The following is a 56,427-nucleotide window of genomic DNA, read 5'->3' on the forward strand; positions in this document are numbered from 1 at the left end:
TCGACGTGCGTTGCACGCGCTCGGTGGCCAGCCAGTGCTCGGGGATCAGATGCCCCGCGAGCTTGAGGGCGAAGCTGGCCGAGGAGGCGACGAGCACCGTCACCCACAGCACGGTGGTGGTCATCGGGCCTCGTCCCCCTCAGTTCCGGGCGCGATGTCGGTGCCGGCCTCGGGAGCGGCGGCCCGCGGCGTCGCGATCAGCCCGACGGCGATCGCCGCGGCGGCGGCCGCGAGCACGGGTACGCCGGCCGGGACGAAGGGGATCAGCGCGGCGGACACGAGGACGGCCAGCGCGGCGACGATCTGGGCGCGGCGGGCGGCGAGGCGCGGCCAGACGAGCGCGAGGAAGGCCGCCCCGGCCGCGGCGTCCAGGCCCCAGGCCTTCGGGTCGCCGAGCGCGTCGCCGGCCAGGGCGCCGAGCAGGGTGAACGCGTTCCAGAGCACGAAGACGCCGACGCCCGTGGCCCAGAACCCGGCCCGCGTCGCCGCGGGCTCGCGCTGGCCGACCGCCACGGCGGTGGACTCGTCGATCGTGAGCTGGGCGGCGGCCAGGCGCCGCCACCCGCGGACGTCGAGCAGGGGGGCGACGACCGCGCCGTACAGGGTGTTGCGCACGCCCAGCAGGGTCGAGGTCGCGATCGCCGCCACGGGCGACCCGCCCGCGGCCACCACGCCGATGAGGGCGAACTGCGAGCCGCCGGAGAACAGCAGCAGGCTCAGCGCCATCGTCTGCGGCACGCCGACGCCCGCCACCACGGACAGCGCGCCGAAGGAGATTCCGTACAGTCCGGTGGCCACCGCGACGCTCGCCCCCTGGCGGACGGCGGAACGCACCGCGGGGTCCCGCCCCTCTCCACGTGTCACGTCGGTAGGTAACCACGCCCCGCCGGGGCTCGGGAAGCGGGTCGTCCGGCCCCGGGCGCGGTCAGAGGGCCACGTAGACGGTCTCGAGGTACTCCTCGAGCCCCGCCTCCCCGCCCTCCCGGCCGAGCCCGGACTGCTTGACCCCGCCGAAGGGGGCGCTGGCGTCCGACACCATCCCGCGGTTGATCCCGATCATCCCGGCGTCGATCTCCGCGGCGGCGCGCATCGCCCGGTCCAGCGACGTCGTGTAGGCGTAGGCGGCGAGCCCGTACTCGGTGTCGTTCGCAAGGGCGAGCGCCTCGTCGTCGTCGGCGAACGCCACGACGGGCGCCACCGGGCCGAAGATCTCCTCGCGGACCGCGCGCGCGTCCGCGTCGACGCCGGCGAGCACGGTGGGCTCGTAGAAGCTCCCGGGGCCGTCGGGTCGGTCGCCGCCGGTGAGCACCTGGGCGCCCCGGTCGGCGGCGTCCCCCACGATCTCGGCGACCTTCTCGACGGCCTCCGCGTCGATGAGCGGGCCGACGTCGACGCCGTCCTGGTCGCCCGGACCCACCCGCAGCGCGGCGAAGCGGTCGCTGAGGCGGCGCGCGAACTCCCGGGCCACCGAGTCGTGCACGAGGAACCGGTTGGCCGCCACGCACGACTGGCCCGCGTTGCGCAGCTTGGCGACGGTCGCGCCCTCGACCGCCGCGTCGAGGTCCGCGTCGGCGAAGACGACGAACGGGGCGTTGCCGCCGAGCTCCATCGACGTGCGCAGCACGAGGTCGGCGGACTGCCGCAGCAGCGTGCGGCCCACCGCCGTGGAGCCCGTGAACGACAGCTTGCGCAGCCGGTCGTCGGCGAGGAGCGGCGCGACCAGGTCCTTCGAGTGGGCCGTCGGGACCACGTTCACCACCCCGCGGGGCAGGCCGCGGTCGGCGAGCTCGGAGCGGATCACCTCGGCGACGAGCATGGTGGTCAGCGGTGTCTGGTGCGCCGGCTTGATCACCACGGTGCAGCCGGCGGCGAGCGCCGGGCCGATCTTGCGGGTGGCCATGGCGATCGGGAAGTTCCACGGGGTGATCAGGAGCGCCGGCCCGACGGGGCGCCGGTGCACCAGCTGGCGGTTCGCGCCGGCGGGCGCGGTGCGGGCCAGGCCGTCGGCGCGCACCGCCTGCTCGGCGTACCAACGCAGGAAGTCGGCGCCGTAGGTCACCTCGGCCTGCGCCTCGGCGAGCGGCTTGCCGCACTCGGCCGTGATGAGGGAGGCAAAGGCGTCGGTGCGCGCGACGATCCGCTCGTACACGGCGCGCAGCAGCTCGGACCGCTCGCGGGGCGCGACGGCGCGCCAGGCGGCGGCCGCGTCGGCGGCGGAGCCGAGGGCGCGGCGTCCGTCCTCGGGGGAGGCGTCGGCGACGTCGAACAGCACCTCGCCGCTGGCCGGGTCCACGACCTCGAAGGTGTGCCCGCCGGCAGCGGCGGCCCACTGCCCGCCGGCGAGCATGCCGGTGGGCAGGTGGGCCACGAGCGCGGGCGAGAGCGAGCTCATGCACCCGAGTATGCACAGACCGCCGTCCGCTCGACATGCGACAGGGTGCGGCAGCGAAGGTCGCCGTACGATCGGGCCGTGGACGACGGACGAATCGCGGACGCACCGGTGCTGCTGCTCCTGAACGGGCTGCCGGGCGTCGGGAAGTCGGCCGTGGCGGCCGCGGCCGCGCGACCGGGCACGCTCGTCCTCGACGTCGATGTCGTGCGCACCCTGATCTCCGGCGACCCCCGCGACGCGGCGGAGCCCGCGCGGCGCCTGGCCCTGGACATGGCCCGGTCCCACCTGCGCGCCGGGTGCGGCGTCGTCGTCCCCCAGCTCGTCGCGCGCGCCGACCAGGTGGCTCGCTTCGAGCGCGCCGCGGCGGAGGCAAGGGCGCGTTTCGTGCACGCCGTCCTCGAGGCCCCGCCGGCGACGGTCGCCGGCCGGGTCGCACAGGATGACGCGGCGGGCCGGGCCGCGCACCGCCGTGGCCTGGACGACGAGACCCTGGCCGCCTACGCGGCGGGGCTGCGCGAGGTGACGCGGTCGACAGGAGCGGTCCGGGTCGACGCCGGCGCCGACCTGGCCGCCGTCGCCCGCCGTGTGGAGCCGCTGCTCGGGTGACGACGCGATGCCCGACGCGATGCCTGACGCGATGCCCGAGGCGAGGGGTGGACGCGTCCACCCGCGGCGGGCGTGGCCGGTACGGTTGACCCATGACGCTCGTCCCCAGCATCGCGCGCCCGTTCGGCGCCGTGCTCACCGCGATGGTCACGCCGATGACTCCGTCGGGTGACCTGGACCTCGCTGCGGCGGTACGCCTGGCGAAGCGGCTGGTCGACGACGGCAACGACGGCCTCGTGCTCTCGGGCACGACCGGCGAGTCCCCGGCCACGCACACCCCGGAGAAGGCGGACCTCGTCCGCGCCGTGGTCGGCGCCGTCGGTGACCGCGCGTACGTGCTCGCGGGCGCGGGCTCGAACGACACGGTGCACGCCGTGCGCATGGCCGAGCAGGCCGCCGAGGCGGGCGCCCACGGGCTGCTCGTCGTGTCGCCCTACTACTCCCGTCCCTCCCAGGAGGGTCTCTACCAGCACTTCGCGACCGTCGCGGACGCGACCGAGCTCCCCGTCATGCTCTACGACGTGCCCGGCCGCACCTGCGTGCGCATCGCGCCGGCGACCTACGAGCGCATCGCGCGCCACCCCCAGGTCGTCGCGACGAAGGACGCGACGGGCGACGTCGCCGCCGTGGCCGGCCTGCGCGCCGCCACGGGACTCGCCTGGTACTCGGGCGACGACGGACTCCTGCTGCCGTTCCTCGCCCACGGCGGGGCCGGCATCGTCTCCGTCTCCGCGCACGTCGTCGGCGACCGGTTCGCCGAGGCCGTGCGTCGGTTCGACGCCGGCAACCACGCCGCTGCGCTCGACGTCTTCGCCACGACCCTGCCCGTCATCGCCGCGCTGAACGGCGCCGGCGCACAGGCCGTGATGGTCAAGGCCGCGCTCGAGGCGCTCGGCGTGCTCGACAACCGCGAGCTGCGCCTGCCCAACGTGGCCGCCTCTCAGGACGACGTCGCGCTGGTGCGCGACGCGCTCGCGGCGGCCGGATATCTCGACGGCGCCCGCGTGGGCGCCACCACACGTCCGTAATACCGATCGGCCTGGAGGCCCCGTGAGCCACCCTCACCCCGAACTTCCCCTGCCCCCCGCACTGCCGTCGAAGGGGCTGCGCATCGTCGCCCTCGGCGGTCTGGGCGAGGTGGGGCGCAACATGGCCGTCTTCGAGTACGAGGGGCGCCTGCTGATCATCGACTGCGGCGTGCTCTTCCCCGAGGACCACCAGCCCGGCGTCGACCTGATCCTCCCGGACTTCGAGTACATCAAGGATCGCCTGGACGACATCGAGGCGATCGTCCTCACCCACGGGCACGAGGACCACATCGGCGCCGTGCCCTACCTGCTGCGGCTGCGCCGGGACATCCCGCTGATCGGCTCGCGGCTCACCCTCGCCTTCGTCGAGGCCAAGCTCAAGGAGCACCGCATCAAGCCGGTGCTGCGCGTCGTGGCCGAGGGCCAGACCGAGCGGCTCGGCAAGTTCGACCTCGAGTTCGTCGCGGTCAACCACTCGATCCCCGATGCGCTCGCCGTCGCCGTCACGACCGGCGCCGGCACCGTGCTGCACACGGGCGACTTCAAGATGGACCAGCTGCCGCTGGACGGCCGCGTCACCGACCTGCGCGCGTTCGCGCGGCTGGGGGAGAAGGGCGTCGACCTGTTCATGGTCGACTCCACGAACGCCGAGGTGCCGGGCTTCGTCACCAACGAGGTCGAGATCGGCCCGGTGCTCGACAGCGTCTTCGCCCAGGCGGAGAAGCGCGTCATCGTCGCGTCGTTCTCCTCGCACGTGCACCGCGTGCAGCAGGTGCTCAACGCGGCGCAGGCCCACGGCCGCAAGGTCGCCCTCGTGGGGCGCTCGATGGTCCGCAACATGGGCATCGCCGCCGAGCTCGGCTACCTCGACGTCCCGCCGGGCGTCCTCATCGAGCTCAAGCAGGCCGCGAGCCTGCCGGACGACCGCGTCGTCTACATGTCCACCGGTTCCCAGGGCGAGCCGATGGCCGCCCTGAGCCGGATGGCGAACGGCGACCACCGGGTCCAGGTGGGCCACGGCGACACCGTGATCCTCGCGTCGTCGCTCATCCCGGGCAACGAGAACTCCGTGTTCCGCGTCATCAACGGGCTCACGCGCCTCGGCGCGCGCGTCGTGCACTCCGGCAACGCCAAGGTGCACGTCTCAGGGCACGCCAGCGCGGGCGAGCTCCTGTACTGCTACAACATCCTCAAGCCCAAGAACGTCATGCCCGTGCACGGCGAGGTGCGCCACCTCGTGGCGAACGCGGCGCTCGCGGTGCGTACCGGCGTGCCGGCCGACCGGGTGGTGCTCGCCGAGGACGGCGTCGTCGTCGACCTCGTCGACGGCAAGGCGTCCGTCGTGGGCGCGGTGCCGTGCGGCTACGTGTTCGTCGACGGATCGTCGGTCGGAGAGGTGACGGAGAACGAGCTCAAGGACCGGCGCACCCTCGCCGAGGAGGGCTTCGTCTCGGTCTTCGCGGTCGTCGACACGGCCACCGGCAAGGTGCTCGCCGGCCCGCAGATCCTCGCGCGCGGCATGGCCGAGGACGACGCGGTCTTCGAGGAGGTCCAGCCCGACGTCGTCGCGGCACTCGAGACCGCCATCGCCGGGGGGGCTACCGACGCCTACCAGCTCCAGCAGGTGATGCGCCGCGTCATCGGCCAGTGGGTCAACCGGCGCCTGCGCCGCCGCCCCATGATCGTGCCGGTGGTCGTGGAGGCCTGACGCCTGACGACCCACCCCGCGGCACCCACGTGGGGGCTGTGGAAACTCCCGAGGGGCCTCCCGGCGCGCGGCTACGGTGACTACGACCGTCCGCCACCGCTGGGAGGCCCCTCGTGCCGTCCGCTCCGTCGTGCGTGGCGCCGCCCCCCGCTGATCCGCACGTACCCTGCGTGGCATGACTGCGCCTGCGACGAACCTGCCGCGCCTGCCGCGCGCCGAGCTGCACCTGCACCTGGAGGGCACGCTGGAGCCGGAGCTGGCCTTCACGCTGGCGGAGCGGAACCGGATCGCCCTGCCCTACCGCGACCCGGACCAGCTGCGCTCCGCGTACGCCTTCACCGACCTGCAGTCCTTCCTCGACCTGTACCACGCGACCTCGCAGGTGCTGCGCACCGCCGAGGACTTCGCGGACCTCACTCGCGCCTACCTGCGCCGCGCGGCGGCCGGCGGGGTGCGGCACGCGGAGCTCATGATCGACCTGCAGACGCACCTGGCGCGCGGGGTCCCGCTGGAGGACCTGGCGGCCGGCGTGACCCGCGGCGCGGCCGACGCCGAGGCGGCACACGGAGTGTCGAGCCTGCTGGTCCTGGCGTTCCTGCGGCACCGCCCGCCCGCCGAGGCGGACGCGGTGCTGGACGCCGTGCTGGCGGCGGGTGCCCCGTTCGCCGCGGTCGGGCTGGCGTCGAGCGAGGTGGGCTTCGCCGCGTCGCCGTTCGCGCCGGCGTTCGAGCGTGCGGCGGCCCACGGGCTGCGCCGCACCGCCCACGCGGGCGAGGAGGGCCCGGCGGCGAACGTGACCGAGGTGCTCGACGTCCTCGGGGCCGAGCGGGTCGACCACGGCATCCGCGCCCTGGAGGACGACGCGGTGGTGGCCCGGCTCGTGCGCGACCGGGTGCCGCTGACGGTGTGCCCGTGGTCGAACGTGCGGCTGGGGGCGGTGCCGTCGCTGGCCGCGCACCCGCTGCCCGCCATGCTGGCCGCCGGCCTCGACGTCTCGCTGAACTCGGACGACCCGTCGTACTTCGGCGCCTACGTCGACGAGGTCGACGACGCCGTGACCGCCGCCTTCGGACTGACCCGCGACCAGCGCGCCGACCTCGCCGCCGCGTCGTTCCGGGGTTCGTTCCTGTCGCCCGAGCAGGTCGCGCGGCACCTCGTCGACGTCGAGGCCTGGCGCGCCGCGGTCTGACGCTCAGCCGGCCAGCAACGCCGGGCCGAGGGATCCCACGGCCGCGTCGTAGCGCACGGCCCGGGCGTGCGCGTCCCCGGGGAGGAGCCCGGCGAGCTCGAGCGAGACCAGGCCGTGCACCAGCCCCCAGAGCCCGACGGCCACGGGTTCGGCGCGTTCCGGATGCCCGCCGATCACCCGCGCGACGGCGTCGTGCAGCACCCCGAAGGTGGGCCGCTGCACCGCGGGCGGGGCGTCGCTGCCCGGCAGCACCGCCCGGTCGAACATCACCCGGTAGAAGTGGGGGGCGGCGAGCGCGCTGTGGCGGTAGGCCGACCCCAGGGCGCGGAGGTCGGCCACCGGGTCGTCGGTCCGGGGCACGGCGGCGAGGTGGCCGGCGAAGCGCCGGAAGCCCTCGGCGCTCACCGCGGCCAGGAGGGCGTCGCGGGACCCGAACAGCGCGTACACCGCGGACGGGCTCGTGCCGGCCGCGGAGGCCACGGACCGCACGGTGGTGGTGGGCTCGCCGCCGGTGGAGATCGCCTCGGAGGCGACCTCCAGGAGGCGGGTGCGCAGGGCGTCGTCGTGCAGCCGTGGTCGTGCCATGCCGCGAGCCTAGACGGCTTGACGAGAGTTTGCGAACGGTGTTCTATAACAGTGTTCGTAAATTGCCGTCCAAGGAGGCCGCCGTGCTTGAGCTCACCGAAGCGGCCCGCGTCACCGCGGGCATCGTCCTGTTGACAGTCGTCGCCATCGAGTCCGGCGGGTACTTCCTGGTCAAGGTGGTCACGGGCAAGGTCCCTGCGACCGCGTTCCAGGCCTCGTTCTTCCGCGCCGGGCACGCGCACGCCGGGGTGCTCGTCATCCTCGGGCTGCTGTGCGTCGTCCTCGCCGAGGCCACCGACCTGTCGGGCGGCTGGCGCTGGCTCGCGGCCACGGGCGTCCTGGTCGCCGCGATCCTGATGCCCGCCGGCTTCTTCTTCTCCGCCATGGGGAGGGGCCGCACGTCGCCGAACCGCGCCGTCGTGCTGCTCCTCGCGGGCGCGGGCCTTCTCGCCGCGGGCGTCGTGACCCTGGCCGTGGGGCTTCTCACAGCGGGCTGAGCGCGGTGACACGCGCCCGGGACCTGCGCCGTCGCGCGGGGGTCGGCGGGTACGGTGAGGGCATCATGGCGATCCGGACACCCGCCCGGAGGATCACCGGGACCCCGCGGGGGACGACGACGGGGCGGACCGCTTCCGTGGCGGCCCCGAACCGTCGAGCGCCCGCCCGCACCTCGTCCGCGCGCTCGACCAAGAGCTCAGGGCGCGGCGGCAAGAGCGGTGGTCGTCGTGCGCCGGCGCGCCGGCCCGCGCGCCACGAGCCGTCGTGGCCGGTCCGGGCCGTCCGCGGCCTGTACCTTGGCGTCGCGCACGGGGTCGGCAGCCTGACCCGCAGCATCACCAAGGGAGCAAGAGACCTGGAACCCGAGCACCGCCGAGACGGCGTCGCCTTCTTCCTCATCGCGTTCGCGCTGGTCGTCGCCGCGCGAGAGTGGTGGGGGATCTCCGGCACGTTCGGCACCGTCGTCCACACCGTCGTCGCCGGCACCGTCGGCCTGGCCGGGGTGGCCGTGCCGGTGCTCCTGCTGTGGCTCGGGTTCCGCGTGATGCGCCATCCCGAACGCGCCCGGGCGAACTCCCGTGTCGCGATCGGTCTCACCCTGATCGTCGTGTCGGTGTGCGCGCTCGTCGCCATCGCCGAGGACACTCCTGCGCCGAGCGACGGCTTCGCCGCCCTGCAGGCGGCCGGCGGCATCATCGGCTACCTCGCGGGCACGCCCGTGGTGACCGGCGTGACGGAGTGGGTGGCCGTGCCGCTGTTCCTTCTGCTCGGGTTCTTCGGCCTCCTCGTGGTCACCGCCACCCCCTTCCACCGCATCCCCGAGCGGGCACGCGGCCTCTACGACCGGCTCACCGGTAACCACCACCCGGACGACGGCGCGGCGGACGACGGGCTGCCGCTCGCCGAGGGCGTCTCACGGCACGACGGCACCGACGCGGCGCCGCGCAAGAAGCGCACCCGCAAGACGAAGGCCCAGCGCGCCGCCGAGGCGGCGGAGGCCGCAGGGCTCGACGGGTACGTCGGCGACGAGGCGTTCGAGAAGGCGGCGACGCTCGAGCGGGAGACCGCCGCGGCGAAGTCCGGCGGCACGGCCAAGCCCGACCGTGCGGACGGTGCCACCGCCACGCGGCGGGTCGGGCCCGCGGCGACCGAGTCCGTCGAGGCCGTGGCGGCGACCTCCGGATCGACGGCCGCTCCCGACTCCAAGGCCCCGTCCGGCGACCTACCGCCCATGGGGCGCGGCGAGCAGCCGATGCTCGACGGCGACACGGTCTACCTGCTGCCCCCCGAGGACGCCCTCGGCAAGGGCGCGCCGCACAAGACCCGGTCCGCGGCGAACGACCGCGTGGTCGAGTCGCTCACCAAGGTCTTCGAGGACTTCGGCGTCGACGCACAGGTCACGGGCTTCACGCGCGGGCCGACCGTCACGCGCTACGAGGTCGAGGTGGGGGCCAAGACCAAGGTGGAGCGCATCACGTCGCTCTCCAACAACATCGCCTACGCGGTGGCGAGCGCGGACGTGCGGATCCTGTCCCCGATCCCGGGCAAGTCGGCCATCGGCATCGAAATCCCGAACTCCGACCGCGAGACGGTCGTGCTCGGCGACGTGCTGCGCTCCTCGGCAGCCCGCCGCACCGAGCACGCGATGGTGATGGGCGTAGGCAAGGACGTCGAGGGCGGCTATGTCGTGGCGAACCTGGCCAAGATGCCGCACATCCTCGTGGCCGGCGCCACCGGCGCGGGCAAGTCGAGCTTCATCAACTCGCTGATCACGTCGATCCTCATGCGGGCCACGCCGGAGCAGGTGCGTCTCGTCCTCGTCGACCCGAAGCGCGTCGAGCTGACCATCTACGAGGGCATCCCGCACCTGATCACGCCGATCATCACGAGCCCCAAGAAGGCCGCCGAGGCCCTCGACTGGGTGGTGCGCGAGATGGACGCCCGCTACGACGACCTGGCGATGTTCGGCTTCAAGCACCTCGACGACTTCAACGTCGCCGTGCGCGCCGGCAAGGTGAAGCCGCTGCCGGGCTCCGAGCGCAAGATCGCGCCGTACCCGTACCTGCTGGTCGTCGTCGACGAGCTCGCGGACCTCATGATGGTCGCCCCCCGCGACGTCGAGTCCTCGATCCAGCGCATCACCCAGCTCGCGCGCGCCGCCGGCATCCACCTGGTGCTCGCGACGCAGCGCCCGTCGGTCGACGTCGTCACCGGCCTGATCAAGGCGAACGTGCCGTCCCGGCTCGCCTTCGCGACGTCGTCCGTCACCGACTCGCGCGTGGTGCTCGACCAGCCGGGCGCTGAGAAGCTCATCGGGCAGGGCGACGCGCTCTTCCTGCCGATGGGCGCGGCCAAGCCGATGCGCGTGCAGGGGGCGTGGGTCACCGAGACTGAGGTGCACGCCGTCGTCGAGCACGTGAAGGCCCAGCTCAAGCCCGTGTACCGGGAGGACGTGACCGCGCCCGCGGCCGCCAAGAAGCAGGTGGACGAGGACATCGGCGACGACCTCGACCTGCTGTTGCAGGCGGCCGAGCTCGTCGTGACCACGCAGTTCGGGTCGACGTCGATGCTGCAGCGCAAGCTGCGCGTCGGCTTCGCCAAGGCAGGCCGGCTCATGGACCTGCTGGAGTCGCGCGAGATCGTCGGGCCGTCCGAGGGGTCGAAGGCCCGCGAGGTGCTGGTGAACCCGGACGACCTGCCGTCGACGCTCGCGCTCCTGCGCGGCGAGCCGTCGCGGGCCTACGACCAGGACGCCGACGCCGCCTCGCCGGCGCCGCCGGACCCGCCCGCCGGGGCCGTGGCGGACGCGCCGGCCGACCCGTACGCGGACGGCACGGACGGGCGCGCGCCGCCCGTGGCGACGGAATACCACGACGGCGCCGACACCGACCCCGAGCACGGCTGGCGCTGACCACGCCGGCCTCCGTGTCCGTCAGTTGACCGTCAGTCGCCGCGGGGGACGACCTGTGGCGGCGGGCCGGTGGTCGCGGTGGGCTCCTTGCGCTCCTTCGCGACCTTGCCCACGGCGTCCTGCACGCGCTGCTCCCGCGCCGCGAGCTCGGCCTCGGAGAGCGTGGTGCCGCCCGGGTCGGCCAGCGCGTCCGGCAGCGCGGCGACGTCGTGCCCCGCGCCGACGTCGACGGTGACGCCGGTCCAGCGCACCTCGCTCACGCGCGTCGGGTCGTCGGGGCCCTCCTGCGTGAAGGTCGCGGAGAGGAGCACGCCGTTGCTCGTGCGGGCGTCGCAGCAGTCGGAGCTCTGGTTCGACAGCAGGTTGCCCAGGCCGTAGGCGACCCACATGCCGTCGCCGTCCGGCCCCTTCCCGACGCGGTCGAAGGCCTGCGGGATGTGAGCGTGGTGCCCGATGACGAGGTCGACCTCGCCCGAGCGGGCGAGCCGGCTCACGACGTCCTCCTGCTGGTCGGTGAGCTCCTCCGTGTACTCGACCCCGGCGTGCAAACTGACGACCACCGCGTCGGCCCCCTCCTCTCGGGCGACGCGGGCCTGCTCGACGAGCCGGTCGGCGTCGATGAGGTCGACGGCCCAGGGGGCGTCCGCGGGCATGGCCAGTCCGTTGAGGCCGTAGGCGGCGGCCAGGTGCGCCACGGTGATCTTGCGGCCCTCGCGGTCCAGCACGTACAGCTGCGGCTCGTCCTGCTCGGCCTCGCTGCGTGCCGTCCCGGCGTGCCCCATCCCTGCGTCGGCCAGGCGGCGGATGGTGGCACGCACGCCGTCGTACCCCCGGTCGACCGAGTGGTTGGACGCGGTGGAGCAGCCGTCCCAGCCCTGCTCCTGCAGGTCACGAACGAGGCCCGCGGGTGCGCCGAAGAGCGGGTACCCGCTCGGCGGGGTCCCCTTCGGCGCCACCGGCACCTCGAGGTGGCACAAGGCCAGGTCGGCGCCCTGCACCCAGGCGTCGATCCCGGCCAGCAGCGGGGTGAAGTCCGGGTCGTCGGGGCCGCCCGCCGAGTCGACGACGGGGTCGTGGGTGAGGAGGTCGCCCCCGGCCAGCAGCGTGAACTCGGCAGGGCTGGGTGTGGGGCTGGGCGTGGGGCTGGGCGTCGGGCTGGGTGCGGCCGACGTCTCCGGGCTCGCGGACCCGGGCCCGGCGGCGTCGGGCGGGTCGAGCCCGGCGAGGGGGCCGCCCAGCGCGAGCGCCGCGGCCACGCCGACGGCGGCGCCGCACAGAGCTGCGGCGGCGACCGCGAGGCCTCGTCGTGTCGGTCGCCCGTCGTCGGACGCGTGATGGGGCACGGCAGGAGAGTACTGCCCGCGCGGGTCCTGGCGTCCGATGAGCGCCTATAGGGTGGCCCGGTGGTCAACGAAGCGCCCTCGCCCTGGAACGTCGCCAATGCGGTGACTCTCGTGCGCATCGCGCTCGTGCCCGTGTTCGCCTGGGCGTTGCTCGTGGAGGGCGGCGACTCCATCACCTGGCGTCTCGTCGCGACGGCGATCTTCGTGGTCGCCGCCGTGAGCGACCGCGTCGACGGCTATCTGGCCCGCTCGCGCAACCTCGTCACCGACCTCGGCAAGCTGCTCGACCCGATCGCCGACAAGGCGCTGATCGGCACGGCGCTGATCCTGCTCTGCTGGCCGCTGGGCGAGCTGCCCTGGTGGGTGCCCACCGTGATCCTGGTGCGTGAGCTCGGGATCACCGCGCTGCGGATGGTCGTTCTCCGCTACGCCGTCATGCCCGCCTCGCGCGGCGGCAAGCTGAAGACAGTGCTGCAGGCTGTCGCGATCACCCTCTTCCTGCTGCCCCTGTCCGCCCTGCCCGACGCGGTGCTGATCGTGGCCTGGGTGGTGCTAGCACTCGCGATCGCGGTCACCGTCGTGACCGGCGTCGACTACGCCGTGCGCGGATGGCGGCTGTTCTCGGCCGGGCGTCGCGAGGCGGGGCCGCGAGCGGCCGCATGACCGTCCCGGCGCGCGCGCCGGGCGCGCCCGCCGCGGAGCTCGCGCCCGCCCTGCTCGACGCAGCCCGGGGTCGCGGGTGGTCGCTGGGCACGGCGGAGTCCTTGACCGGCGGCCTGGTCGTCGCGGCGCTGGTCGACGTGCCCGGAGCGTCGGCCGTGGTGCGGGGCGCCGTCGTGGCGTACGCGACGGACGTGAAGGCCTCGGTGCTCACGGTGGACCCGGACCTGCTCGCACGGCGGGGCGCCGTGGACCCCGAGGTGGCGACCCAGATGGCGGCCGGGGCGCGACGGGTGCTGGGGGCCGACGTCGGGCTGGCGACGACGGGCGTGGCGGGCCCCGACACCCAGGACGGGCACCCGCCGGGCGAGGTGTACGTCGCGGTCAGCATGCCGGGCGGCGAGCAGGTGCGCCGCCTCGACGTCCCGGGCGATCGGGCTACGGTGCGCGCCGCCGCCACGCGCGAGGTGCTCGCGCTGGCGTTGGACGCGGTGCGGCGCGTCGCTCCGGTGAAGGATGCGTGACGGGCACGCCGGGGTCGTGACGCCGGGAACAAGGCATGCGGTGCGTGCGTTGCGGAGGGTGTGATCATCGAGAAGGCACGAAGCCGTCCGGAGCCGGGCCACGCCAGGCCGGGTGGGCCGCGCGCGCGGTACGGTAGTGCCACCCCTGGAGTCAGGGGGACGACAGGACGGACGAGGAACCCGGCGACGGGTCCGGAGCCGCGACGATCGGCCACGGAGAGGGGGCGCGAGATGGTCGTACTGCGACGAGAGATCGGCGACGTGCTGCGCGACGCGCGGCAGCGCCAGGGGCGCACCCTGCGAGAGGTGTCTTCCGCTGCGAGGGTCTCGCTCGGGTACCTGAGCGAGGTGGAGCGCGGGCAGAAGGAGGCGTCCTCCGAGCTGCTGGCCTCGATCTGCGAGGCGCTCGACGTTCCGATGTCGCTCGTGCTGCGCGAGGTGAGCGACCGGATCGCGGTGGTGGAGGGTCTGCACATCCCCGACACGATCCCGGCGGACGTCTTCGCCGGCATGCTCAGCCGTGGCGGCGAGCCGCGCGACACCGGCCAGGCGCTGCGAGGAGACCTCGCACCGGTCGGCTGACGGCAACAGAGGCTGACGGCAACAGAGAAGGCCCCTTCACGAGAATCTCGCGAAGGGGCTTTCGCTATGCCTCCGCTATGCCGGCGAGGCCTGGCACGACGGGCACCAGTAGATCGCCCGCTCACCGGCGTCCGGCCGCAGGCCCGGCCCCGCGGTGCTGCCGAGGGCCACGGGCGTCCGGCACCGGCGGCAGGGCGCGCGATGGCGCCCGTGCACGGCGAGCTCGACGGCGCCCAGGCCGGAGGTGCGGCCCACAGTGACGCTGCGTGACATCAGCCGCCGCGCGGTGACCAGCAGGGTGCGGCGTGCCTCGTCGTCGAGGGACCCGACGGTGGTCCAGGGCCACCGTCGGGTTGCGAACAGCGACTCCGCGGTCCAGATGGTCCCCAACCCGGCGACCGTCCGCTGGTCGAGCAGCGCGACGCAGAGCGGGCGCCCCGGGTCCGCGCCGAGCCGGGCCGCGCCCTCGTCGAGCCGGTCGGGGAAGTCGCCGCCCAGCACGTCGGGGCCCAGGTGGCCCAGCAGGCGCGGCTCGTCCCGCGTGCGCAGCACGTCCAGCATGCCGAGCTGCACGCCCAGGCACGTCCAGGAGGCGGTGGCCAGCACGGCCCGCACCGCGTCCGCCCGGCCGGCGGACTCGCGGGACCCGGTCCTGCACACTCGCCACGAGCCGTCCATGCGCAGGTGGGTGTGCAGGGTGCGCCCGTCGTCGAGCCGCAGCAGCAGATGCTTGCCGTACGCGACGGACTCGGTCACGGCGGCACCCACCAGGTCGACGCCTCCCGCCGATGGCCAGCGCAGCTCGGCCCGGACCAGCGGCGACCCCCGCAGCGCGGCTCCGAGCCGCTCGGCGGTCAGCCGCAGCACGTCTCCCTCGGGCACGGTGGGCTCCTGCTCGCCTCAGGCCGGCCGCAGCCCGCGCGGGGTGACGCCGAAGCCGGAGTCCAGCAGCGCGGCGGCGGCGGGGGTCCGATCCCGCGCGGCGGCGAGCGCGGGCACGCCGTCGACCCGCTGCACGGTGACCCGGCCCAACCGTCCCGCCCGCGTGTCGGCGGCGAGGAGGCGCGCGGCAGCGGCGAGCCGGGCTCCGTCGCCGGCGTCGCCGCGCCCGAAGGACAGCACCGTGCGCCCGCCCCGCTCGACGAACAGCACGAGCTCGCCGTCCACCAGCACCACCACGGCGCCGGCCTTGCGCCCGGGACGGTGCGCGCCCGTCGCCCCACCGTCCCCGGCGGGGGAGCCCGCCGACGTGCGCGGCCAGGCAACCGCGGCGCCGTACGGGTTGGCCGGGTCGGTCGCGGCGAGCAGGAGGGCGCCGGGCTCGATCCTGCCGGCCGACGGCGCAGCCGGCCCCTCCACGAGGGAGTCGAGGGCGCGGACACGGTCCGCCGCGTCGGTGCGCAGCTGGTCGACGGCCCCGGGCAGCGCGAACTGCGAGCCGCCCAGGCCCTCGAGGAAGTACCCGCGGCGGGCCGCGCCGCGCTCCTCGAGGCCCGTGAGCACGCGGTACACGTCGCGGAAGCGCGACGTCACCCCCTCGGCCGGGGCGACGGCGCGGGTGAGCACGCCGTGCCGCTCGAGCAGCACCTGGGCGAGAGCGTGCGCGCGCACGGTCGGGTCCTGCTCCACCGCAGGCAGCGCCGACCACCGCCCGCCGCCCGCGCGCGGCAGCGCGGCGGCGGACGTGGGGCGGACCAGGCCGAAGCGCGCCACCCGCACCGGCCGGGCGCGCCCCGGGGCGGCGGGGGCGCGGTGGGCGCCGCCGCCATGCCTGCCCGAGTGCCGGCCCGATCCGCCGAGGGCTTCGCGCAGCGGCCCGAGGCGGTCGTTGGTCACCCAGCCCGCCCAGACGAGGTCCCACAGGACCTCGAGGGTGGCCGACTGGCTCGCGCTCGCCAGCTCCGCCAGGCGTGGCAGGAAGTAGCCCCCCGACCCGGTCAGGAGATCGAGCACCGCCCGGTGCAGGTCGGTGTCGAGCGGCCCGCCCTCGGCCGCGCTCCCGGCGACGGGGTCGGGATCGCGGAGCGTGAGGGGCGCGCCGTCGGCCAGGTGCAGGCTCACCATGCCGTCCCCGCCGCCGGACCCGGGCAGCCGGCCGTGGCCGCACCACAGCACCTCGCCAGCCGTGGTCAGCTCGTCGAGCACCGCGGGGGAGTAGTCCGCCACGCGGGCGGGGAGCACGAGCGTCTCCAGCGCGGACGCGGGCACAGCCGCCCCGGAGAGCTGCTCCACCGCCCGCAGCACGCCGTCCGCCCCGCGCAGGGCGCCGCCGCCGCTGCCCGTGCCGCCCACCCGCATGCCGATGCCGTGCCAGCGCGGCAGGAAGACGCCCAGGGCCTCGGGCTCCACCGGCTCGACCTCGGCCCGCAGCGCGGCGAGCGACCGCCGCCGCAGCGTGCGCAGCACCTCGGGGTCGCACCACTCGTCCCCCGTGCCGCCCAGCGACGACGGCAGCAGCGCGCCCCGTGCGACGGCGCCGACGGCCTCGAGCCGCGCGAGCACCTGCGCCACGACGGCGATCCCGAGCCCGAAGCGGCGCGCGACGTCCGTCGCCGGGAACGGGCCGTGGGTCCGCGCGTGCCGGCGCACCAGGTCGCCCAGGGGGTCGGCCACCGGCTCGGTGAACGTCTCCGGCACGCCCACCGGGAGGGCCACGCCGAGCGCGTCCCGGAGCCGGCCCGCGTCCTCGACCACGGCCCACTGCTCGGCGTCGTCGCCCTGCTGCCCCCCGAGGCGCACCCTGATCACCCGGCGGGCGCCCTCCAGGTCGGCGAGCCAGGCGTCGACCTGCTCCCGGCCCGCCTCCCGCGTCCGGGCCCGCAGCGCGGACGCCGGGTGGGGGCCGGTGCGTCGCAGCACGTCCCAGATCGCCTCGGCGTCGCGGGCCTGACGGTCGGGGGCGAGGGCCTGCAGCTCTGCCTCGGTCCGTTCGACCGCCCCGGGGTCGAGAAGGTCGGCCAGGGGGGTTGCGCCCTGCTCGCCCAGCAGCTCGGTCAGGAGGTCCGGGTCCAGGGACAGCGCAGCCGCCCGGCGCTCGGCCAGCGGGGCGTCGCCGTCGTAGAGGAACTGCGCCGTGTAGCCGAACAGGAGCGCCTGGGCGAATGGCGACGGCGAGGAGGTGGTCACCTCGACGAGCCGCACCCGCCCCGCCTGCAGGTCGCCCATGAGCTCGGTGAGCGCGGCCACGTCGAAGTCGTCGCGCAGGCACTCGCGGGCGGCCTCGAGCATGATCGGGAAGTCCGGGAACTGCGACGCCACCTGCAGCAGCTGAGATGCCCGCTGGCGCTGCTGCCACAGCGGCTGGCGGCGGTCGGGACGCCGGCGCGGCAGCAGCAGCGCCCGGGCGGCGGCCTCGCGGAAGCGCGCCGCGAACATCACCGAGCCGCCCAGCTCGTCGCGCACGGCGCCCAGCACGTCGTCGGGGTCCACCAGGAGGTCCTCGGCCGTGACAGCGGGCGCGTCGGCGGCCCGCTCGGAGCCCGCGGCATCGTCGCCCGCCGCGCCGTCGGAGCCGAGGTCCCAGCCGGGCCCGCCCAGGTCCCAGCCGGCGTCGCCCGCGTCCGGCAGCCGCAGCACGATCCCGTCGTCGGCATGCATCGCCGCCACGTCCGTGCCGTACCGCGCCCGCAGGCGCGCGGCCACCACCAGCGCCCACGGCGCGTGCACGGGCGCGCCGAACGGGGAGTGGATCACCACGCGCCAGTCGCCCAGCTCGTCGCGGAACCGTTCCACGACCACGGTGCGGTCGTCCGGGAGCCGGCCGGTGGCGCGCCGCTGCTCGCCCAGGTACGACGCCAGGTTGTCGGCCGCCCACGTGTCCAGGCCGGCGTCCCGCAGGCTGGCCTGGCCCTGCGCGGTGCCCTGGGCCTCGTCCTCGGCCAGGAGTACGTCGGTCTCGCGCACGAAGGCGCCCACGGCGCGGCCGAGCTCGACCGGGCGGCCCGGCGAGTCGCCCCTCCAGAAGGGCAGCCGCCCCGGGAGCCCGGGCGCCGGGGTCACGAGCACCCGGTCCGGTGTGATCGCCTCGATGCGCCAGGTGGACGAGCCGAGGGTGAACGTGTCCCCGACCCGCGACTCGTAGACCATCTCCTCGTCGAGCTCGCCCACGCGCTTGCCACCGCGGGGGCGGGCCCCGCCGGCGGGTGCGCCGTCGTCGGGGGGGCCCGAGGTCGGGGGCTCGGTGGCGAGGTAGACGCCGTACAGCCCGCGGTCGGGGATGGTGCCGCCGCTCGTGGCCGCGAGGCGCAGGGCGCCCGGCCGCCCGGAGAGGCGGCCGGTGGTGCGGTCCCACACGATCCGGGCCCGCAGCTCGGCGAAGTCCTCGCTCGGGTAGCGGCCGGCGAGCATGTCCAGCACGGCCCGCCAGGTCGCGTCGCCGAGGGTGTGGAACGGGTGTGCCCGGCGGAACGTGGCGAGGAGCTCCTCCGCCGGCCAGTCGTCCGTGGCCAGCGTCGCCACCACCTGCTGGGCCAGCACGTCGAGGGCGTTCGCGGGGACGTGCAGGTGCTCGATCTCGCCGGCGCGCATCCGACGCGCCACCACGGTGGCCGGCACGAGGTCGCCGCGGAAGGTCGGGAAGACCACGCCGTGGGAGACCGCGCCCACCTGGTGCCCGGCGCGGCCGATGCGCTGCAGGCCGCTCGCGACCGACGGCGGCGCGCCCACCTGGACGACGAGGTCGATGGCGCCCATGTCGATGCCCAGCTCGAGGGACGAGGTCGCGACCACCGCCGGCAGGCGACCCGCCTTGAGGTCGGACTCGGTGCGGGTGCGCTCCACCCGGCTCATGGAGCCGTGGTGGGCGCGGGCGAGCGGCGGCGCCTCGGCGCCGTCCGGACCGGGCGGCAGCGCGACCGACGCCCCGGACTGCGCCTGGGTCTGTGCGGGCCACTGGGTGCCCGGCTCGGGCAGGTTCGCCCCGGTGCGCTCCGCCCAGATCTCGTTCATCCGGGCGGTGAGCCGCTCGGCACCGCGGCGGGAGTTGGTGAACACCAGGGTCGAGCGGTGCTCGGCGACCAGGTCCACCACCCGTTCCTCGACGTGCGGCCAGACCGACGCACGGCGCAGCGGGGAGGACGCGTCCCCGCTGAGGTCCACCTCCTCGTCGCCGAGGCGGGGCCCATTTCCGGACCCGCGGCCCGCGCCGGCGGTGCCGGCCGGGACCGGGGCGGTCGGGTCCGGCACCGTCTGCGCGGCGTCCAGGTCGGCGAGGTCGGGCACCGGCACGACGACGTCGATCGCCCACCGCTTGGTGGCCGGCGGCTGGACCACGACCACCTCGCGGCCGCCGTCCTCCGGTGTGCGGTGGCCGCCGAGGAACTCGGCGACGGTCTCCACAGGTCGCACCGTCGCCGACAGCCCGACGCGCTGCGCCGGCCGGTCGAGGAGCTCGTCGAGGCGTTCCAGGCTCAGGGCGAGGTGCGCGCCCCGCTTGGTGCCCGCCACGGCGTGGATCTCGTCGAGGACGACGGTCTGCACGCCGGCGAGGCCCGCCCGCGCCTGGGAGGTGAGGACGAGGAAGAGCGACTCGGGTGTCGTGACCAGCACGTCCGGGGGGCGCGTGGCGAACGCGCGCCGCTCCGACGGCGGCGTGTCACCCGTGCGGGCGCCGACCGTCACCTCCTCGACCGACAGCCCGTCGCGCGCGGCGGCCTGCCGGATGCCGGCGAGCGGCGAGCGCAGGTTGCGCTGCACGTCCGCCGCGAGGGCCTTGAGCGGCGACACGTACAGCACGCGGCAGCGGCGGGCCCGCTCCGGGGGCGGCTCGGTGGTCAGGCGGTCGATCGCCCAGAGGAACGCCGCGAGGGTCTTGCCCGATCCTGTCGGCGCGACGACCAGCGCGTGCCGGTCGGAGCTGATCGCCTCCCACGCGCCGGCCTGCGCCGCCGTCGGCGCCTCGAACGCCCCGGCGAACCAGGAGCGGGTGGCGGGGCCGAACCGCGCGAGCACCTCGACGGGCGCCTCGACGGGGCCGACGGGCGGCGGGGATGCGACCACCCCGCCATCCTGACAGCCTCCACCGACAGCGCGCAGACCGAAGGAACCCCGAGTCGCTCTCGACCACCCCGCGCGGCGTGCGAGGCTGGGCCGGTGCGTTTTCGCGAGTTCGCCGAGCTGGTCGACGAGGTCTTCGGGCCGGCCTATGGCCGCGCCCTCGTGCGGGAGCAGGTGCTGCCCCGTCTGGACGGGCGCACGCCCGCCCAGGCCCTCGAAGCCGGCATGGAACCTCGCGTCGTGTGGCACGCCCTGTGCGACGCGCTCGACGTGCCCGACTCGGAGCGCTGGGGCTCCGACAACCGGCGGCAGGCACCGCCGGCCCGCTGACCTCGCCTGCCGTCCCTGCCCGGACCCCGCGACGGCGCCGGCCGGAGGCGGCATCATGGCGTCATGCCCCGCGCCCGAGCTCCGCTCGTCACGGTGGCCGACGTCCGCGGCGCGCTCTGGTCGCTGGTGTCGACCGCCGCAGGCCTCGGGATCGCGATCCGGGTGGTCGACGGCGTCCGGGTGACCACGCCCTGGGCCGTCGTCCTGGTCGCCGTCGTGGTGGGCGCCGGTGACGTGCTCCTCCGCGTGCCGCTGCGGCGGCTCGCGCGGGCCGGCGGTGCGGTCGGCGCCCTGCTGCTCGGCCTCGGCGCGCAGGTGCTCGTCGTGTGGGCGGCTCTGACGTTCCTGCCCGGGGTCTCCAGCCGGTCCTGGACGGACGTGCTGGCGGTGCTGCTGGTGGCGTCGGTGGTCATGGCCTGCGGGCACTGGGCCGTCGGGGCGAGCGACAACGCGTACGTGGTCGGCGACCTCCTGCGTCGTGCGCGCCGTCAGGCCGGCGTCCCGCGGAGCGCGTCGCGCGGGGCGGCCGACGCGCGGCACGACGCGCGGCACGACGCGCGGGGGGACATGCCGGAGGGTGACGACCGGCCGCCCGGCGTGCTCGTCGTCATGCTCGACGGCGTCGCCAGGCCGACACTCGACCACGCGCTGCAGGCGGGCCTCGTGCCGACGCTCGAGCGGTGGCTGGGTTCCGGCAGCCACCGGATGGAGTCGTGGTGGGCCCGCGTGCCGTGCACCACGCCGGCCAGCACGCTCGGGCTGCTGCACGGCACGACGGACGCCGTCCCCGCCTTCCGGTGGTGGTCGCGGCGGCTCGGGCGCCTGGTGGTGACGAACCGGCCCTCCGACGCCGCCGATGTCGAGCGCGGTGCGAGCGACGGGCGCGGCCTCCTCGCGGGCGGCGGGGTCGCCGTGTCGACGATGTTCTCCGGCGACGCCGCCACCCACCTGCTGGTGATGAGCCGCGCGGCGCAGGGGCTCGGTCCAGGGCAGCTGTTCGTCCGGTTCTTCGCCAGCCCGTTCGTGCTGGTGCGCGCGGTGGTCGGCACGGTGGGGGAGGCCGTCAAGGAGCTGTACCAGGGCTGGCAGCAGGCGGTGCGCGGCGTGCGACCGCGCGTGCGCCGGCGTGGCTGGTACCCGGTCCTGCGGGCGATCACCAACGTGCTGCTGCGCGACCTCAACACGGCGCTCGTCGCGGAGCAGCTCGTGCATGGCGCTCCGGTGGTGTGCGTCGACCTCGTCGACTACGACGAGATCGCCCACCACGCCGGCCCGCTGCGGCCCGAGGCCCTTCGTGCCCTCGAAGGGCTCGACCGCGTCGTCGGCCTCTGGGAGGAGATCGCCCGGGGCGCCCCGCGCCGGTACCAGGTGGTGGTGGTGTCCGACCACGGACAGTCGCTCGGCGCCACCTTCGAGCAGGTGGTGGGCCGGTCGTTCGCGGACGAGGTGACCAGGCTCGTCGGGGAGCGCGCCCCGACGGATCCCGGTGGCGCCCGGCGCACCGGCCGGAGGCCCTCGCCCGACGGCGAGGTGTGGGGCCCGGCGAACACTGCGCTGAACGCCCTGCGAAGGGAGCGCGACGGGGCCGGGCGCGTCCTCGTCGGCCCCGACCGGGGCACCGGGGACGCGGACCTCCCCGAGGTCGCGGTGGTCGGCTCGGGGAACCTCGGGATGATCTGGTTCTGCCGCGAGCCGCGCCGCGTCGCGGCCGCGGAGGTGGCCGCGCGGTGGCCGGCCCTCGTCCCGGGGCTGGTCGAGAGTCCCGCCGTCGGGTTCGTCGTGGTCCACGGCGCGCAGGGGCCGGTGGCGCGCGGCCGCCGTGGGTCGCACGACCTGGCGACCGGCCGCGTGACCGGCCGCGACCCCCTGGCCGGGTACGGGTCGCGTGCGAGGGCCGACCTGCTGCGGGTCGCCGGCCTGGAGGACGCGGGCGACCTCGTGGTCGTCTCGGCCGTGGACGAGATGGGTCGGGTGCATGCGCTGGAGGGTCTGGTGGGCTCGCACGGCGGGCTCGGCGGGGCGCAGAGCGAGGCGCTCCTGCTGCACCCGGTCGGGCTCGTGGTGCCGGACGACGAGCGCGAGGACGTGGACGGCGCACGCATGCTCGTGGGGGCCGAGGCCGTGCACCGGCGGCTGGTCGCGTGGCTCGCCGAGCTCGGGCTGCGGGAGGCGCCATGAGCCGCGGGTCCCCGTCCCAGACACCGCCTGGGCCGTCGCTCAGGGTGACGTGGCTGGGCCACTCGACGGTCGTCCTCGACCTCACCGCGGCGGACGGGCGCACGACCCGGCTCGTGACCGATCCGCTGCTGCGGCGGCACGCGGGCATGCTGAGGCGCCGAGGAGACCGGCCTGCAACGGACGCGTGGCGCGGCGCCGACGCCGCCCTGCTGTCGCACCTGCACCACGACCACGCCGAGCTGGGCTCGCTGCGGCTGCTCGGCGACGTGCCCGTGCTCACCGCGCCGGCCAACGCGCGCTGGCTGCGCGGCAAGGGGCTGCGCGGGGTCGGCCTCGATCCGCCGGTGGAGCTGCCGGGCCACGGTGCGGGCCACGGTGCGGGTCATGGTGCGGGGCATGACGGCGCTCGGCACGGCGGGGCGTGGCACGACGTCGCGGGCGTGCAGGTGCGGCTCGTCACCGCCGTGCACGGGGACCGCCCCATGCCGCACCGCCCCAACGCGACGAACGGGCACCTGGTGCGGCTCGGCGGGGGACGGGCCGACGGCGTGGCGGCCCGCACGGTGTGGGCCGTGGGCGACACGGAGCGCTTCCCCGGCATCGGGCGGGTGCGCGACCTGGCGGGTGGGCGCGTCGATGTGGCGCTCGTGCCCGTCTCGGGGTGGGGCCCGCGGCTCTCCGGCGGCCACCTGGGGCCGCAGGGCGCGGCCGAGGTGTGCGCCGAGGTGCGGCCGCGGGTCGCGATCCCGGTGCACTGGGGCACGCTCCACGCGCCGGGCGGCCGGAACCTGCCCAAGGGGTGGATGGACCACGCCGGCGAGGCCTTCGCGGCCGCCGTGCGTCGGGTGGCGCCGGGGGTGCGGGTCGTGACGCTGCGGCCCGGTGAGTGGTGCGACACGCCCGACGGGGACGGCGGCCTCGAACACGTGTTCGGGTAGAGTCTGTCCACAGAAGGTTCTCGCCCGTCGTTGTCCACACCCGCGGCGATCTGCTCCCGGAGCTGTCGGTGGCGGCACGTACGGTCGGCAACAACATGAGCACGCAGCCACGAACGTCGGCGCGCAGTCGCCGCGCCCAGAACGCAAAGGTGACCGACATGCCCGCAACGGCAGATCGCGAGAAGGCACTCGAGGCCGCGCTCGCCCAGATCGACCGCAACTTCGGCAAGGGCTCGATCATGCGCCTCGGCGACGAAGGCCGCGCGCCCGTCGAGGTCATCCCCACCGGCTCCATCGCACTGGACGTCGCGCTCGGCATCGGCGGCCTCCCGCGGGGCCGCGTCGTCGAGATCTACGGGCCGGAATCCTCCGGCAAGACCACCGTCGCGCTGCACGCGGTGGCCAACGCCCAGCGGGCCGGCGGCATCGCGGCGTTCGTCGACGCCGAGCACGCGCTGGACCCGGAGTACGCCAAGAAGCTCGGCGTCGACACCGACGCACTGCTCGTGTCGCAGCCGGACACCGGCGAGCAGGCGCTGGAGATCATGGACATGCTGATCCGCTCCGGCGCGCTGGACGTCATCGTCATCGACTCCGTCGCGGCGCTCGTGCCCAAGGCCGAGATCGAGGGCGAGATGGGTGACAGCCACGTCGGCCTGCAGGCCCGGCTGATGTCGCAGGCGCTGCGCAAGATCACGGGTGCGCTGAGCTCGTCGGGCACCACCGCCATCTTCATCAACCAGCTCCGCGAGAAGATCGGTGTCTTCTTCGGGTCCCCGGAGACCACCACGGGTGGCAAGGCGCTCAAGTTCTACGCCTCGGTGCGCCTGGACATCCGGCGGATCGAGACCCTCAAGGAGGGCACGGACGCGGTCGGTAACCGCACCCGGATCAAGGTCGTCAAGAACAAGATGGCGCCGCCGTTCAAGCAGGCCGAGTTCGACATCCTCTACGGCGTGGGCATCTCACGCGAGGGCGGGCTCATCGACATGGGCGTGGAGCACGGGTTCGTGCGCAAGTCCGGGTCGTGGTTCACCTACGAGGGCGACCAGCTGGGGCAGGGCAAGGAGAACGCTCGGGCCTTCCTGCGCGACAACCCGGACCTGGCGAACGAGATCGAGAAGCGGATCAAGGAGAAGCTGGGCGTTGGGGCGAAGCTGGACGCTCCCGCCGAGGACGCTCCCGCCCCGGCCGGGGCACCGGCGACCGGCCCGACGGTCGACGCGCCGCCGGCGAAGGCCGGCGCCAAGGGCAAGAAGGCGCCGTTCTGATCGGGACGGTGCCGGGGAGAGTCGCGTGACGTCAGAGGCCTTCCCGGGCGGTCACGGCGCGGGGAAGCGTCGCGGCCGCCGCCAGGGCTCGCGGTCCTTCGGCTCGGGTGATGCGCGGCCGGACGGCGAGAGCCCGGGTGGTGAGGGACCGGACGGTGGCAACCGGCGGCCGCGGACCCCGCGCCGCACGGTGGCCGAGCGTCTCGAGGCGGGGGAGCTGAGCCTCGAGGACGCGGCCGAGAAGGCGCGCGAGGCGCTGCTGCGGACCCTCACGGCCGCCCCGAAGAGCCGCGCCGAGCTCGAGCAGTCCCTCGTCCGCAAGGGATACCCCGCGTCCGTGGTGGGGCCGGTACTCGAGCGGTTCGACGCGGTCGGGCTCGTGGACGACGCCTCGTACGCCGAGATGCTCGTGCGCACGCGGCACACCGAGCGCGGGCTGTCCCGGCGGGCGATCGCCATGGAGCTGCGCCGGCGCGGGATCGACGAGGACACCGCGGCCGATGCGCTCGGGCAGGTGGACGGCGACGACGAGCGGGCCGCAGCGCTGACCCTGGCGCACAAGCACGTCGCCCGGACCCGCGGGCTGGACCGCGACGTGCGCCTGCGTCGCGCCGTCGGCTCGCTCGGGCGCAAGGGCTACCCGCCCGGGGTCGCGTTCGGCGCGGTCCGCGACGCGCTGGCCGCCGAGGGCGAGGACGACCTCGACGACGGCTATCCCGGCACGGACGACTGAGCCGCCACGACAGAACGCCCCGGACGCTGCAGCGTCCGGGGCGTTGTCATGGCGCAGCATGTCTGTCGGGAGGTCTGTCGCGAGGTCTGTCGCGTCAGGTACTGCTGGGTCCCCCGCCGGGGACGGCAGGCGCGGCCGGTGCGCCGGGTCCGCCTCCGGCGACGACGGTCGGGTTCCCGATCCCCGGCCCGGTGGCCGTGGTGCCGGAGGTGCGCCCGCTGAGGAACCGCGAGAGTCGCTGGGCGACCGCGGTGAGCGCCCAGTTGATGACGATGAAGACGACCGCCGCGACGGTGAGCGTCTGCAGGTTGTTGCTGTTGCCGTTGCCGAAGATCTGCGCCGCGCGGAGCAGCTCGTCGTAGCTGATGATCTGGCCGAGCGCGGAGTCCTTCAGCACGACGACGAGCTGGGACACCAGGGCCGGCAGCATGGCGATGAGGGCCTGGGGGAGCTGGATGGAGCGCAGCGTCTGCCCGCCGGTGAGCCCGACCGCGAGGCCTGCCTCGGACTGCCCCTTGGGCAGGTTGCCGACGCCGGCCCGCACGAGCTCGGCGATGACCGACCCGTTGTAGAGCACGAGCGCGACGACGACCGCGAGGAAGGCGGGGTCCTCGTAGTCCGTGTTGAAGCCGATGAGCAGCCAGAAGAAGATCATCATCAACAGCACGGGCACAGCGCGGAAGAACTCCACGACGATGCCGCTCACCCAACGGATCGTCGTCGACCGGGCGAGCCTGCCCGACCCGAGGATCAGGCCGAAGAGCACCGCGCCGACGATGGCGAAACCGGCGGCGCGCAGAGTGTTCTCCAGGCCGGGGATGAAGTAGTTCTGCCACGCGCTCGCGGTGAAGATCGGGGTCCACAGGTCGGCGGCGAACTGCCCCTTGCTGGCGAGCTGGGCCACGACCAGGGCGGCGACGCCGAGCACGACGAGCGCGCCGACGATGTTGCCGACAGCGATGCGGCGCCGGGCGCGCGGTCCCGGGGCGTCGAAGAGGACGGACTGCTGGGAGCTCATCGGCGCACCGCCAGTCGGTTGGAGAGGTAGGTGGTGAGCAGGCCGACGGGGATCACCAGGACGACGAAGCCGATCGCGAAGATCATGAAGATCGCGTAGATGTAGTTCGCGTTGCTGTCGATCATCTCCCGCATGAGGGTCGAGGTCTCCGTGGAGACGCTCACCGCCACGGCGACCGTCGAGTTCTTCAGCAGCGCGATGAGGGTGTTGCCCAGCGGTGCGATAGCGCCGCGGAACGCCTGCGGCAGGATGACGATCCGGGCCGCGGGGAGGAACGACAGCCCGATCGCACGGGCGGCCTCCGCCTGGCCGAGGGGCACCGTGTTCACGCCGGAGCGGATCGCCTCGCACACGAATGCCGCGTGGTACACGGTCAGGCCGATCACGCCGAAGCGGAAGAAGTTCGTCGCGAAGTCGTCGGCAAGGCTGACCTGCAGCTGCGTCCAGACCGCGAGGAAGAGAAACGTCATGATGACGGTCAGCGGCGTGTTCCGCAGGATGTTCACGTAGGCCGTGCCGGCCCACCGCAGGCTCCCGATGGGGGAGATCCGCATGAGCGCGAGGACCGTGCCGAGGATCAGTGAGAAGATCGCGGCCCAGAACGTCAGCTGGATGTTGACCCAGAACGCTCCCACGATGGGGTACTCGCCGAAGAGCGTCCCGAACTGGGACAGGAAGTCACCCACGGTGTGTCAGCCTCCCGGAGTGTGGTGCGACGGATGCCGCGGTGGACGAACGGAGGGAGCGGCGCGGGACGCCGCTCCCCCTGGTGAATCGCTCAGGTGTGTCGGCGTCAGGCGCAGGGCTCGGGCGTCGGCGGGTTCAGGTCGGCGTTGGGCGTGTAGCCGGTGCCGTCGGTGTTCGTGGTGACGGCCTCTTCCCAGGCGCCGTCGTCGATCATCGACTGGATGGCGGCGTTGATGTCCTCGCAGGTGTCGGCGTCCTGCGGGAGGCCCACGCCGTAGTTCTCCTCGGAGAACGGGGCGCCGACCACCTTCACCTTGCCCTGGTTGGCGGGCTGCGCGGCCAGGCCGGCGAGGATGATGTCGTCGGTCGTGACGGCGTCCACCTGGCCCGCGGTGAGCGCGGTGACGCACTCGACGTAGCTGGGGCGCTCCACGAGCTGCACGCCCTCGGCGTATTCGTCCTTGATCCGCTGTGCCGACGTCGAGCCGGTCACCGAGCAGAGGTTCTTGCCCTCGAGCGCCTCAGGCCCGGTGATGTCGGTGTTGTCCTCCGCGACGAGGAGGTCCTGGCCGGCGACGAAGTACGGGCCGGCGAACGCGACCTGCTCCTTGCGCTCGTCGGTGATCGAGTAGGTCGCGAGGATCATGTCGACCTGGCCGGTCTGCAGCATGGTCTCGCGGTTGGCCGACGGGGCCTCGACCCACTCGATCTGGTCGGCCGAGTAGCCGAGCTTGTCGGCCACGTAGGTCGCGACGTCGACGTCGAAGCCCGTGTACTCGCTGCCGTCCTGGTAGCCGAGGCCGGGCTGGTCGTACTTGATGCCGATCTTGATGGAGTCGCCGCCGTCGGAGCCGCCGGTCTCCTCGCCGTCGCCACCACCGACGTCTCCGCCTCCGCATGCGGCGAGCGTGAGCGCGGTCAGTGCGGCGAGCGTGGCAGCACCTGTGTGTCGTGTGCGCATCGTTCTTACCCTTCGTGAGTGGTCGCCCGCGCGGCCCGGGGACTGCGGTGTCGGAGTCCGGGGAGCACGGCCGGCGGGGTTTCCCGCCTTGTCGGTGGGGAAGGTCGGTGGACGGTCGGCTGAGGTCGTGGCTGAGGTCAGTGGCTGAGGATCTTGGACAGGAAGTCCTTCGCCCGGTCGCTCTTCGGCGCGGTGAAGAACTCCTCGGGGGTGGCCTCCTCGACGATCTGGCCGTCCGCCATGAAGACGACGCGGTTCGCGGCCTTGCGGGCGAAGCCCATCTCGTGGGTCACGACGATCATCGTCATGCCCTCCTTCGCGAGGGCGACCATGACGTCGAGCACCTCGTTGATCATCTCCGGGTCGAGCGCAGAGGTCGGCTCGTCGAAGAGCATCACCTTGGGCTCCATGGCCAGGGCGCGGGCGATGGCGACGCGCTGCTGCTGCCCGCCCGAGAGCTGGGCGGGCATCTTGCCGGCCTGGTTCTTCACCCCGACCCGGTCGAGCAGGGTGAGGGCGCGCTCCTTCGCGGCGCTCGTGGGCTCCCGGCGCACCTTGATCGGCCCGAGCGTGACGTTCTCGAGGATCGTCTTGTGGGCGAAGAGGTTGAACGCCTGGAACACCATGCCGACGTCGGCCCGCAGCTTGGCCAGGGCCCGGCCCTCCTCGGGGAGCGGCTGGCCGTCGATGCGGATCTCGCCGGAGTCGATGGTCTCGAGGCGGTTGATCGCCCGGCAGAGCGTGGACTTGCCCGAGCCGGACGGGCCGATGACGACGAGGACCTCACCCTTGCGGACGGTGAGGTCGATGTCCCGCAGCACGTGCAGGTCGCCGAAGTGCTTGTTGACGTCCTTGAGCTCGACGAGCGGGGGGCCGAGGGTCGTCGACGTCCCCGCCGTCTCGGTCGTCGTGGTCGCTTCGCCGTGATCCATCCCTCGAACCTATCCACTCGGTGTTTCCGCGACCAGCACCGGGTAGTCCGGTTCCGCAACGGTTCAGTAACAGTGCACCCGCAGTTCCCGCGTGCCCGGGCTGGCCGCGACGTCGACGGGCTCCGGAGACAGGGGGTCGCCACGTCGGGGCCCGGCCGTCCGGCACCGTACCCTAGATGTGATGTCCAGTACCACGCAGAGCCCCGCCGCGCCGGTCCGCACCACGGACGAGGCGCCCGGCCGCCGCACCTACCTCGTGCGCACGCTGGGCTGCCAGATGAACGTCCACGACTCCGAGCACATGGCCGGCATGCTTGAGCAGGCGGGCTACGCCCGGGCCACCGCCGAGGACGAGGCCGCGAGCCGCGCCGACGTCGTCGTCATCAACACGTGCGCCGTGCGCGAGAACGCGGCGACGCGGCTGTACGGCAACCTGGGGCAGCTCGCGAGTCTCAAGTCCGCGCGCCCCGGCATGCAGATCGCCGTCGGGGGCTGCCTCGCGCAGAAGGACCGCGGCGAGATCGTCAGCAAGGCGCCGTGGGTGGACGTCGTCTTCGGCACGCACAACCTCGACGCGCTCCCGGTGCTGCTCGAGCGTGCCCGGCACAACGAGCAGGCGCAGGTCGAGATCGCGGAGTCGCTGCAGGTGTTCCCGTCGACGCTGCCGACGCGGCGCGAGTCGGTCTACGCCGGGTGGGTGTCGATCTCGGTGGGCTGCAACAACACGTGCACCTTCTGCATCGTGCCGCACCTGCGCGGCAAGGAGCGCGACCGGCGGCCGGGGGAGGTCCTCGCGGAGGTCGAGGCGCTCGTCGCCGCGGGCGCCGTGGAGGTCACCCTGCTGGGCCAGAACGTCAACAGCTACGGGGTCGAGTTCGGCGACCGGGGCGCGTTCGCGAAGCTGCTGCGCGCCTGCGGCACGATCGAGGGCCTGGAGCGGGTGCGCTTCACGTCCCCGCACCCCGCGGCCTTCACGGACGACGTCATCGCCGCCATGGCCGAGACGCCGAACGTCATGCCGAGCCTGCACATGCCGCTGCAGTCCGGCTCAGACCGTGTGCTGCGGGCGATGCGCCGCTCCTACCGGTCCGCGAAGTTCCTGGGCATCCTGGACCGCGTCCGCGCCGCGATGCCGGACGCCGCGATCACCACCGACATCATCGTCGGCTTCCCGGGGGAGACCGAGGAGGACTTCCGCGAGACGCTGCGCGTCGTGGAGGCCTCCCGCTTCAGCTCGGCGTTCATGTTCCAGTACTCGCCGCGGCCGGGCACGCCCGCCGCGACGATGGCGGACCAGCTGCCCAAGGAGGTCGTGCAGGAGCGCTTCGAGCGCCTCATGGCGCTCCAGGAGCGCATCGCCGGCGAGGAGGCCGTGGATCAGGTGGGCCGTCGCACCGACGTCCTGGTGTCCGAGGGGGCGGGCCGGAAGGACGGCGCCACCCACCGGCTGTCCGGGCGCGGCCCCGACAACCGGCTCGTGCACGTCGGCCTGCCGGCCGACCTCTCCGCCGGCGAGGCGGGCCTCGCGGGCGCACCCGCGTCCCTCGACGACCCGCGGCTCGCCGACACGGCGGCGCTCGACCCGCGTCTGCCCCGGCCCGGCGACGTCGTGTCGGTGGACGTCACCCGCGCCGCGCCGCACCACCTCATCGCCGACTCGGCGCTGGACGGCGGCGCCTACGCGGTGCGTCGCACCCGGTCGGGCGACGCCTGGACCCAGCGGGAGCGGGCGCGGCTCGGCGGCGGCGAGGACGAGCACGCCCACGGTGGCGCGCCGGCCGCCGGTCCGGTGACGCTCGGGATGCCGTCGCTGCGTCGCTGACGCCGGCCCTGGTCGATCGAGCCAGTCGGGCCGGTCGGGTCGGTCAGCTGCGTGGGGTCAGTCGAGGTCGTCGTCCGGCTCGGGCCCCGGCGCCATCGCGCCGACGGTGCTGAAGAACTGCGACGACGTGACGAGGCCGCAGGACACGGTGGCGGCGAGCTGCTCGTCCGTCGCGCCGCGCTCGAAGTCGACTGAGACCTCTGCGTAGAGCGCCAGGCCGTCTCCCTCGGGGCGCGTGTACACCTTGGGCCACACGCGCTCGCGGTTCCAGTCGTTGACGGCCTGCAGCACGGGCAGGCGTGCGGGGGCCGGCACGGTGCCCGCCCAGCGTCCGCGCACCTGCAGGATCTCCTCGTGGTCGCCGAGCAGGAGGAACCAGAAGCGGTTGCCGTCCCAGGTGCCCGTCACGTCGCCGTCGTCGTCGGTGCGGAACCGGTAGCCGCGGCGGGTGAGGTCGTCCGCGACCCGTGCGCTCGTCAGCGGCTGCGGGCGGGTCGCGGTCCTCGTCGAGCGCGCCGCCCCCGGCGTGCGCCCGGCGCCGCGCTCGGCGACCCGTGTCCCCGCCCCCTGCACGGCGCGCCCGACCGCGGCGGCGGCGCGACGGGCCCCGTGGTAGGCGCGGCGGGCCGCACCCCGGGCTGCGTCGTTGCGGCGCTGGTCGCCGGTCACGACGCAGCCCGCAGCGGGTCGCGGAAGGTGGTGTCGAGGTGCTCGAAGAACATCGACCCCGTGCTGAGGCCGCACTGCAGCAGCTGGTCGAGCTGTGACTCGCCGACCTCGCTCCCGACATCGACCGTGACCTCCGCGCACACCACTACCGACCCGTCGTCGCGAACCCGCACATACGTCTTGGGCCAGATCCGCTCGGCGTTCCACTCGTTGCAGAGCTCGAGGATCTCCTCGAGGCGGTCGATCGTCAGGTCGCGGTGCCACTGGCCGCGGACCTGCAGGACCTCTTCGCGCTCGCCGAGGACGAGGAAGTAGAACAGCCAGCCGTGCCACAGCCCACCCACGTCGCCGTCGGAGTCGACGAAGTAGGAGAATCCGGACCGCTCCAGCCAGTCGGTGACCCGGTCGCGCGAGAGCGGCGACAGCGCGTCCCCCGCGCCATCGACCTCGCTGGCCAGCAGGCCCTCGATCCGGTCGTGGAGCTCGTCGTCTCGCAGATCGGGGGCGGGCTCGTCGTCCCGGCCGACGGCGGTCGGCCGGACCTTGTTTGCCCGGCGTGAACCGAAGAACCTCACCCGCCCACGCTACACGCCGTCGGCCCGGAGGACGTCCGGCCGCCCGCACCGCGGACGGCGGCGAGACCGCGCGGGTAGGTTGGCCCGATGCCCGTTCGCGCCGTGGTCGTGCCCGGAACGTCCCTGCTCGTGCCCGGCGCCGCGGGGGCCGCGGACCCACTGGAGGAGGCCCGGCGAGCGGTGTCCCGCGCCCTCGACGAGCTGCTCGTGGACGTGCCGACCGGCTCGCTCGTGGTCCTGGCGCCGGTGCCGCGTGGCGCCGGCGGCCGGGTCGGGCGCCTGCGCCCGTCGCTCGGGGGCGCGGGGATGTCCGACCGGTGGGTCCCGGACGTCGCCGCCTGGCCCGTCGCGGGCGTGCCGGCCGCCCACGTCCCCGCGTCGGTCGCCCTGCTCGTGCTCCGCCGGGCCCTCGCGGAGCGGGGACGCGACGCCGAGACGTCCGGCATCCTCACGGTCGAGGTCGAGGTCGAGGTCGAGGTCGAGGTCGCCGAGCCGGTCGGCCCCGACGGCCGCGCGCCCGGCCCGGGAGACGACGAACCGGCCGCGCTCGCAACCCTGCGGGGGGCGGGGGGGATCGTCGTGGTGGGCGGCCCGGCGCCCGCCACGACGGGCGGTGCCGCCGGCCGAGCCCGCGACCAAGCTCCCGACCTGGCCCCCGAGGTGGCGGCGGCGCTCGATGCCGTCGCCGGGCCGGCGGGGTGGTCGTGGCGGACGACGTCGGTCGCCGCCCGGGGCGGGCATCTGCCGGAGGCCTACGCCGTCACCGTCTGCCGCGACGCCGACGCCGGGTCGGCCGGACGGACGCTCGGTCGCGCGGGGGGGCCCCTCCGCGCCGGTCGGCGGGCTAGTGTCGGCGGGTGAGAGCGGCGCCCGTACCCCCTGGATCCCCTGGACCGGCCCCCGTGGTCGTGGCCGTCGTGGGTCCGACGGCCACCGGCAAGTCGGACCTCGCGCTCGACCTCGCCGAGGCGCTGGCGCCTGCCGAGGTGGTCAACGCCGACGCCTTCCAGCTCTATCGCGGCATGGACGTCGGGACGGCGAAGGTCCCGGTCGCCGAGCGTCGCGGGATCGTCCACCACCAGCTCGACGTGCTCGACCCGCTCCAGGACGCGTCCGTGGCCCGCTACCAGACGGACGCCCGGCGCGACCTCGACGCCATCGCGGGCCGGGGCGCCCGCGCGGTCGTGGTCGGCGGCTCCGGGCTGTACGTGCGCGCGCTGCTGGACCACATGGACTTTCCGGGCACGGACCCCGAGGTGCGCGCCCGACTGGAGGAGCGCGCCGAGGCCGAGGGACGCCGGGCGCTGCACGACGAGCTCGCCCGCCGCGACCCGGCGGCCGCCGCGTCGATCGGGCCGCAGAACACGCGCCGCATCGTGCGTGCCCTGGAGGTCATCCAGATCACCGGGCGGCCGTACACGGCGAACCTGCCGCGCCAGGAGCACGTGCGGCCCGCCGTGCAGATCGGGCTGGACTGCGGCCGCGAGGTGCTCGACGCGCGGGTGGCGCACCGGGTGGAGCGGATGTGGGACGGGGGGCTGGTGGCGGAGGTCCGCGCGCTCGCCTCCCCGGAGCAAGGGGGAACGGGGCCGGGCCTGGGGACCACGGCGGCCCGCGCCGTCGGCTACGCCGAGCTCCTCGCGTGCTGGCGCGGAGAGCTCGGCCTCGACGAGGTGCGCGACGCGATCGTCGCGAACACCCGGCGCCTGGCGCGCAAGCAGATGGGATGGTTCGGCCGCGACCCGCGCGTGCGATGGCTCGACGCGGGCTCGCCGAGCCTGCTCGACGACGCGCTCGCCGTGGTCCACGCCGCCGACGCCGGCGCCCTGCCCGAGCCCTCCGCGCAGGCCGTGCGCCGTAGTCTGGGCTCATGACGCTGCGCTTCACCAAGGGCCACGGCACGCAGAACGACTTCGTGCTGCTCGCCGACACCCGGGGGGACCTCGACCTCACCGCCGACCGGGTGCGCCACCTCACCGATCGCCGCGCCGGCATCGGGGGCGACGGCGTCATCCGCCTCACCCCCACGGCGGCGATCGCCCGTGCGGGCGAGAAGATCGCCGACAAGGTCCTGGCCGAGGAGCCCGCGGCCATCTGGTTCATGGACTACCGCAACGCGGACGGTTCCCCCGCGCAGATGTGCGGCAACGGCGTGCGCGTCTTCACGGCCTTCGCCGAGCACCTCGGCCTGGCCGACCTCGACGACGGGCAGGAGCTCGCGCTCGGCACGCGCGCGGGGGTGCGGCGGGTCCGCAAGGAGGCGAGCGGCTGGTACGCCGTCGACATGGGGCCCTGGTTCCTGCCGGGAGGCGAGCAGTCCGCGGCGCAGGGCGGGGACGCCCTCGTGCTCGTGCACGGCTGGACCACCCCGCGGCCGGCCCTGAGCGTCGACGTGGGCAACCCCCACACGGTGGTCGCCCTCGCGCGGACGGAAGAGCTCGCCGACGCCGACCTGACGCGCGCGCCCGAGGTCGACCCGCTGCCGCCCGAGGGCACCAACGTGGAGCTCGTCGTGCCGCTCGCCGAGGCGATGGACGCCGAGGGCCGGGCGGTGGGCCGCCTGCGGATGCGCGTGCACGAGCGCGGGGTCGGCGAGACGTGGTCGTGCGGCACCGGTGCCTGCGCGGCGGCGCTCGCGGTGCGCACCTGGGCCGTGTCGGGCGCCGCGGGGCCGGTGCCCGACACCTGGGAGGTCGAGGTGCCCGGCGGCCTGCTCCGCGTGCGGTTGCTCGACGACGGGCACGTCGAGCTCGCCGGGCCCGCCGAGCTCGTCTTCAGCGGCGAGATCGAGGTCTGAGCACCACGCCGTCCACGCCGTCGTCAGTCGACGCGCAGGACGCGGAAGCCCTTGGACGACGCGGCCCGCTCCACGGTCAGGCCCAGCTCGGTCTCGATCCACCGGGCCAGCGAGTCCGCACCGAGGTTCTTCTGCACGACGAGCCACGCCGCGGCGTCGGGCGCCAGGCGGGGGAGCCAGGTGCGCAGGAGATCGTGCAGCACCGCCTTGCCCACGCGGATCGGCGGGTTCGACCAGACCGTCGCGAACCTGACGTCCGCGGGGACCTCGTCGGGGAGGACAGCGCGAAGGTTGTCGAGCCCGAGCCGCACCGCCGTCCCGCGCAGCAGGTCCAGCGCCCGCTCGTTCACGTCGACGGCCCACACGGTGGCGTCCGGCGAGGTCAGGGCCATCGTCAGCGCGATCGGCCCCCAGCCGCAGCCGAGGTCCAGCAGGTCTCCCGTGGCCGGCGGGTCGGGCACCTCGCGCAGCAGCACCTGGGTGCCCTTGTCGACCCCGCCGGGTGAGAACACCCCCGCCGCGACGTCGACGTCCACCTCCCGGCCGGCGAGCCGGAGGGTGGTGTGCCGCCGCTCGGCGTCCGAGGCCGGCTGGGCGGTGAAGTAGTGGTCGGGCTGCTCGCTCACCCGGCGATCCTAGGTCGCCCCCACAAAAAAGCCCTCCGCCGGGACGATCTCGCGTGGGACCCTTGTTGTAGACCTATGGCGGCCACGCCCGCCGACATCGACCCGAGAGGCACACCTTGACCCACACCCCGGCCAACCCCGACACCCCGCCGACCGAGGACCCGGCGACGCCCGGGCCTGCGGGCTCGGAGACGTCGCCGGACGCGCGCCGCGAGGCGGAGCGCGACGCTCAGGCGATCGCGCAGGACGTCGTGGCACGGGTGCTCGCTCGGGCTGGGACGGCGCGGTCCGAGGGCGCCACGGTGCACACCTCCCACGACGGGGACCAGCTCGACCTCCAGGAGCGGATCTCGCTGCGCCGGGTCGCCGGGCTCTCCACGGAGCTCGAGGACGTCACCGAGGTCGAGTACCGCCAGCTGCGGTTGGAGCGCGTCGTCCTCGTGGGCCTGTTCTCGGGCGGCGAGGCCGCGGCGCTCGAGGCCGAGGTGTCGCTCCGCGAGCTCGCCGCGCTCGCCGAGACGGCGGGCTCCCAGGTGCTCGACGGAATGCTCCAACGCCGGCAGAAGCCGGACCCGGGCACCTACCTCGGGTCCGGCAAGGCCGCGGAGCTGGCCGAAGTCGTCGCGTCCGTCGGCGCCGACACCGTGGTGGCCGACACCGAGCTCGCGCCCTCGCAGCGGCGCGCGCTGGAGGACATCGTCAAGGTCAAGGTCGTCGACCGCACGGCGCTGATCCTCGACATCTTCGCCCAGCACGCCAAGTCCCGGGAGGGCAAGGCGCAGGTGGAGCTCGCACAGCTCGAGTACCTGCTGCCGCGCCTGCGCGGCTGGGGCGACTCGATGTCCCGCCAGGCCGGTGGTCAGGTGGGCGGCCAGGGCGCCGGCATGGGCTCGCGCGGACCCGGCGAGACCAAGATCGAACTGGACCGGCGGCGCATCCGCAACCGGATGGCGAAGCTGCGCCGGGAGATCGCGGCGATGGCCCCCGCCCGCGAGACCAAGCGGCTGGAGCGCAAGCGGCACGCCGTGCCCAACGTGGCGATCGCCGGCTACACCAACGCCGGCAAGTCGTCCCTGCTCAACGCCCTGACCGACGCGGGCGTGCTCGTCGAGAACGCGCTGTTCGCGACCCTCGACCCGACGGTGCGGCGCGCCCGCACCGAGGACGGCCGCCCCTACACGCTCACCGACACCGTCGGGTTCGTCCGGCACCTGCCGCACCAGCTCGTCGAGGCGTTCCGCTCCACGCTCGAGGAGGTAGGCGACGCCGGGCTGCTGCTGCACGTGGTCGACGCGTCGCACCCCGACCCGGAGGGGCAGATCACCGCGGTGCGCGAGGTTCTCGCCGAGATCCCGGGTATCGCCGACGTGCCCGAGGTGATCGTGCTGAACAAGGCCGACGTCGCCGACCCGGCCGTCGTGGGCAGGCTGCAGCGGCGCGAGCGTCGCAGCGTCGTCGTGTCCGCGCACAGCGGCGAGGGTCTCGCCGAGCTGCGCGCGCTGATCGCCGCCGAGCTGCCCCAGCCGCAGGTCGAGGTCGACCTCGTCGTCCCGTACTCGCGCGGCGACCTGGTGCACCGGGCGCACGAGACCGGGGGCTCCGTCGAGGAGGAGCACCTCGCCCAGGGCACACGGCTGCGCGGGCGCGTGGACGAGGGCCTCGCGGCCGAGCTGCGGCACGTCGCCGTCGCCGGCTGACGTCGGCGCGCGGCTCTTCCCGACTGTCGTTCCCGGCGGCGGTGCTCGGGCTCGCTTGCGCTGTGGGCGCGGCCCCGGACGGTCGGTGACCGGCCCTAGGATCGACGGGTGAACTCTCCCGACGCCCCCGACGCCCAGACGCTCCTCGACCTGGCCGTGGGAGCGCTCGGCGGCGGACGCCGGGAGGGGCAGCACCAGATGGCCGAGGCGGTCGCCGAATCCGTCGACGAGGGCCGCCACCTCCTGGTCCAGGCGGGCACCGGCACCGGCAAGTCGCTCGCGTACCTCGTGCCCGCGGTCCGGCACGCGGTGGTGGACAAGCGGCGCGTGGTGATCTCCACCGCGACGCTCGCGCTGCAGCGCCAGGTCGTGACCCGGGACCTCCCGCTGGTCGCCGAGACCGTGGGCCCCCGGCTGCCCCGCGCCCCGAAGGTCGCCCTGCTCAAGGGGTGGCACAACTATCTGTGCCGCCACAAGGTCACCGGCGGCTATCCGGTGGAGGGCGCCACACTCTTCGACCTGCCGGCCGACCCCGGGCCGGGGGAGGGCGCCGGCGCCGAGCAGCACCCCGCGCCGGCGGCATCGCGCGGCCGCCGCGGGGCGCGCGACGACGCGACCACCCTCGCCGACCAAGTGCGCCGCGTGCACGCGTGGGCCGACGAGACGACGACCGGTGACCGCGACGACCTCGTCCCGGGCGTCCCCGACCGTGCCTGGCGCCAGGTCTCCGTCACGGCCCTCGAGTGCCTCGGCAACCGGTGCCCGCTGCTGGCCGAGTGCTTCCCCGAGCGCGCGCGGGCCGCCGCGCGGGACGCGGACGTGGTCGTGACCAACCACGCGATGCTCGGGATCGCCGTCTCCGGGAACCCCGGAGTCCTGCCAGAGCACGACACGGTCGTCGTGGACGAGGCGCACGAGCTCGCCGAGCGCGTGACCGCCGCCGCGACGATGGACCTGTCGCTGACGGTTGTCGAGCACGCGGCCCGCCTCGCGCGGCGGCACGGGGGTACCGAGACGGAGGCCCTGGACGCCGCGTCGCAGCGGCTGGGCTCGCTGCTCGCCACGGCGCCGGCCGAGCGCTTCCCCCTCGGGCTCCCCGACGAGCTGCGCGCGGCTGTCGCCTCGGTGCGCGACGCGGCGCGCGAGCTGCTCACCCGGCTCAAGCCGCAGGGCGAGCCCAAGGGCCGGGAACAGGGAGCGCCCGACGCGGGCATGAAGATGGCGCAGTCGGCGGTGCTGCAGCTCTTCGAGATCGCGGAGCGGATGGCCGCCGAGGACACGACGTCGGACGTGCTGTGGTGCTCGCGACCGCCCGAGAACGCGCCCTGGGCCGGTGACGGCGTCACCCGGCTGCACGCGGCCCCGCTGGCGGTCGCCGGCCTGATCCGCACGCACCTGCTCGCCGAGGCGACAGGGGTGTTCACCTCCGCGACGCTGACGCTGGGCGGCACGTTCGACCCCGTCGCCCGGTCGCTGGGGCTGGCCGGGTCGGGCGGCACCGACGAGACCCCGGACTGGACCGGGCTCGACGTGGGCAGCCCCTTCGACTACCCGCGCCAGGGCATCCTCTACGTGGCCCGACACCTGCCCGCCCCCGGTCGCGAGCCGACCACGGACGCCCAGCTCGACGAGATCGCCGGCTTGATCGAGGCGGCCGGGGGCCGCACGCTCGGCCTGTTCTCGTCGCGACGCGCGGCGCTCGCGGCGGCCGAGGCCATGCGCGAGCGGCTCGACGTGCCCGTGCTCTGCCAGGGCGACGACCAGCTGCCCACCCTGGTCCAGGCCTTCGCCGACGACCCGGCGACGTGCCTCTTCGGCACCCTCTCGCTGTGGCAGGGCGTGGACGTGCCGGGCCCGTCGTGCCAGCTCGTGCTCGTCGACCGTATCCCGTTCCCGCGCCCGGACGACCCGGTCAAGGCCGCACGGGCGCGGGCCGTGGAGGAGTCGGGCGGCAACGGCTTCATGCAGGTCTCGGCCACGCACGCGGCGCTGCTGCTCGCCCAGGGCTCCGGCCGCCTGGTGCGGGGCAGCGAGGACCGGGGCGTCGTCGCCGTCCTCGACCCCCGGCTCGCGACGGCCCGCTACGGCACCTTCCTCACCCGGTCGATGCCCGACTTCTGGCCGACCACCGACGGCGAGCTCGTCCGCGCTGCGCTGCGTCGGCTCGACACCTAGCCTGGAGCAGTGAACGGCACACGGAGCACGACCAAGCTCGCGATCGTCGGCGCCGGCGCGGTGGGTTCGACCCTCGCGTACGCGGCGCTCGGCCGGGGCGCCGCCAGGTCCGTCGCGCTTATGGACGTGAACCGCGCGAAGGTCGAGGCGGAGGTCCTGGACCTGCGGCACGGCGGCATGTTCATCCCGCAGGCCGAGATCGAGGGCTCGGACGACATCGAGGTGTGCCGGGGTGCGGACGTCGTGGCGGTCACGGCGGGCGCCAAGCAGAAGCCGGGGCAGACCCGCCTGGACCTCGCCGAGGCGACCGTCAACCTGACCCGCACGATCCTGCCGCGGCTCCTTGAGGTGGCGCCCGACGCGGTCTACCTCATGGTCACGAACCCGGTGGACGTCGTTACCTATGCGGCCCAGCAGATCAGCGGGCTCCCGCAGGAGCGCGTCTTCGGCAGCGGCACCGTGCTCGACTCGTCCCGGCTGCGCGACACACTCTCGCGGCACTGCGGGGTCGCCGTCGGAAACGTGCACGCCAACATCGCCGGGGAGCACGGTGACTCGGAGATCGTGCTGTGGAGCTCGGCCACGATCGCCGGCGTGCCCCTGCTGGACTGGCGCCCGTTCCGCGGCCGGCCGCCGCTCGACGAGCCGGCGCGGCGCCGGATCGCGACCGACGTCGTCGAGTCCGCCTACCGGGTCATCGCGGGCAAGGGGGCGACCAACTACGCCGTGGGCCTGGCCGCCACCCGCATCATCGAGGCGATCCTCAACGACGAGCACCGCGTGATGACCGTGTCGTCACGCCTCGACGGCTTCTACGGGATCGAGGACGTGTGCCTCTCGATCCCGTCGCTCGTCGACCGGCGCGGCGTGGCAGAAACCATCGACACGCCGCTCTCGGACGACGAGGTCGCGGGTCTGCGAGCGTCGGCCGAGAGCATGCGTGCGGTCCAGCAGCGACTGGGCCTGTGACGACACTGGGCCTGTGACGACCGGGCCGCCGCGGCCGTGACGCCGTCGCGGCTCAGAGGCTGCGGAGTACCGCCACGACCCGGCCGAGCACCTGTGCCTCGTCGCCGGCGATGGGGGAGTATGCCGGGTTCTGCGGCATCAGCCAGGTGTGGCCGTCCGCCTGCCTGAACGTCTTGACCGTGGCCTCGCCGTCGATCATCGCGGCGACGACCTCGCCGTTCTCCGCGACGGGCTGGCTACGCACCACGACCCAGTCCCCGTCGCAGATCGCCGCGTCCACCATCGAGTCGCCCGCGACCTTCAGCAGGAACAGGTCGCCGTCGCCCACGATCTGCCGCGGGAGCGGGAAGACGTCCTCGACGACCTGCTCGGCGAGGATCGGACCGCCCGCGGCGATCCGGCCCACCAACGGTACGTACGAGGGCGGCGTGGCCGCCTGGGCGTCAGAGCCGGCCACGGAGCCGGCGACGGAGCCGGCGACGAAGCCCGGGGTGCGGGCACCGACGGTGCCCGGCGCCTCGCGCGCGGTCCCGGCATCGGGGTCGACGACCTCGATGGCGCGCGGCCGGTTCGGGTCGCGCCGCAGGTACCCCTTGCGCTCCAAGGTGGTGAGCTGGTGCTTGACCGAGGACGGGCTCGCCAGGCCCACGGCCTCGCCGATCTCGCGCATGGTCGGGGGGTAGCCGCGCGCCGCCACGGAGCTCCGGATGGTCTCGAGGACACGCCGCTGGCGCGGAGTGAGCCGGTCGGCGGATGGCGTGAGCTCGCTCACCGAGGCGAGCGTGGCGCCGGGGGCGTCCGTCGCCGTGTCGGCGGTCGCCGTCCACGACTCCGCCGTGGTCGCCGGGGCCTGGTCCCGTCCGCTGGTCATCGCGTTCTCCGTCCTCCAGGGGCGGCCCGCCGCCGGGCCGATGAAATCCGACAAACCTTCCATCGCGCTGGTCGTCACTCTAGGCCAGATGCCCCCCGACATCAAACATCTGTTCGATCGGGTCTCGACCGTGTCGGTCGGACGTGGTACACCTAGTACAGCAGTTCGACGTACAGGTGTTCGAAGAACGTGTGTTCGACGAAGCCGGCGAAGCCGGCAACCGCGACGTGGACCGGAGGACGGGATGATGACCACCTCGAGCGCGACCAAGGACGTGACCGGCTTTCTGGGGCTCGGTGGCCTGCGGCTCACGCGGCGCGGCCGCGTCGTGATCATGGTGCTCGTCGTGCTCGTCCTGGTGGGTGCGGGGCTCGCCGGTCAGCGCGCGGTGGCGGAGTCGCCGGGGTCCGGCGTGGAGGTCCGGCTGCACACGGTCGCCCCGGGCGAGACGCTGTGGCAGTACGCGAGCGCGGTGCGCGGGGCGGGGGAGGACGTGCGGGACGTGGTCGCGGAGCTGCGCGAGCTGAACGGGCTGGCGTCGGCGGAGCTGCTGACCGGCCAGATGGTGATCCTCCCGCTGGACTGAGCGTCGCGCGCACTTCCTGGACCGAGCGTGGCGCGCATCACGGGCGCGCACCACGGTGCAGCAGGGCGCCCGGTCCATGACGGGCCTGCTTGCGCCGAGCGTCACCGGGCGCTTACCTTGTCGGGCAGCCGGGCGCCGGTCCGGAGCCGAGCGCAGGAGACCAGCGATGCACTGCCCGTTCTGCCGCCACGCGGACTCGCGAGTCATCGACTCGCGCACCTCCGACGACGGTGCGTCCATCCGTCGTCGCCGGCAGTGCCCCGCGTGCCAGCGCCGCTTCACCACCATCGAGACCGCGAGCCTGTCGGTCGCGAAGCGCTCCGGCGTCACCGAGCCCTTCAGCCGGGACAAGGTGGTGTCCGGGGTGCGCAAGGCCTGCCAGGGGCGTCCGGTGAGCGCCGACGACCTGGCCGTGCTGGCGCAGAAGGTGGAGGAGACCCTGCGCGCTTCTGGGCGCCCGGAGATCGAGGCCAACGAGGTGGGGCTCGCGATCCTCGGGCCGCTGCGCGAGCTCGACGAGGTCGCCTACCTGCGCTTCGCCAGCGTCTACCAGTCGTTCGAGTCGCTCGAGGACTTCGAGAGCGCCATCACGTCGCTGCGCGCCGAGCGCGAGACCCGTGACGACGACGGGGACGAGGCCGGGGACGGCCGGGATGCGGTCGGTGCGCGGGCGGCGGCCGGGGACGGCACGGAATGACGGCGTCCGGCGCCCGCGCGTCCGACGCCCGAAATGCCCTGGCGTCCCGGATGGCGGTAGCGCATGCTGGACCGGATCAGGTGCTTGCGCGGATGGCCGTGCCAGCACGCCCACCCCGACGGACGACGAGGTGATCGTGATGACGACGGACAATTCACGGGCGGAGAAGCCCAGCGAGGATACGAAGGCGCGCTTCCGGGAGGCGCTGGAGAAGAAGAACGCAGCCAGCCACCCGACCACGGGCAAGGACGCGAACACGGGACAGGTCCACGGCTCCGAGACCGCCGGTCCGGTCCAGAAGATGTTCCGCCGCAAGTCCGGCTGAGCGATCTCGACCACGCGCGCGAAGGGCGCCCCCGGAACTCCGGGGGCGCCCTTCGCGCATCGGCGTCGTCGAGGTCAGCCGGCGGCCGGCCCGGGCGGGAACTCGGGACGCTCGAAAGCGTCGCGGATGCGCAGCCGGATCGTCGAGGGCATCTCCTGGAGCTTGGCCGAGGCGCCCCGTTGCGTCACGTCCGAGATGTCGGTCACGACGTACCCGATCTCCCCGCGCGTCGCGAGCATCTGTGCCTCGATGTTGGCGCCGTGGTCGGCGAAGACCTGGTTGACGGCCGCGAGGACGCCCGGGACGTTGCGGTGCAGCAGCATGATGCGGCCGACACCGGTGTGCGCGAGCTGCAGGCCCGGCAGGTTCACGGACAGCGTGGTGGATCCCGTCTGCACGAAGTCGCGGACCTTCTTGGACACGAACTCGCCGATGGCCTCCTGGGCCTCCTCCGTCGAGCCGCCGACGTGCGGCGTCAGGATGACGTTCGGCAGCCCCCGCAGGGGCGAGGTGAACTCGTCGCCGCGCTTTTTGGGTTCGGTCGGGAAGACGTCGACGGCGGCGCCGCCGAGGTGGCCCGACAGGATGTGCTCGCGGAGCGCCTCCACGTCGACGACGAAGCCGCGGGACAGGTTGAGGAAGATGGCCCCAGGCTTCATCCCCGCGAAGAGGTCCGCGCCGAAGAGCCCGGCGTTGCCGGGACGGCCGTCGACGTGGATGGTCACGGCGTCGGCGACCGCGAGGAGCTCCTCGATCGTCTCGACGCGGCGCGCGTTGCCGAGCGCCAGCTTCTCGGCCGTGTCGTAGAAGACGACGCGCAGCCCGAGGTTCTCCGCCAGGACGGAGAGCTGTGAGCCGATGTTGCCGTACCCGATGATGCCCAGCGTGCGGCCGCGCACCTCGTGCGCGCCGTCGGCGGTCTTGTCCCACACGCCGTCGTGCAGCGCCTTGTCGCGCACCGTGAGTCGCCGGGTCAGGGCGATGATCTCGGAGACGGCGAGCTCCACCACCGACCGGGTGTTCGAGTACGGCGCGTTGAACACGGCGACGCCGTGGGCCGCGGCGGCGTCGAGATCGATCTGGTTGGTGCCGATGGAGAACGTCCCCACGGCGAGCAGCCCGGGCACGCTCGCCAGGACCTTCCGGGTGACGGTGGTCTTGGACCGGATGCCGAGGATCTGGAAGTCCGCGAGGGACTCGATCAGCTCGGCCTCGTCGAGCGCACCGGAGCGCGTGACGACCTCGATCCCCGCGTCACGGAGATTCTGGGCGGCGACAGGATGGACGTTCTCGAGCAACAGGGCGCGCAGCACGCCCCCATGGTGCGCTGTCCCGTCGGCGCCCACAAACCCGTCTCACGCCACGGCCGGCTCCACGATTCCGGCGGGCAGCGGCTGCCCGTGCACGATCACGAGCCGCTGGGTCGGCCGGGTCATGGCGACGTACAGGTCGGAAGAGCGGCCGGGGCCGTCCGCGACGGCGGCAGGCTCGACCAGGACGACGGCGTCGAACTCCAGGCCCTTGGCCGCGCGCGGGTCGAGGACGCTCACCTGGGCGTCGTCGGGACGCTGGGCGAGGAGCCGCGCGCCCTCGGCGCCCAGCCGCTGCGCGACGGCGGACCGCACGGCCTCGCGGAGCGCCGGGACGCGGTCGCCGGGGGCGATCACCGCCACCCGGCCCGCGCCGTCGGACTCCACGAACTCGCCCGCCAGCGCGACGACCTGGTCGACGACCTCCTGGACGAGGGCCGGCGCGGAGGGGTCGGGGTCGTCGACGCGCAGCAGCTCCAGTGCGCGGTCCACCTGCCGGGCCGCCGTGAGGGGGGAGACCGGGAGGTCGGCCGCGGTCGCCATGCGCTGCGCGGCGTCGGCCACCTCGGCCGGGGTGCGGTAGCTGATCGTGAGCTCCTCGAGGCGCCACGAGCCGCCCAGCACGGGGTCGAGCGCGCCCGCCCACGACCGTGCCCCCGCAGGGGACGATGTCTGCGCGACGTCGCCGACGATGGTCATCGACCGCGTGGGCACGCGTCGGACCAGCATCCGCCACGCCATCGGTGACAGCTCCTGGGCCTCGTCCACGACCACGTGCCCGTAGGTCCAGCTGCGGTCCCCGGCCGCGCGCTCGGCTGTGGTCAGCTGCGGGCCGGTGGACTCGAAGCGGGATGCCAGGGTCTCGGCGTCCACGAGCCCGCCGCCCGCGCCGGTGGACTCGAGTACCGACCGGGCGTACTCGAGCTCCGCGGCCCGCTCGGACGCGCGGGTGTGGGCCTCGGCACGCGCGATGGAGTCGTCCTCGCCCAGCAGCTCGGCCGCCTCGTCCAGCAGGGGGACGTCGGACTCGGTCCACGGCGCGTCGGGCGACCGGCGCAGCGCAGCGCGATCGGCCGCCGAGAGCTCAGGAGCTGCCTCCGCGAGGCGGTGCGGCTTCGCGAAGAGGTCGGCGACGAGCTTCTCGGGCGTGATGGGGAACCACGCGAGGTTGAGGGCGACGCGCACGTCCCGGTGCGAGCGCAGGTCCTCGGTGACCATCGTGACGTCCTCCGGCGCGAGGTCGTTGTCGGACACCGTGCGGTACTGGTCGACGAGGCGGGACAGCATCTCCCGCACGAACGCGGACCGGGCCTCGTTGTGCGGCTTGTGGGTACGCCGGGCGCGGGCGATGGCCTCGCGCACGTCGCGCGGCCGCACGGCGAGGTCGTACCCCTCCAGCTGGAACCGCACGTCCTGGGCGGGGATCCGCTCGCGGGCCCGCACGGCCCGGCGGACGATGTCGCGCCAGACGAGGCGTCCCTTGATGCGCGCGGCGGCCGCCGGGTCGAAGGCGGTCGCCCGCACCCCGGGCAGCAGCTCGCCCACCGTCGTCGCCACGACGCCCGTCTCGCCGAGGGAGGGGAGCACCTGGTCGATGTAGCGCAGGAAGGCCCGGCTGGGACCGACGAGCAGGACGCCGCTGCGCTCGAGCACGCGTCGGTGGGCGTACAGGAGGTAGGCAGCGCGGTGCAGTGCGACTGCCGTCTTGCCGGTGCCAGGCCCGCCCTGGACCACCAGCGCCCCGGCGAGGTCGGCCCGGATGATGCGGTCCTGCTCCGCCTGGATAGTCGCGACGATGTCGGTCATCCGGCCGGTGCGGCGCGCGGCGAGCGACGCGAGCAGGGCACCCTCGCCCGAGAGCGTCGACGCCGCGAGGGCACCGTCGGCGCCCGTCGCCCCACCGTCGCCGGTCGCCAGCGCGTCCAGGTCGAGCACCTCGTCCTCGAGCCCCGTCACGGTGCGGCGGGTGGTCACGAGGTGCCGGCGCCGGCGGACGCCGGACGGGTGCAGGGCGGTGGCGCGGTAGAAGGCGGTAGCGGCGGGCGCGCGCCAGTCGGTGAGCAGCGAGACGTGCTCGTCGTCCGCGAGCCCGATCCGCCCGACATACCGGGTGACGCCGTCGTCGAGGTCGAGCCGCCCGAAGGCGAGCCGGTCCTCGACCGCGTCGAGCTGTGCCACGCGGTCCTCGTACAGGGTGGCGAAGGCGTCCCGTTCGCTGCGGTTCTGCGGTGAGCCCGAGGGTCCCGACCTCCGTACGTCCGCGAGCCGTTCGCGCGTCGCGCGTCGCAGCTCGTCCAGTCTCGCGTAGAGGTGATCGACGACCCCTTGCTCACGTGCCAGCTCGTCGTGCCTGCCCGCCACGCAACCTCCCCAGCATCAATCACGCCGCATCAATCGCGCCACGCACGTGCAACGGCGCGGCCTCGTGCGGCGGACCATCATTGCAGATCTGGCCGGGCATCGGGCACGACGTCCACGGGCCGAGAGGCGACGCGCCGGGCGGGGGGCACCGCGCCCGAGGTGGGGTGCGGGCTAGGATCTGGCCCATGAGCAGCGGCGACGTCCTGCGAGCCGGGCCCGAGGGGCCGGTCGAGGACGCGACGGCGACCGTGCTCCTCGTCGAGGACGACGACGGGGACGCGCTGCTCGTCACGGAGCTGCTCGAGGACGCGGGGGTCGAGGTCGCGCTGCGCCGCGCGCGCTCCGTCGCGGAGGCGGTGGAGGCGCTAGCTCGACCTGGCGGTGTCCCCGGGGTGGACTGCGTGCTCCTGGACCTCGGCCTGCCCGACGCCGTGGGGCTCACGGCGATCGAGCGGCTCCGGGAGGTCGCCGAGCGGGTCCGGGACGTCCCGGCCCTGGTCGTGCTCACCGGCCTCACGGGGGGAGACCAGGGGCTGCGTGCCGTGGCCGCAGGGGCCGACGACTACCTGGTCAAGGGCGAGACCGACGCGCGCCTGCTGGGTCGGTCGCTGCGCTACGCGCTGCAGCGGCGCCGTTCCGCCGCGCAGCAGCGCGCGCTGTACCGGAGCGCGGTCCGCGCCGAGGAGACGGCGCGGCTCGAGCGGGCGTTGCTGCCCAAGCCGCTCGTCGGGGACGAGAAGGTGTCGGTGATGGTCGGCTACCTGCCGGGCGGCGGCGGGCTGCTCGGCGGCGACTTCTTCGACACGGTGGAGCGGCCCGACGGGTCCATCCTGTCGGTGGTGGGCGACGTCGCGGGGCACGGCCCCGACGAGGCGGCCCTGGGCGCTACCCTCCGCACGGCCTGGCGCACCCTGGTCCTCACCGGGGCGCCGCCAGAGCGCATCCTCGAGCAGCTCGAGCGGGTGCTCCTGACGGAGCGCGCCCGCCCGGAGGTCTTCGTGACGCTCTGCCAGGTGGTCGTGACGTCGGACCGGACCGCCGTCGACCTCTACCTGGCCGGGCACCTCCCGCCCCTGCTCATCACGGGCCCGGTGGGCGGGCTGCGCTGCGAGGCGCTGTCGCCGGCGGGCCGCGGGCGCGCGCTAGGGGTCCCGGTCGACGGCGGGTGGGAGCCGCGTCGCATCGCCCTCCACGGACCCTTCGCCCTCATGCTGTATACGGACGGCCTGGTCGAGGCGGAGATCAGCGCCGCCGACGTCCCATCAGCGCAGGCCGCCGGCGAGCCGATGCTGGACGGGCTGGGCAAGGACGCGCTCGGCCTGGTCGCCCTTCAGGTTCAGCGCCCCGCCCGCCCCGGCCCGCTGCGGCGGCGCGTGCCGCGGCTCGGGCAGTCCGGGCTGCACGAGCTCGTCCGGGAGGAGCTGGAGCGGCACGGCATCGTCGGAGTGGTGGAGCGGGTGCTGCGTCGGGTGCGCGCGCTGCACGGCGGGCCGCTCACGGACGACGCGGCCATGCTCGTCGTCGGCTGGACCGGTCGCGGCAACTCCGTGGTGGGGGAGCGGTCCTCGACGCTCGCGGACTCGGCCGAGTGGGCGCGCCCGTGACGGACCAGCGCAGCCTGCGCGACGTCGTCCTGCGTCTGCTCCTCGTCGTCGGTGCGGTGCTCCTGCTCGCGCTCGGGGTGGCGCTCGTCGCCATCCAGCGCTCCCTGGCGCTGCTGCGCGTGGGCGCCGGGGACGAGGCGATGGACGCGGCGCACGCGTGGAACCGCACGCTGCTGGCCGTGGTGATCGTGCTCGTGCTGCTCGTCGTCCTGATGGGCCTGTTCATGTGGCGTGCGCTGCAGCGCGGCGTGACGGGCCCGCTGGCCCGTCTGACCGCGTCCGTCCGGGCCGCGAGCACCGGCGCGCACGAGCACGAGATCCGGGTCGAGGGCACCGGCGAGGTCGCGGCGCTCGCGGCCGACGTCGAGCACATGCGCCGCGAGCTCGTGCAGCAGGTGGCCGAGGTGCGCGCCTCCCACACCGAGACCGAGCAGGCGCACGCCCGGCTGGCCGAGCAGACGCGCGAGCTGGCGCGGTCGAACCAGGAGCTCGCGAGGTCGAACCGCGACCTCGAGCAGTTCGCCTACGTCGCCTCCCACGACCTCCAGGAGCCGTTGCGCAAGGTCGCGAGCTTCACGCAGCTGCTGCAGAAGCGCTACGGGGACCAGCTCGACGACCGCGCCGACCAGTACATCGCGTTCGCGGTCGACGGTGCGCGGCGCATGCAGCGGCTCATCCAGGACCTGCTGAGCTTCTCGCGCGTGGGGCGGTCGGGAAGCCCGCCCGAGCAGGTCGACCTCGAGCAGGTCCTCGAACAGGTGCGGCACGACCAGGGGGAGCGGATCGCGGAGGCGGGCGCCCGGGTGACCCACGACCCGCTGCCGGTGGTGCGGGGCGAGCGGGCGCTCCTCGCGATGCTGCTCGGCAACGTGATCGGCAACGCGGTGAAGTTCCGCGACCCGGGGCGCCCGCCGCACGTCCACCTGTCCGCACGCCGGTTGTCCGCGCCGGGGGAGGGCTGGGAGATCTCGTGCACGGACAACGGGATCGGCATCGACCCCCAGTACGCCGAGCGCGTCTTCGTCATCTTCCAGCGGCTGCACCCCAAGGACGTGTACTCCGGCACCGGCATCGGGCTCGCACTGGTGAAGCGGGTGGTGGAGCACCACGGCGGGCGGGTGTGGCTCGAGCCCACGGACGGCGGGGGGACCACGGTCCGCTGGACCCTCCCGGACGGTGACGAGGCATCGGAGGCCGTCGTCGGTTAGGCTCGGTGCACGTCGCTGACCTGCGAAGACGTGCGAAGTCGCAGGTCAACGGGCGGCGGGACCGACGGCAAGGAGTGGGAATGACAGACCAGCAGGCAGGCATCGAGGTCCTGCTCGTCGAGGACGACCCCGGGGACGTGCTCATGACCCGTGAGGCGTTCGAGGAGCACAAGGTCGCGAACCGGCTCTCGGTGGTCTCGGACGGGGTCAGCGCGATGGAGTTCCTGCGCAAGGAGGGCGAGCACGCCCAGGCGCCGACGCCGGACCTCGTCCTGCTGGACCTCAACCTGCCCCGGATGGACGGCCGCGAGGTGCTCGCGGCCGTGAAGGACGACCCGCGGCTCAAGCACATCCCCGTCGTGGTACTCACGACGTCGGAGGCCGAGGAGGACGTGCTGCGCTCGTACTCCCTGCACGCGAACGCGTACGTGACGAAGCCGGTCGACTTCGACCGATTCATCCAGGTGGTCCGCGAGATCGACGATTTCTTCGTCACGGTGGTGCGGCTCCCGCGACGCTGAGGGCCCTCGGGAAGGATCCGGGCGGTGGCACGGTTGTGCCTCGTGCGGGCGGGAGTCCGCCCGAGCCGTGCACGTCGGTACCTGAGGAGGAACCCGTTGCTGGACCCGCAGAGCATCTACGAGGTCGACGAGGCCGCCGTCGCGCGCGCCCTGCCCCACCGTGGGCCGGACGCGCAGCCGACCGGCGACGGGCCGGTGCTGCTGCACGCCCTGGACGGGTTCGTCGACGCCGGCTCCGCGGCCGAGGTCGCCGTGGAGCACCTCACCAAGGAGCTGACCACCACGCGCGTCGTGACCTTCGACGTGGACCAGCTGCTCGATTACCGCTCGAAGCGGGTGGGGATGACGTTCGACGCCGACCGGTGGTCGTCGTACGACGAGCCGTTCCTGGCGGTCGACCACCTGGTCGACCGGGAGGGCACGGGCTTCCTGCTGCTGCACGGGTCCGAGCCCGACCTGCAGTGGGAGCGCGTCGCCGCGGCGGTGAAGACGCTCGTGGAGCGCTTCGACGTCTCCTTGACCGTCGGCTTCCACGGGATCCCGATGGGCGTTCCCCACACCCGGCCGCTGTCGCTCACGGCGCACGGGACGCGGCCGGGCCTGGTCGAGGACTACACGTCGTTCTTCGGCGCCGTGCGTGTGCCGGGCTCGATGGCCGCCCTGCTCGAGTACCGCCTGGGCGAGGCCGGCTACGACGCCATCGGGTTCACCGTGCACGTGCCGCACTATCTCGCCCAGTCCCGGTACACGCCGGCGGCGGTGGTCGCGCTGCGGCACGTCGAGCGCGCCACGGGCCTCGACCTGGCGACGGGTCGCCTGGCGGAGGCCGCGGCGGACGCGACGATCGAGGTCGAGAAGCAGGTGGGCGAGTCGACCGAGGTCAAGGCCGTGGTGCAGGCGCTCGAGGAGCAGTACGACGCGTTCACGCGGTCCGTCGGGCGCCCCTCCCTGCTCGCCGAGCAGGCGCCGCTGCCGACGGCCGAGGAGCTCGGCGCGGAGTTCGAGCGGTTCCTGGCCCACCAGGACGACGATTGACGGGTCCCGGGGCTCCCGGTCCGTTCTGGCACCCGGGCGTGATGTCGCGACCGTCCCGGTTGGTCGTCGCGCGGCGTCCGTGGCATACCCGTGTGGTCCGTGCCACACTGACCGCGTTGCAGGAGCGCGCTTCCGGAGGATCGGCGGCGGGCTCGCGCAGCGACAGGCTGCCGTCCGGTACGCCCGTGACCGTGTGGACGGAAGGTCGAAGGATCAGCATGGCGCAGGGTTCTGTGAAGTGGTTCAACGCCGAGAAGGGCTTCGGTTTCATCGCGCAGGACGACGGCGGCGCCGACGTCTTCGTGCACTACTCCGCGATCGAGACGCAGGGGTACCGCTCCCTGGACGAGGCCCAGCGGGTCGAGTTCGAGATCACCCAGGGTCCCAAGGGCCCGCAGGCGGAGCGGGTCGTCCCGCTCTGAGGTACTGATCTGCCTGACGGCGGCCGCGTCCCCGATGGGGGCGCGGCCGCCGTCGTTGCGGGGCCCTTCAGATGCCCGCGAACTCAGATACCCGCGACCTGATGCCCGCGAACTGATGCCCGCGAACTGATGCCCGCGAACTCAGATGCCCGCGAACTCAGATGCCCGCGAACCGCGCGAGCTCGTCGCCGACGAGGAGCCGAGTCGGGACCGGAAGGCTGCGCAGCCCGCGAGCGAGGGCCGGGTCGTGCAGGTCGACCGCCGGAGAGAGGTCGGCCTCGCCGGCCGGCGCGGACCGCACCGCGGCGAGCACGACGTTCCCGTAGCGGCGGCCCTTGAGGATGGCCGGCTCGGCGACGACCCCGAGGCGTCCGTCGCCCGCCCCTTCGTCGCCGAAGACCTCCGCGAGCGTGCCGATCTCGCGGCGGGCGAGGTGCAGCGGCGGGCGGTCCGCGCAGTTGGCGAGGAGCACCCCGCCGGGCCGGAGCACCCGGTGCGCGGCGGCCGCGAACTCCGCGTCCGCGAGGTGCTCGGGAGTGCTGTCGCCGGCGAACACGTCGCGGACGACGACGTCGAACGACTGCGGCGGGAGGGTCCCGAGGGCATGGCCGGCGTCGTCGGCTCGCAGCCGCAGCCGCGGTGCACGAGGCAGCGCGAACCAGGCCCGCACGAGCTCGAGCAGGCGTGCGTCGACGTCGACGCCGAGCTGGCGCGAGCCGGGCCGCTCGTGCTCCACGGCGCGGGCCAGGGCGCACCCGGCCGCGCCGAGGTGCAGCACCCGCAGCGGTCCGGCCGGCATCGTGGCCATCACGGTCGCCATCTGCTGCATGTACTCGAAGGCGAGGAACCCGGGGTCCGCGAGGTCGAGCGCCGAGCTGGGCACGCCGTTGACGTGCAGCGTCACGTGGTCCGGGTGGTCGGGGTCGCGCTCGACGCGCGCGGTCCCGGTGTCGATCGGCACCTCGCCGTCCGGCAGTGTCGGTGCGTCGGTGGATGCTGGGTGGCGTCGACCGGACCGGCGGTCGGGGCGGGAGCCCCCTCGGGGCGAACGGGACATGGGACCAGTCTCCCCGGTCCATCGCCCGGCCGGGCCGGCCGGCCGCCGGTTGACAGGAGTCGAACGGGTGTTCGACACTGACGAGGGCGCGGCGAAGGTCGCGGAGCACGGGAGGTGCAGGATGTCGGCTCGCACGAGATCTGCCAGGACGGCGGGTGGCCGTGGCCCCGCCGTCGTAGGCGCCCTGCCGCCGAGCCCCGAGGTGACGCGGCTCCTGGACCGGTCGGACGCAGAGCTCGCGGCGGCGACGAACGCAGTCGATCCTGCCCAGCGCTTCGTGCACGCGCATCTGGCTGCGCTCCGGGCGGCGGCTGCGGTGGTGGCGCTGCGGGGTCGCCCCTCGGTCCGCAGCCGTGCGCGATCGGTGTGGGACATGCTGGCCCTCGTGGAGCCGGGCCTCGCCGCGTGGTCGGGTTACTTCGCCGCGGGCGCGCGGGTGCGGGCGGCGGTCGAGGCGGGGCTCGAGCCGGAGGTCGACGAGCGTCGTGCCGCGGAGCTGGTCGCGTGCGCGGAGGACTTCCGGGACGAGGTCGGGCTGCTCGTCGACCCGCGTGCCGGCTTCGCGCGGCCGCTCGCGGTCGCGCCGGCGGCGGCGTCGTGAGTCGCGGCCCGCGGGCCGTCGGCGCGTTCCGCGACTGGGGTTCCGACGAGTCGGGCACCTCCGTCCTGCACGTCGACATGGATGCGTTCTTCGCCTCGTGCGAGGTCGTCCGCCGTCCGGAGCTGCGGGGTCGGGCGGTGATCGTCGGCGGCCGGGAGCGCGGCGTCGTCCTCGCGGCCACCTACGAGGCGAGGGCCTTCGGCGTCCGGTCGGCGATGTCGATGGCCGCCGCGCTGCGGCTGTGCCCGCACGCCGTGGTCGTGCCGCCGGACCACCACCTGTACCACGAGGTCTCCGAGTCGATGATGGCCCTGCTGTCCACGGTCACCCCGTTGGTCGAGCGTGTGTCGGTCGACGAGGCCTTCCTCGACGTGAGCGGAGCGCGCCGCAGGCTTGGTGCTCCGACGGCGATCGCGGCACGGTTGCGGGAACAGGTCTACGCCGAGCACGGGATCACCTGTTCGGTCGGGGTCGCGCAGAACAAGTTCGTGGCCAAGCTCGCGTCGACGCACGCGAAGCCCGACGGGATGATGCTGGTCCCGGCGGACGCCACCGTGCGGTTCCTGCGGACGCTGCCGGTCGGGGCGCTGTGGGGCGTCGGGGAGAAGACGGAGGCCGCGCTCGGGCGGTGGGGCATCGGCACGGTGGCCGAGCTCGCCGACACGGACGTGCCGACGCTCCAGGCGGCCGTAGGCAGCGTCGTCGGCGCCCACCTCCACGACCTCGCGTGGGGGCGCGATCCGCGTCCGGTCGTCCCGGGCCGCGAGGAACGGAGCGTGGGGGCCGAGACCACGTTCGAACGGGACCTGTGGGACCTGGGCGCGGTGGAGCAGCGGGTGCTCGAGCTCGCCGACCGTGTCGCGGCGCGGATGCGTCATCAGGGTGTCGTGGCGCGCACCGTGGCGATCAAGGTGCGCACGAGCGACTTCCGCACCTTCAGCCGGTCGCGGACACTGCCCGCGCCCACGGACGTGGCGCGGGTGATCTTCTTGGTCGCGCGCGAGCTGCTGGCCGCGGCGGAGCTGCGCGGGCTTCCCGTGCGGTTGGTCGGGGTGCGCGGGGAGAACCTGCAGGTCAGGACCGGTCTTGCGGAGCAGATGACGCTCGATGAGGCGGTCGATCCGCGCCAGGAGGCGAGGCGCGAGGCCGAGTTGGCGCTCGACGCGGTGCGCGAACGGTTCGGAAGTTCGGCGATCAGCCTCGGCGCCGCCGCGCGGCGGCGACCGAGTCCGCCCCCGCCGACTACCGTGCCGGGCAACGCAGGCATATCCTGAGGGAGTTCATGTTCCACCGCGAGACCCGGGGGGACTCGATGCCTCTGTCCGAGTACGAGCAGCGAGTGCTGGAGCAGATGGAGCGCGCGCTGAGCAGCGACGATCCCCGTCTGGCGAACACGCTGCAGCAGGCGCGCCGCCGGTCGCCACTGCGTTATGTCCTGGCCGGTGTCGGAGTGGTCGCGGGCCTGCTGCTGCTCGTGCTCGGTGCCGCCACGTCGCAGGCATGGGTGGGAGTCGTCGGCTTCGTGCTCATGTTTGCCGGGGTGGCGTACGCGTTCGCCGCACCCCGCAAGACGGGCCCCGTGGGAGTGGCCCGCCCCGACGGTACGGTCGACCCGACGACGAACCCCGACCGGGCACGTCCCGGCCGGACCACGACGAGGCCCGCCGCCCCGCCGAAGAAGGAGGGCTTCCTGACGCGGCTCGAGGAGCGTTGGGAGCGCCGTCGCGACCAGGGTCGCTGACCCGGGCCTGCTCGCTCGGCCTGGGCGTCAGCTCGGGCCGGGCGTCAGTTCGGGCCGGGCGTCAGTTCGGGCCGGGTGTCAGTTCGGGCCGGGCGTCAGCGGGCGCCGAGGCGTTCGCCGAGCCCCGCCATCACCGACTCCGCGAGCCGTTCGAGCTCGGCGGGGTCCGTGGGGTGGGGCTCGCGGGCATAGCGGCTCGACTCTGCGGCGTCCGCGAGGACCGTCAGGTCGTCGAGCACCTCCGGGGGGAGCGACCGGCCCGACCGTGATGTGACGGCGGTGGCGATCGCCCCCGGGGCGCGGCGGAGCGTCGTGGCGGGAGGCAGCTCAACACCCTCGGCGGCGAGAGCTCCGAGCACCTGCTGCCAGGCCAGCTCCGGGTCGAGCTCCTGCGCCGCGCGTCGCCGACGTGCCAGGAGCAGGACCAGCACGCCGGCCAGACCCACGACGAGCGCACCGGACGTGAACCACACCCAGGCAGGCAGGCCCGTGTCGACGACCGGGTTAACCGCGGTGCCGGTGGACGACGTCGGCGACACGTCCTGGCTCGGATCGCTCCCCGCCGTCGGCCGTCGGTCGCGGAGCTGGTCAGATGTCGGGACCGCGGCCGGGTCGCCCTGCACCCTCGGCATCGTGTACGCGGGGGCGCTGCCGGTCTGCTGTGCGGGGGTGGGCTCGAACCGCACCCAGCCGGTGCCGGGGAAGTAGATCTCGGGCCACGCGTGCGAGTCCTGGCCGGTGATCTCCCAGCTCGTCTCGCCTGTGCGGGCGCCGGGCAGGTATCCGACGGCCAGGCGCGCCGGGATGTCGAGCGAGCGGGCCATGACCACCATCGTGGTCGCGAACTGGATGCAGTACCCCGTGCGGTGCTGCAGGAAGTCCCAGACGGGGTCGCCGGTGCCCCCGCGGGGGATCGTGGTGGAGTAGGTGAAGCGGCTCGGGTCGCGCAACCACCGCTGGAGCGCCACGGCCTGGTCATACGGATTGTCGGCGTCGTCCACCACGTCCCGTGCCGCCTGCTCCACGTCGCCCGCGTGCGCCGTCTCGGGCAGCTGCGTGTACACGTCGTCGAGGTCGGCGGCGGGCGCGTCGCGCAGGGCGCGCGGGTCGAGCTCGCGCTCGTGGACCGTCAGGGCGTAGCCGTCGCCGGAGTCGGTGAGCCCGCCGACGACCTCGTCGCGGGCGGGGTCGTAGCCCCAGTCGCCGCCGCCGACGGCCTGGGCGTCGACCGCGCGCGGGTCGATTGGCAGTGGCAGCTTGTCGTCGCGCAGCTCGCCGATGTCGACGGCAACCTGGCGGACCGCGCTCTGCCCGGCGGGCGGGTCCTCGGGCCAGAGCACGTCGCCCGGGGAGAACTCCCGGCCGCCGCGCTCCTCGCCGCGCTGCCAGCGCCGGCCGTCGAACGCGGTCGCCGTGTAGCTGCGCAGGGGCCCGACATCGGTGTCCGTCCCGGTGTCGTAGGCGAGCACGACGGCGTCCGAGCGGTCCGTGAGGCTGCGCAGGATGTCGAGGTCCTCGGCCAGCCGGATCGTGTCGCCGGTGGTGGTGAACGCCCGGTACCAGCCGGCGGGCCCGCCCGGCAGGGCGGCGGACGCCGTCCCGACGAGCCCGGCGACCACGGCGAGGACGGCCGCGGCGGCTGTGGTGGCGACCGCGCGCGACCGCTCTGCGCGACGCACCGGGGCGGGGG

General features: G+C 74.4%; 51 protein-coding genes (2 of these 51 only partly in view). 32 read left to right on the forward strand and 19 right to left on the reverse strand.

Annotated elements, in window-relative coordinates:
• The 3 genes from AC1C2V_RS14415 to AC1C2V_RS14425 all read right to left on the reverse strand — a co-directional run.
• Positions 1–124, reverse strand: the 5' portion of a protein-coding gene (locus AC1C2V_RS14415) for an AzlD domain-containing protein (protein WP_495390312.1). The gene continues 197 nt to the left of window position 1, outside the view; the window shows 124 of its 321 coding nt (coding positions 1–124); it begins with the start codon at positions 122–124; its stop codon lies off the left edge, out of view.
• A complete protein-coding gene (locus tag AC1C2V_RS14420; RefSeq protein ID WP_495390313.1) occupies positions 121–864 on the reverse strand; it encodes an AzlC family ABC transporter permease in 744 nt (247 codons plus the stop codon). The genes AC1C2V_RS14415 and AC1C2V_RS14420 overlap by 4 nt, the downstream gene beginning before the upstream one ends.
• Before the next feature lie 61 nt (positions 865–925).
• Positions 926–2,392 (reverse strand): NAD-dependent succinate-semialdehyde dehydrogenase, encoded by a 1,467-nt coding sequence (locus AC1C2V_RS14425; protein ID WP_495390314.1) that lies wholly within the window; start codon positions 2,390–2,392, stop codon positions 926–928.
• 78 nt (positions 2,393–2,470) lie between these two features.
• Here AC1C2V_RS14425 and AC1C2V_RS14430 point away from each other — a divergent pair, with 78 nt between their 5' ends.
• The 4 genes from AC1C2V_RS14430 (at position 2,471) to add (ending at position 6,923) form a co-directional block, all read left to right on the forward strand.
• The gene (locus tag AC1C2V_RS14430) at positions 2,471–2,998 is read left to right on the forward strand and encodes an AAA family ATPase (protein ID WP_495390315.1); all 528 of its coding nucleotides are present in this window, start codon (positions 2,471–2,473) and stop codon (positions 2,996–2,998) included.
• A 92-nt stretch (positions 2,999–3,090) separates the two neighbouring features.
• Positions 3,091–4,026 carry a 4-hydroxy-tetrahydrodipicolinate synthase gene (gene dapA / locus AC1C2V_RS14435; protein ID WP_495390316.1) on the forward strand — a complete coding sequence of 312 codons (936 nt, stop codon included), beginning with the start codon at positions 3,091–3,093 and terminating at the stop codon, positions 4,024–4,026.
• A gap of 22 nt (positions 4,027–4,048) precedes the next feature.
• Positions 4,049–5,734 carry a ribonuclease J gene (locus AC1C2V_RS14440; RefSeq protein WP_495390317.1) on the forward strand — a complete coding sequence of 562 codons (1,686 nt, stop codon included), beginning with the start codon at positions 4,049–4,051 and terminating at the stop codon, positions 5,732–5,734.
• Between the two features lie 175 nt (positions 5,735–5,909).
• A complete protein-coding gene (gene add, locus AC1C2V_RS14445) occupies positions 5,910–6,923 on the forward strand; it encodes an adenosine deaminase (RefSeq protein WP_495390318.1) in 1,014 nt (337 codons plus the stop codon).
• 3 nt (positions 6,924–6,926) lie between these two features.
• Here add and AC1C2V_RS14450 read toward each other — a convergent pair whose 3' ends face one another.
• Positions 6,927–7,508 carry a TetR/AcrR family transcriptional regulator gene (locus tag AC1C2V_RS14450; RefSeq protein ID WP_495390319.1) on the reverse strand — a complete coding sequence of 194 codons (582 nt, stop codon included), beginning with the start codon at positions 7,506–7,508 and terminating at the stop codon, positions 6,927–6,929.
• A gap of 83 nt (positions 7,509–7,591) precedes the next feature.
• On the opposite strand from AC1C2V_RS14450, the gene AC1C2V_RS14455 reads away from it, so the two are divergent.
• Together AC1C2V_RS14455 and AC1C2V_RS14460 are read left to right on the forward strand one after the other, a co-directional pair.
• Complete coding sequence (locus tag AC1C2V_RS14455; protein ID WP_495390320.1) at positions 7,592–8,005, forward strand: hypothetical protein; 414 nt, start codon at positions 7,592–7,594, stop codon at positions 8,003–8,005.
• Between the two features lie 65 nt (positions 8,006–8,070).
• Complete coding sequence (locus AC1C2V_RS14460; RefSeq protein WP_495390438.1) at positions 8,071–10,917, forward strand: FtsK/SpoIIIE family DNA translocase; 2,847 nt, start codon at positions 8,071–8,073, stop codon at positions 10,915–10,917.
• A 32-nt stretch (positions 10,918–10,949) separates the two neighbouring features.
• Here AC1C2V_RS14460 and AC1C2V_RS14465 read toward each other — a convergent pair whose 3' ends face one another.
• Positions 10,950–12,260, reverse strand: a complete 1,311-nt coding sequence (locus AC1C2V_RS14465; protein ID WP_495390321.1) for a CapA family protein — start codon at positions 12,258–12,260, stop codon at positions 10,950–10,952.
• 60 nt (positions 12,261–12,320) lie between these two features.
• On the opposite strand from AC1C2V_RS14465, the gene pgsA reads away from it, so the two are divergent.
• The 3 genes from pgsA (at position 12,321) to AC1C2V_RS14480 (ending at position 14,026) form a co-directional block, all read left to right on the forward strand.
• Positions 12,321–12,923 carry a CDP-diacylglycerol--glycerol-3-phosphate 3-phosphatidyltransferase gene (pgsA, locus tag AC1C2V_RS14470; RefSeq protein ID WP_495390322.1) on the forward strand — a complete coding sequence of 201 codons (603 nt, stop codon included), beginning with the start codon at positions 12,321–12,323 and terminating at the stop codon, positions 12,921–12,923.
• A complete protein-coding gene (locus tag AC1C2V_RS14475; protein ID WP_495390323.1) occupies positions 12,920–13,444 on the forward strand; it encodes a CinA family protein in 525 nt (174 codons plus the stop codon). Before pgsA ends, AC1C2V_RS14475 begins: the two co-directional genes overlap by 4 nt.
• Before the next feature lie 231 nt (positions 13,445–13,675).
• The gene (locus AC1C2V_RS14480; RefSeq protein WP_495390324.1) at positions 13,676–14,026 is read left to right on the forward strand and encodes a helix-turn-helix domain-containing protein; all 351 of its coding nucleotides are present in this window, start codon (positions 13,676–13,678) and stop codon (positions 14,024–14,026) included.
• A 75-nt stretch (positions 14,027–14,101) separates the two neighbouring features.
• Here the strand turns inward: AC1C2V_RS14480 and AC1C2V_RS14485 are convergent, their stop codons facing one another.
• Positions 14,102–14,908: a DNA-formamidopyrimidine glycosylase family protein gene (locus AC1C2V_RS14485; RefSeq protein WP_495390325.1), complete on the reverse strand. Its 807-nt coding sequence runs from the start codon at positions 14,906–14,908 to the stop codon at positions 14,102–14,104.
• Between the two features lie 18 nt (positions 14,909–14,926).
• A complete protein-coding gene (locus AC1C2V_RS14490; RefSeq protein WP_495390326.1) occupies positions 14,927–20,023 on the reverse strand; it encodes a DEAD/DEAH box helicase in 5,097 nt (1,698 codons plus the stop codon).
• 93 nt (positions 20,024–20,116) lie between these two features.
• Between AC1C2V_RS14490 and AC1C2V_RS14495 the strand changes: the two genes are divergently transcribed.
• From AC1C2V_RS14495 to AC1C2V_RS14515, 5 genes are all read left to right on the forward strand, one after another.
• Positions 20,117–20,350 carry a DUF3046 domain-containing protein gene (locus AC1C2V_RS14495; protein ID WP_495390327.1) on the forward strand — a complete coding sequence of 78 codons (234 nt, stop codon included), beginning with the start codon at positions 20,117–20,119 and terminating at the stop codon, positions 20,348–20,350.
• Between the two features lie 63 nt (positions 20,351–20,413).
• Positions 20,414–22,528 carry an alkaline phosphatase family protein gene (locus AC1C2V_RS14500; protein ID WP_495390328.1) on the forward strand — a complete coding sequence of 705 codons (2,115 nt, stop codon included), beginning with the start codon at positions 20,414–20,416 and terminating at the stop codon, positions 22,526–22,528.
• Positions 22,525–23,466: an MBL fold metallo-hydrolase gene (locus tag AC1C2V_RS14505; RefSeq protein ID WP_495390329.1), complete on the forward strand. Its 942-nt coding sequence runs from the start codon at positions 22,525–22,527 to the stop codon at positions 23,464–23,466. Before AC1C2V_RS14500 ends, AC1C2V_RS14505 begins: the two co-directional genes overlap by 4 nt.
• Positions 23,467–23,624: 158 nt before the next feature.
• Complete coding sequence (recA, locus tag AC1C2V_RS14510; RefSeq protein ID WP_495390330.1) at positions 23,625–24,737, forward strand: recombinase RecA; 1,113 nt, start codon at positions 23,625–23,627, stop codon at positions 24,735–24,737.
• 25 nt (positions 24,738–24,762) lie between these two features.
• A complete protein-coding gene (locus AC1C2V_RS14515; RefSeq protein ID WP_495390331.1) occupies positions 24,763–25,470 on the forward strand; it encodes a regulatory protein RecX in 708 nt (235 codons plus the stop codon).
• 94 nt (positions 25,471–25,564) lie between these two features.
• Here AC1C2V_RS14515 and AC1C2V_RS14520 read toward each other — a convergent pair whose 3' ends face one another.
• The 4 genes from AC1C2V_RS14520 to AC1C2V_RS14535 form a co-directional block, all read right to left on the reverse strand.
• Positions 25,565–26,488, reverse strand: a complete 924-nt coding sequence (locus AC1C2V_RS14520) for an amino acid ABC transporter permease (protein ID WP_495390332.1) — start codon at positions 26,486–26,488, stop codon at positions 25,565–25,567.
• A complete protein-coding gene (locus AC1C2V_RS14525) occupies positions 26,485–27,174 on the reverse strand; it encodes an amino acid ABC transporter permease (protein ID WP_495390333.1) in 690 nt (229 codons plus the stop codon). The genes AC1C2V_RS14520 and AC1C2V_RS14525 overlap by 4 nt, the downstream gene beginning before the upstream one ends.
• A gap of 107 nt (positions 27,175–27,281) precedes the next feature.
• Complete coding sequence (locus tag AC1C2V_RS14530; RefSeq protein ID WP_495390334.1) at positions 27,282–28,136, reverse strand: glutamate ABC transporter substrate-binding protein; 855 nt, start codon at positions 28,134–28,136, stop codon at positions 27,282–27,284.
• Between the two features lie 137 nt (positions 28,137–28,273).
• Positions 28,274–29,068, reverse strand: coding sequence for an amino acid ABC transporter ATP-binding protein (locus AC1C2V_RS14535; protein WP_495390335.1), 795 nt, complete (start codon positions 29,066–29,068; stop codon positions 28,274–28,276).
• A gap of 181 nt (positions 29,069–29,249) precedes the next feature.
• Here AC1C2V_RS14535 and miaB point away from each other — a divergent pair, with 181 nt between their 5' ends.
• Positions 29,250–30,890 (forward strand): tRNA (N6-isopentenyl adenosine(37)-C2)-methylthiotransferase MiaB, encoded by a 1,641-nt coding sequence (gene miaB, locus AC1C2V_RS14540; RefSeq protein WP_495390336.1) that lies wholly within the window; start codon positions 29,250–29,252, stop codon positions 30,888–30,890.
• A gap of 57 nt (positions 30,891–30,947) precedes the next feature.
• Here the strand turns inward: miaB and AC1C2V_RS14545 are convergent, their stop codons facing one another.
• Positions 30,948–31,559: a type III secretion system chaperone family protein gene (locus AC1C2V_RS14545; RefSeq protein ID WP_495390337.1), complete on the reverse strand. Its 612-nt coding sequence runs from the start codon at positions 31,557–31,559 to the stop codon at positions 30,948–30,950.
• A complete protein-coding gene (locus tag AC1C2V_RS14550) occupies positions 31,556–32,134 on the reverse strand; it encodes a YbjN domain-containing protein (protein WP_495390338.1) in 579 nt (192 codons plus the stop codon). Before AC1C2V_RS14550 ends, AC1C2V_RS14545 begins: the two co-directional genes overlap by 4 nt.
• A gap of 87 nt (positions 32,135–32,221) precedes the next feature.
• Between AC1C2V_RS14550 and AC1C2V_RS14555 the strand changes: the two genes are divergently transcribed.
• The 3 genes from AC1C2V_RS14555 to dapF are packed head-to-tail and all read left to right on the forward strand — an operon-like array spanning position 32,222 to position 34,931.
• The gene (locus tag AC1C2V_RS14555; RefSeq protein ID WP_495390339.1) at positions 32,222–32,995 is read left to right on the forward strand and encodes a hypothetical protein; all 774 of its coding nucleotides are present in this window, start codon (positions 32,222–32,224) and stop codon (positions 32,993–32,995) included.
• Entirely contained in the window at positions 32,992–34,008 is a 1,017-nt protein-coding gene (gene miaA, locus AC1C2V_RS14560; protein WP_495390340.1) for a tRNA (adenosine(37)-N6)-dimethylallyltransferase MiaA, read from the forward strand. Before AC1C2V_RS14555 ends, miaA begins: the two co-directional genes overlap by 4 nt.
• Positions 34,005–34,931 carry a diaminopimelate epimerase gene (dapF, locus tag AC1C2V_RS14565; protein ID WP_495390341.1) on the forward strand — a complete coding sequence of 309 codons (927 nt, stop codon included), beginning with the start codon at positions 34,005–34,007 and terminating at the stop codon, positions 34,929–34,931. The genes miaA and dapF overlap by 4 nt, the downstream gene beginning before the upstream one ends.
• Before the next feature lie 23 nt (positions 34,932–34,954).
• Here dapF and AC1C2V_RS14570 read toward each other — a convergent pair whose 3' ends face one another.
• On the reverse strand, positions 34,955–35,557 hold the full coding sequence (locus AC1C2V_RS14570) for a class I SAM-dependent methyltransferase (protein WP_495390342.1): 603 nt from the start codon (positions 35,555–35,557) through the stop codon (positions 34,955–34,957).
• A 116-nt stretch (positions 35,558–35,673) separates the two neighbouring features.
• Here AC1C2V_RS14570 and hflX point away from each other — a divergent pair, with 116 nt between their 5' ends.
• The 3 genes from hflX (at position 35,674) to AC1C2V_RS14585 (ending at position 40,398) form a co-directional block, all read left to right on the forward strand.
• Positions 35,674–37,254: a GTPase HflX gene (gene hflX, locus AC1C2V_RS14575; protein WP_495390343.1), complete on the forward strand. Its 1,581-nt coding sequence runs from the start codon at positions 35,674–35,676 to the stop codon at positions 37,252–37,254.
• Positions 37,255–37,362: 108 nt separating this feature from the next.
• Entirely contained in the window at positions 37,363–39,429 is a 2,067-nt protein-coding gene (locus AC1C2V_RS14580; RefSeq protein ID WP_495390344.1) for an ATP-dependent DNA helicase, read from the forward strand.
• Positions 39,430–39,438: 9 nt separating this feature from the next.
• Positions 39,439–40,398 (forward strand): L-lactate dehydrogenase, encoded by a 960-nt coding sequence (locus AC1C2V_RS14585; RefSeq protein ID WP_495390345.1) that lies wholly within the window; start codon positions 39,439–39,441, stop codon positions 40,396–40,398.
• 52 nt (positions 40,399–40,450) lie between these two features.
• On the opposite strand, the gene lexA is transcribed toward AC1C2V_RS14585, so the two are convergent.
• Positions 40,451–41,269: a transcriptional repressor LexA gene (lexA, locus tag AC1C2V_RS14590; protein ID WP_495390346.1), complete on the reverse strand. Its 819-nt coding sequence runs from the start codon at positions 41,267–41,269 to the stop codon at positions 40,451–40,453.
• Between the two features lie 247 nt (positions 41,270–41,516).
• On the opposite strand from lexA, the gene AC1C2V_RS14595 reads away from it, so the two are divergent.
• From AC1C2V_RS14595 to AC1C2V_RS14605, 3 genes are all read left to right on the forward strand, one after another.
• Positions 41,517–41,855, forward strand: a complete 339-nt coding sequence (locus AC1C2V_RS14595) for a LysM peptidoglycan-binding domain-containing protein (RefSeq protein WP_495390347.1) — start codon at positions 41,517–41,519, stop codon at positions 41,853–41,855.
• Positions 41,856–42,021: 166 nt separating this feature from the next.
• Positions 42,022–42,552: a transcriptional regulator NrdR gene (gene nrdR, locus AC1C2V_RS14600; RefSeq protein WP_495390348.1), complete on the forward strand. Its 531-nt coding sequence runs from the start codon at positions 42,022–42,024 to the stop codon at positions 42,550–42,552.
• A 139-nt stretch (positions 42,553–42,691) separates the two neighbouring features.
• Positions 42,692–42,877: a DUF5302 domain-containing protein gene (locus AC1C2V_RS14605; protein ID WP_495390349.1), complete on the forward strand. Its 186-nt coding sequence runs from the start codon at positions 42,692–42,694 to the stop codon at positions 42,875–42,877.
• Between the two features lie 74 nt (positions 42,878–42,951).
• Here the strand turns inward: AC1C2V_RS14605 and serA are convergent, their stop codons facing one another.
• On the reverse strand, positions 42,952–44,190 hold the full coding sequence (gene serA, locus AC1C2V_RS14610) for a phosphoglycerate dehydrogenase (RefSeq protein ID WP_495390350.1): 1,239 nt from the start codon (positions 44,188–44,190) through the stop codon (positions 42,952–42,954).
• Between the two features lie 42 nt (positions 44,191–44,232).
• Complete coding sequence (locus AC1C2V_RS14615; protein WP_495390351.1) at positions 44,233–46,548, reverse strand: HelD family protein; 2,316 nt, start codon at positions 46,546–46,548, stop codon at positions 44,233–44,235.
• A 185-nt stretch (positions 46,549–46,733) separates the two neighbouring features.
• Here AC1C2V_RS14615 and AC1C2V_RS14620 point away from each other — a divergent pair, with 185 nt between their 5' ends.
• From AC1C2V_RS14620 to AC1C2V_RS14640, 5 genes are all read left to right on the forward strand, one after another.
• Positions 46,734–48,152 carry a PP2C family protein-serine/threonine phosphatase gene (locus tag AC1C2V_RS14620; protein WP_495390352.1) on the forward strand — a complete coding sequence of 473 codons (1,419 nt, stop codon included), beginning with the start codon at positions 46,734–46,736 and terminating at the stop codon, positions 48,150–48,152.
• Positions 48,149–49,360, forward strand: coding sequence for a sensor histidine kinase (locus AC1C2V_RS14625; RefSeq protein ID WP_495390353.1), 1,212 nt, complete (start codon positions 48,149–48,151; stop codon positions 49,358–49,360). Before AC1C2V_RS14620 ends, AC1C2V_RS14625 begins: the two co-directional genes overlap by 4 nt.
• Positions 49,361–49,440: 80 nt before the next feature.
• The gene (locus tag AC1C2V_RS14630) at positions 49,441–49,881 is read left to right on the forward strand and encodes a response regulator (protein WP_495390354.1); all 441 of its coding nucleotides are present in this window, start codon (positions 49,441–49,443) and stop codon (positions 49,879–49,881) included.
• 96 nt (positions 49,882–49,977) lie between these two features.
• Positions 49,978–50,916: a proteasome assembly chaperone family protein gene (locus AC1C2V_RS14635; protein ID WP_495390355.1), complete on the forward strand. Its 939-nt coding sequence runs from the start codon at positions 49,978–49,980 to the stop codon at positions 50,914–50,916.
• Between the two features lie 218 nt (positions 50,917–51,134).
• Entirely contained in the window at positions 51,135–51,338 is a 204-nt protein-coding gene (locus AC1C2V_RS14640; protein WP_495390356.1) for a cold-shock protein, read from the forward strand.
• 157 nt (positions 51,339–51,495) lie between these two features.
• Here the strand turns inward: AC1C2V_RS14640 and AC1C2V_RS14645 are convergent, their stop codons facing one another.
• On the reverse strand, positions 51,496–52,299 hold the full coding sequence (locus AC1C2V_RS14645) for a spermidine synthase (protein WP_495390357.1): 804 nt from the start codon (positions 52,297–52,299) through the stop codon (positions 51,496–51,498).
• Between the two features lie 298 nt (positions 52,300–52,597).
• Between AC1C2V_RS14645 and AC1C2V_RS14650 the strand changes: the two genes are divergently transcribed.
• From AC1C2V_RS14650 to AC1C2V_RS14660, 3 genes are read left to right on the forward strand one after another with little or no spacing between them, the layout of a single operon-like run.
• Positions 52,598–52,996, forward strand: a complete 399-nt coding sequence (locus tag AC1C2V_RS14650; RefSeq protein ID WP_495390358.1) for an SAV_6107 family HEPN domain-containing protein — start codon at positions 52,598–52,600, stop codon at positions 52,994–52,996.
• Positions 52,993–54,270 (forward strand): DNA polymerase IV, encoded by a 1,278-nt coding sequence (locus AC1C2V_RS14655; RefSeq protein ID WP_495390359.1) that lies wholly within the window; start codon positions 52,993–52,995, stop codon positions 54,268–54,270. Before AC1C2V_RS14650 ends, AC1C2V_RS14655 begins: the two co-directional genes overlap by 4 nt.
• Before the next feature lie 38 nt (positions 54,271–54,308).
• Positions 54,309–54,737, forward strand: coding sequence for an SCO2097 family morphological protein (locus tag AC1C2V_RS14660; protein ID WP_495390439.1), 429 nt, complete (start codon positions 54,309–54,311; stop codon positions 54,735–54,737).
• Positions 54,738–54,832: 95 nt separating this feature from the next.
• Here AC1C2V_RS14660 and AC1C2V_RS14665 read toward each other — a convergent pair whose 3' ends face one another.
• Positions 54,833–56,427, reverse strand: the 3' portion of a protein-coding gene (locus AC1C2V_RS14665; RefSeq protein ID WP_495390360.1) for a transglutaminase TgpA family protein. It continues 649 nt past the right edge of the window; 1,595 of the gene's 2,244 nt are visible here — the last part of the coding sequence; its start codon lies beyond the right edge, outside the window; the stop codon is at positions 54,833–54,835.

Source organism: Isoptericola sp. Y541, assembly GCF_059445465.1.

What these genes read in the sequence shown, in the direction of transcription:
- miaB (WP_495390336.1), top strand. Translation starts at nt 29,250, where the DNA reads ATGTCCAGTACCACGCAGAGCCCCGCCGCGCCGGTCCGCACCACGGAC.
- AC1C2V_RS14630 (WP_495390354.1), top strand. Translation starts at nt 49,441, where the DNA reads ATGACAGACCAGCAGGCAGGCATCGAGGTCCTGCTCGTCGAGGACGAC.
- AC1C2V_RS14460 (WP_495390438.1), top strand. Translation starts at nt 8,071, where the DNA reads ATGGCGATCCGGACACCCGCCCGGAGGATCACCGGGACCCCGCGGGGG.
- AC1C2V_RS14595 (WP_495390347.1), top strand. Translation starts at nt 41,517, where the DNA reads ATGACCACCTCGAGCGCGACCAAGGACGTGACCGGCTTTCTGGGGCTC.
- AC1C2V_RS14480 (WP_495390324.1), top strand. Translation starts at nt 13,676, where the DNA reads ATGGTCGTACTGCGACGAGAGATCGGCGACGTGCTGCGCGACGCGCGG.
- AC1C2V_RS14555 (WP_495390339.1), top strand. Translation starts at nt 32,222, where the DNA reads ATGCCCGTTCGCGCCGTGGTCGTGCCCGGAACGTCCCTGCTCGTGCCC.
- lexA (WP_495390346.1), bottom strand. Translation starts at nt 41,269, where the DNA reads ATGACCAGCGGACGGGACCAGGCCCCGGCGACCACGGCGGAGTCGTGG.
- add (WP_495390318.1), top strand. Translation starts at nt 5,910, where the DNA reads ATGACTGCGCCTGCGACGAACCTGCCGCGCCTGCCGCGCGCCGAGCTG.
- dapA (WP_495390316.1), top strand. Translation starts at nt 3,091, where the DNA reads ATGACGCTCGTCCCCAGCATCGCGCGCCCGTTCGGCGCCGTGCTCACC.
- AC1C2V_RS14505 (WP_495390329.1), top strand. Translation starts at nt 22,525, where the DNA reads ATGAGCCGCGGGTCCCCGTCCCAGACACCGCCTGGGCCGTCGCTCAGG.
- dapF (WP_495390341.1), top strand. Translation starts at nt 34,005, where the DNA reads ATGACGCTGCGCTTCACCAAGGGCCACGGCACGCAGAACGACTTCGTG.
- AC1C2V_RS14620 (WP_495390352.1), top strand. Translation starts at nt 46,734, where the DNA reads ATGAGCAGCGGCGACGTCCTGCGAGCCGGGCCCGAGGGGCCGGTCGAG.
- recA (WP_495390330.1), top strand. Translation starts at nt 23,625, where the DNA reads ATGCCCGCAACGGCAGATCGCGAGAAGGCACTCGAGGCCGCGCTCGCC.
- AC1C2V_RS14500 (WP_495390328.1), top strand. Translation starts at nt 20,414, where the DNA reads ATGCCCCGCGCCCGAGCTCCGCTCGTCACGGTGGCCGACGTCCGCGGC.
- AC1C2V_RS14605 (WP_495390349.1), top strand. Translation starts at nt 42,692, where the DNA reads ATGACGACGGACAATTCACGGGCGGAGAAGCCCAGCGAGGATACGAAG.
- AC1C2V_RS14530 (WP_495390334.1), bottom strand. Translation starts at nt 28,136, where the DNA reads ATGCGCACACGACACACAGGTGCTGCCACGCTCGCCGCACTGACCGCG.
- AC1C2V_RS14535 (WP_495390335.1), bottom strand. Translation starts at nt 29,068, where the DNA reads ATGGATCACGGCGAAGCGACCACGACGACCGAGACGGCGGGGACGTCG.
- AC1C2V_RS14475 (WP_495390323.1), top strand. Translation starts at nt 12,920, where the DNA reads ATGACCGTCCCGGCGCGCGCGCCGGGCGCGCCCGCCGCGGAGCTCGCG.
- AC1C2V_RS14660 (WP_495390439.1), top strand. Translation starts at nt 54,309, where the DNA reads ATGCCTCTGTCCGAGTACGAGCAGCGAGTGCTGGAGCAGATGGAGCGC.
- nrdR (WP_495390348.1), top strand. Translation starts at nt 42,022, where the DNA reads ATGCACTGCCCGTTCTGCCGCCACGCGGACTCGCGAGTCATCGACTCG.
- AC1C2V_RS14520 (WP_495390332.1), bottom strand. Translation starts at nt 26,488, where the DNA reads ATGAGCTCCCAGCAGTCCGTCCTCTTCGACGCCCCGGGACCGCGCGCC.
- AC1C2V_RS14450 (WP_495390319.1), bottom strand. Translation starts at nt 7,508, where the DNA reads ATGGCACGACCACGGCTGCACGACGACGCCCTGCGCACCCGCCTCCTG.
- AC1C2V_RS14425 (WP_495390314.1), bottom strand. Translation starts at nt 2,392, where the DNA reads ATGAGCTCGCTCTCGCCCGCGCTCGTGGCCCACCTGCCCACCGGCATG.
- AC1C2V_RS14640 (WP_495390356.1), top strand. Translation starts at nt 51,135, where the DNA reads ATGGCGCAGGGTTCTGTGAAGTGGTTCAACGCCGAGAAGGGCTTCGGT.